Below are 57,671 nucleotides of genomic sequence, written 5' to 3' on the forward strand. Positions count from 1 at the left end.
CACCTTTGCCGATGATGGCCATGAGGCCCTCTTGCTGACGACGAAAACCCCTTTATATGACGATTCAGGTACGTTGATTGGTGTGCTTGGAATCGGTCGGGATATTACATCCCTGCATAAGACCGAAGAGGCGTTACGGGAGAGCATGGAGCACTTCCGTCTGTTTTACGAGAATGCGCCGGTAGCCTACGAGTCCCTGGATGAGAATGGCACTATTCTCGATGTCAATCCAGCATGGCTGGAGTTACTCGGCTTTAACACCGATGACCGCGATCAAGTCATCGGCAGGCACATCTCCGATTTCATAGTAGCCGAGCAACACCCACTATTGGAACAGCGCTTCGGTGGTTTTCTGGCTGATGGCAAGGTGATGGGCAAGGAGTACGATTTTATCCATCGTGACGGCCATATCGTCACTGTTTCCGTTGATGGACGTACCGGTCACGATGCTCATGGTGCATTCAAGCAGACCCACTGCGTTCTACACGATATTACCGCAAGGAAACAGCATGAAAGGTATATGGAGATCCAGGCTCGGCGCGCCTCTGCTTTGTTGGAACTACCGGAAGTAGCCCAAAAACTTGATGATACCGAATTTATGCAACATGGCCTGGCACTGACCGAAGAGTTGACCAACAGCCAAATCTCCTTCATCCACTTCGTCAATCAGGATCAGGAGAGTATCGAACTGGTGACCTGGTCAAAACGGACCCAGGAGGAGTATTGCCAAGCGGTTCATGACAAACACTACCCAATCAAGGATGCGGGTATCTGGGCCGATTCATTCCGTCAGCGCAAGCCGGTCGTTTTCAATGATTATCAGAGAACATCGGAAAAACACGGACTCCCCGACGGTCATGCCATTCTCACCCGTCTTATCAGCCTACCCGTGATTGAGAACGATCGGGTTGTCATGCTGGCCGGGGTCGGTAATAAAATGGACAATTACACGGAACTCGATGTGGAGACGATACAACTGATCGCCAATGAGATCTGGCACATCGTGCAACGACGACGGAGCCTAACGGCGCTGGCCGCAAGCGAAGCCCGCTACCGTGAACTGGTGAATAGCATGAGTGATGGGGTTGCGGTCTACGAAGCGGTGGATGACGGCAATGATTTTGTCTTCCGGGAGTACAACAAATCGGGTGAACGTATCGGCAAAAACAGCCGCGCCGATGTGATTGGTAAACGGGTAACCGAGGTGTTCCCGGGTATCGATACGCTAGGATTGCTGGCGGTATTCAGGCGTGTCTGGCAGAGCGGTGAGGCGGAGCACTTTCCTATCGACAGCTACCGGGATGAGCGTCTGCAACTGTGGGTGGAAAACTATGTCTACCGTCTGCCCGGTGGTGAAATCGTCGCGATCTTCAACGATGTTACCGACCGAAAGCTGGCTGAAAACGCCTTACTTGAGAGCGAGGAGAAATATCGCCTTCTGGTGGAGAACCAGACCGACTTGGTAGTAAAAATCAATCCGGAGGGGCGATTCGATTTCGTCAGCCCTTCTTACTGTAAAATGTTCGGAACAAGTGAAGAGGAGTTGTTGGGTAAAAAGTTTATGCCATTGGTGCATAAGGACGATCAGGCAAAGACGCTTGAAGCGATGCAACAACTCTATCACCCCCCCTACACCGCCTACCTCGAACAGCGCGCCATGACAAGTTCCGGGTGGCGCTGGCTGGGGTGGATGGATGCCGCTGTGCTCGACAAAGATGGGAATGTGGCCGCCATCATCGGTGTGGGCCGGGACATCACGGACAGGATTGAGGCCATGAAAGCCTTACGCGAGAGCGAAGAACGCTACCGCGCCGTGGTGGAGGATACACCGGTTCTGATCTGTAGATTTCTGCCGGATGGCGAAATCACATTCGTCAACCAGGCTTATTGCGACTACTTTGAAAAAAGTGCTGATACGCTGATCGGCGGCAAGTTCACCAACTTGGTCCCGGCTCAGGACAGAGAGACGGTCATGAGCCATATCAGAGCCTTGACACCCATTACACCAACACAGTCATACGAACATCAAGTCATCACAAAGTCAGGGGAAACACGCTGGCAACGCTGGACCAACCGCGCCCTGTTCACGCCTCAGGGCGAGATCCTATCCTATCAATCCATCGGTCAGGACATCACCGAACGCAAGCAGGCGGAAATCAAGGTCAGCCGACTGAATAACGAGCTGGAAGCACGCGTGGTCGAACGTACCGGTGAACTGGAATCGGCCGTCAAGGAACTGGAATCATTTGTCTACTCCGTTTCACACGACCTGCGGGCACCCCTGCGGGCGGTAACCGGTTTCGCCCATATCCTGGTCAAACGTCATGCCGATTCCCTCAACGAAGAGGGGCGCCATTATCTGGAAAACGTCCTCCAGGCAGGCAGCCACATGGGCGACCTGATCGATGACCTGTTGCAATACTCTCGTACCGGACGTGGCACGTTGCAGATGCGACCGATAGAGCTGGCGCCCATCGTCGATGGACTGCAGGTCACTTTCAGTGAACGAATCGAAAACTGCCACGCCAGGCTGATCATCGAAAAACCCCTTGCCACACCCTTGGGGGATGCCACACTGATCGGACAACAATTCAGCAACCTGATCGACAATGCCCTCACCTACCGCAACCCGGATATCGCGCCGGTGATACACATCGCGTCGAAACGGCACGAAAACCAGGTTTTTATCACGATCGAGGACAATGGTATCGGTATCGCCCCTGAATACCATCAGAAGATTTTCCAGGTTTTTCAACGCCTGCACAGTCAGGATGAATACCCGGGCACCGGAGTAGGTCTGGCCATCGTGGCCAAGGCCGCGCGTATGATGACCGGCGAGGTCAGGGTGGAATCATCCATCGGTGCCGGTAGTAAATTCACCATCGTATTGCCTGTAGCCGAGATCCATTAATCCTGCATCAGATTTTAGGAAACCAGTTTGTTGACAGATTAAGTACAATTGTCGCAACCTATCCTGTGGACCAGGAAAACAATAAAGGCCGAGGACCATGAGCAAACCCGCCGTAATCTTACTGGTTGACGACAGCCGGATGGATGTTGAACTGACCCTAGATGCGTTCAAGGAAGCGCGCCTTTCCAATCGTATTGAGGTCTCCTACAGCGGTCAGCAGGCGCTGGACTACCTGTTTGGCAACGAGCACTTCGCTGACCGTACCAAGCATCCCCTTCCCGACCTGATACTGCTCGATCTTAAGATGCCGGGTGTGGACGGTTTCGAGGTATTGCAGCGTATCAAGGGGACGCCCCTGATCAAACGCATACCGGTAGTCATTCTCACCTCTTCAAAGGAAGAGGGAGACCGAGCGCTTTCCTACGATATCGGCGCCAACTCCTACCTGGTCAAGCCTGTCGCCTTCACAGGGTTCGTCGAGGTGGTCCGTCAGATCGAAGACTATTGGCTGACACTCAATGTCGGGGCGCCAATGACCGCAGACGAATCCACCTGATCCCAACATGTCACTTAACATACTCATTGTCGAGGACCTGCCCTATGATGCCGAGTTGATGGCGTTACGGCTCAGGGACGAGGGATTCGACCTGGACTACACCCGCGTGCAGAGGGAAACCGCCTATCTGGAGGCCCTTGAGAAATCACCGGACCTTATATTATGCGATTGGCACCTGCCTCAGTTCAGTGGACGACGGGCCCTCTCCCTGCTGCGGCAACAGAATCTCGACATTCCTTTCATCATCGTCTCAGGCGGCATAGGTGAAGAGGCTGCCGTCGATGCCCTGCGGCAGGGCGCCAACGATTATGTCTTGAAAGACCGCCCGGCGAGACTGGGAGAAGCGGTAAGACGCGTTCTGATCGACAAACAACTGAGAATGGCGCACCGGATCGCAGAGGAAAAACTCCGTCTTGCAGACCGGGCCTTTCAGAACACCGCAGAAGGGATCACAGTAACCGACGCAAGTGGAAACATCGTCTCCACTAATCCGGCCTTTGAGGCCATCACCGGTTATTCTCATGAAGAAGTACTGGGACAGAATCCCCGAGTGCTGAAGTCGGGCCATCATCCAGACTCCTTTTACAAAGAGATGTGGGACACCCTCTTATTAACAGGCCATTGGCGTGGAGAGATCTGGAATCGACGCAAGAACGGTGATGCCTACCCGGAATGGCTCACCATCAGTGCTGTAAAAGACGGCAACGACGAGACAACGCACTATGTTGGTGTTTTCACAGATATCAGCCAGATCAAGGAGGCGCAGGATCAAATCAACTTTCTCGCCCACCACGATGCCCTGACCCGGTTACCCAACCGTGCCCTGTTCCGAGAGCGTTTCGATCACGCCCTGATGCATGCAAGGCGTGAAAAAGCTTCCATAGCTTTGCTGTTTCTCGATCTGGACCGCTTCAAGACAGTCAATGACACCCTCGGACATCCCGTGGGCGATCAGGTGCTCCTGGAGGTCAGCAAACGCATGAATCAAATCATCCGCGCCAGCGATACCCTGGCGCGGTTGGGAGGAGATGAGTTCGTGCTGCTGCTTGAGGAACAGACCGACGCTCAACATGCCGCCGTGGTGGCCCGTAAACTGATCGACCTGTTTTCCAGACCCATGATCATCGGTGAGCATGAACTGGTGGTGACTGCAAGTATCGGCATAACCCTCTATCCCAATGACGGCGACGATTCGGACAAGCTGATCCGCCATGCCGACCGGGCGATGTACGAAGCCAAACAGCAAGGCCGCAATACCTACCGTTTTTTCACCCATGCCTTGACCGAGGGTGCGCTTGAACGTTTGATGATGGAGAATGACCTGCGACACGCCGTCGCCCGCAACGAACTGATCCTGCACTATCAACCTATCGTCAACCTGGAGACCCGGCAGTTGCAGGGAATTGAGGCACTTGTTCGATGGCAGCATCCGGAACAGGGCCTGATCGCGCCCGGTCTATTCATCGAACTCGCCGAAGAGATCGGTATCATTGGCGAAATCGGTCAGTGGGTTCTGCGTGCAGCATGCTCTCAGCTCGCCAGATGGGACCGCGACGGTTTTAAAGTACCCCGCATATCGGTCAATCTATCAGTGCAACAAATCGACCGTGAAGGCCTGATCACAATGGTATCCGAGGAGTTGGACAACAGTGGACTGTCACCTGAACGGCTGGAACTCGAGGTCACCGAGTCGATGTTGATACGCAATCCTGAACTGAGCCGCACTGTACTCAGCGAACTTCGGACTCTCGGAGTCAAATTTGCAATCGACGATTTCGGCACCGGTTACTCGAGTCTGGCCTACCTCAAGTTACTGCCCCTGGACCACCTCAAGATCGATCAATCCTTTGTCCGGGATATCGGTAAAGACGACAATGATGAAGCGATCGTACGGGCCATCATCGCGATGTCGAAAAGCCTTGGCCTCGAATCGGTCGCCGAAGGTGTGGAGGAGGCGCATCAAGCCCGGTTTCTACAACAGGCCGGCAGCGATCTTGCACAGGGCTATCTCTACAGCCGCCCACTACCGGCTGATGAGATATTCAGTAACTGGATTCGGTCTGAAAACACAGAGACGATATAGTGCCGCTACACTCTCCACCTGCACCATTTCAAACACGATCAGCAGCTTAAACTGACACTGCATCCCGTTTAGGCGAAAGGTAAAAAAAAAGCACTCAGGGCAAACCATAAGTGCTTGTTTTCATTGGTAGGCGCGATTGGAGTCGAACCAACGACCTCTACCATGTCAAGAGCTCAGGGGATGCTTTCAGCCCATAACATTACATAACATATTTTGCCCATTTATCATTGTTTTTCAGTGATTTTTCACCCTATTGACCACTATCACGAAAAGTCTGTTATAGTGTGTTATAGGATGTTAATTGAAAAATATTTTCAGCCCATATTTTCAGCCCTAAGCTGATTTCACTCAAAACAAAGCCCAGCAGTGCGGCAACACTACCGGGCTTCTAACCAAGACAGACTGATAGGAGTCCGCCATGGCTAGAGCAGATTCTAAACCAAAAACACCATCCCGGGGTTTTACACCAAAATTCCTGGACAGCATCAAACCGATATCCAGGCGGTATGAATTACCTGACAAGGCTTGTCCTGGGCTTCGGATCAGGGTCACCCCCGCCGGCACTAAATCCTTTGCCTGGTATTACAAGGTCGGCACAACCACCAAGATGCTCACCTTGGGTGTATATCCAGAAACCAGCCTGAAGGCCGCCAGGGATGCCTTGGAAAAGGCGAAGGAGCGCCACAAAGAGGGAGAGCCCGCAGCACCCCAAGCTGACAACCCCAAAACAATCAGTGAGCTGGCCGAAAATTTCTATTCTGGCCGGATCTTACCCCAGCGCAAACGTCCTGAGAAAGTCAGGGAGATCCTGGACCGGGATATCTTGCCTGTGATTGGCAAGCGGAAACTATCAGTCATCACAACCCCTGTGATTGCCAGCGCAGTTGAAAAAGTGGTCAACCGGGGTGCTACTGCCCACGCCGGTAAGGTCCTGGCGATCCTCAAACAGATGTTCAGGTATGCAGAAGGTCGGGGGTTCATGGACAGAAACCCAGCCTACTCACTGGACCGGAAAGACCTGGGTGTCAGGGAGGGGATCAAAGATAGATACCTCACAACTGATGAAATCAGGGCTGTGTGGCATGCAATTGAAAAGGCACCCCGTATGTCCGCAGAAATCAGGTCGGGATTTAAAATCCTTCTGTTGACAGGTGTCCGCACCAATGAACTGCTCAAAGCCAGGTGGGAACATGTCAATCTGAAGGATAGCACCTGGTTTATCCCAGAAGAAAACAGCAAAACTACTGCCTGGACGGTCCCTCTCTCACCATATGTGAAAGATCTTTTCTCTGAACTCAAGGATATTGCAGGCAAGTCACCCTGGGTGTTACCAGGACGGACAGATGGCCCCATTAGCGATAAGGCGACAGGCCGAGCCATGCGAAGGTTATTTGAGCTGAAAACTCAAGATCAGCACGGAAAGATGGTCCCCCTCCTCCCTATACCGCGATGTACACCACACGACTTCAGACGAACTCTGAGGACTCACCTGGATGATCTGGGCATAGAACCTCACATTGCTGAAAAGTGCCTTAACCACAGCCTGGGTCGGATAGATAAGACCTACAACAAGAACACCCTGCTCGATAGACGGCGCCAGGCCCTTGAGAAATGGGCCGACTTTGTTGGAGGCTGCTGTGGTTAAAGATTACATCTGGACCATCCTGGATTCCAAGGATAAACAGGAGCTCATGAATTTCTGGAAACAGAAACAACCAGACGCGGGGCATAGCATAGCAAAATACACCATAGAAGCGCTGGAGGTTTTACAACAATCTGACAATGAAAATGAAAGGTTACGCCTATACGCTGAATTGGTCGTTGCTAATGAAAAAAAACTCCGTTGTCTGAGTGACGCACAAAAAGCAATCGACTGTTGTTACAGATTGGTAACCTATGGCGATGAAATGGAACTGTTGCTTCGTTTCACCGAGTATGGTGATCGCCCGATCCTCACTGATGAATTACTAAAAAATGTGCGAAGCGCTAACAAGCAACGCGCCGCCGGAAAGAAAGGCCATGAAAAAGCTCACGGCTCGCCGCAAGATAAAGCAAAGAAAAAACAACGTTATATTGACTTATGTCATCAATTAAAACGCGAGCATCCTAATTGGAAACTCGGCGCGATTCGACAGGCGGTCGCCGATAAAGAAGGTGTCTGCCTTCGCACGGTGGAACGCTACACAGGAAATATTTTCCGCAAGTCCTCCTAGTTTCGGAAAAAATAGCTTTATGCTTCATATCAGTCAATAACGACTGAATACATTTGGAGCCTAAAGTGAGGACAAGATCCGGAATCCGTAAGGTTGGCCGCAGATACGATCGTCACCCGCAAACAATCTGGCGCTGGTATACCAAAGGCATTTTCCCCAAGCCTCATTATGTTAATGGCTATCGTCAGTGGTTTGATGATGAGCTGGATGAACATGACCGCAAGCACATGCAGTCATATGAAGAACGTCATGCTTCCAAATAAATGGAATCATCTCTAACAAATCACTATCTCAAGCGTGTCAGGTTTAAGTATTACCCTGGATCGCGGCAATGGAGAAAAGACAGAGGTTTGATGGTGCTTTCTGACTTTTCAAGGGAATATGATTCAGCCAGATGTGCTCGTGGTCCCTACAATATTGCACTACCTGGTGATTACAAATGACCACCCCTATTGACTTGCTAGTCAGTCGGCTTGAAAGAGTTCGCTCGGTTGGTAATGGACGTTTTATTGCGCTCTGCCCTGTCTCTGCACATGATGATAAATCACCATCTTTAAGTATTGCCGAGGGTGATGATGGGCGTGTATTGATTCGATGTTTTGGTGGGTGTGAGACACAAGCGGTGGTGAATGCACTGGGCTTGGAAATGAAAGATCTATTCCAACCAAGTACATTTAGCGCAGTCGAAAAGCGCCACTATCGCCACCGTAAAGCCATTGAGGAGATTGAATACGCTCTTTGGCATGAACTCTTAGTCTTGCTTCAAGTCCTCCAGGTCCGGATAAGTGACCGGAAAAACTGGAAGGATCCACGCTATCGTGCCCAACGTCCTGAGTTCCGTCCTATGCCCGGTAACCCCTGGGATCGAGAGTTGCTCGCTGTACGACGCATTCGTAGAGGATTGGAGATGCGCTATGGGAACTGAGGAAAAATCAATCCTGGATGTAACAGCGAGTAGCTGGATCGGTGCGCCAAAACCCGGACAGATCTCAACGGCGCCTACAAACGAGCCCTACCCGATTGATGCTTTTCCCGAAATTGCGCGAGATGCGGCATCTGAAGTACATGAGTATGTCAAAGCTCCCATCCCAATGGTAGCGTGCTCTGCTCTCACACAAATGGCCTTAGTCGCGCAGGGCTTATCAGATGTGGCGCGAGATAACAGGTTGACCTCACCTTGTTCACTCTTCTCAGTTGTCACTGCTCAGAGTGGCGAGCGGAAAACCGCTGTTGATGGTTCCTTTTCTCAAGGTATCCGGCAATGGGAATCAGAGCAAAGAGAGGAGCAATTGCCTCGCTACCGTAGAGGCAAGGCAATGCAGGCGGCCCTGAATGAACGCAGACAGGCCCGTATCAAGAAAATCGGCGCGTTGGAAGCGAAAGGTGGCCCAGAAATGGAGCTGGAACGAAAAGAACACGAATCGCGGTTGATGGATCTGGAAGATCAAGCAACGCAATTGTTTATCGATCCGATACCCCATCTTTACTATGAGGATACCACCACCGAGGGGTTGATTAAGAGCTTAGGGTCCGGATATCCGACGGCAATGATCAACTCGAGTGAAGGGGGGGTGATCCTGGGTGGTCACTCCATGAAGGATGAAAATGCACTCCAGTTTCTCGCTGTAGCTAATAAGCTTTGGGATGGGGATACGATTAAGCAGACCAGAAAACAGGCAGGGGCGATAGATGTTATCGGAAGGCGATTCTCACTCTCAATTCAGATCCAGCCTGATTTTTTTGAAAAGATCACAGAGAAAGGGGGGCGTGGCAGTGGCTTCCTAGCTCGCTCCTTGCTGGCATCCCCTGAATCGCTCATGGGTACACGATTCTACACCGTCCCTCCTACGCATATGCCTGGACTTGATCGTTTCAATCTACGCTCACGGGAACTTCTCTCGCTGCCACTACCGGTCAATGACCGATACGAGCTGAAACCACCCACCATGAAGCTCAGTAAACCCGCTCACAATGCCTGGGTGGATTATTACAACTCAGTAGAAAAGGAGCTGGGGGTTTATGGGGAGTATGAACTAGTGAAGGATGTCGGCTCAAAGAGCGCGGAAAACGCTGCACGTATTGCCTGTGTATTCCAGGTATGGGCCGAGGGAGCTGGCGGGAAAATCACAATAGACCACATGATGTCAGGTATCGCTGTAGCGGGCTGGCACCTTACTGAGGCAGCACGCATATTCTTTGACGCCAACAAACTACAAGAGATAAGCGATGCAGAACTGATGAGTCATTGGCTCATCTCCCATGCAGCCACCCTGACACGAAAAGAGGGCACCCCCATCATGGATGAACAAGGTCGAGTATCGCCGGCAGAAATTTTGCGATATGGACCCCATCAACTACGAAATCAACAGCGGCGTGACCAGGCGTTCATTGAGCTTATGGCTGATGGAATAAACCACATTCGATACATAAAAGAGGGCAAGAGAAAACTGGTTCAAGTCAATCCCTGGTTACTGAATAAAGGGATATCGAAAAATAGCAATACGTAAAAAACGGGTTGCTATTTTTAGTTGGTTGCAGATACCAGATCTATCAACGGGTTACGAAAAGCAGCGGTAAAAAGTAGCAAAATAGCAAAAATAGCAGCTCCCTATTAAAAGTATTTTTAAACTTATTTTTTTATAGGTAAATGATTAGAAACACAGAAATATTCACCAGTAGGTGTACTGCTATTTTTGCTACTACTGCTATTTCATCGAAATCCACAGACAGGGAGGGGGGGTTAAAAGTCTAGAGTGCTACCGGATCTAGACCGCCTGCTACTAGACGTATTTACAAGCGGGAATTATAGAGGGGGGGTATATCAACTGATTGATTTGAACATGAATTTTAGCACTCCATGAACGAAAGACATTTACAACTGATGGGAGTTGGCAATGAATGAACCACACAACTACTTCGAAGAAGAACTTGCCGGAAAAATCGAGGAAGCCTGCGAACCACTTTCGAAACAGTACAGTTTCAATGACATTAGTCTTGCTCTGCTATCTGTATCTGTTAAGCGCCTTATTGAAGCTGGCGGGCCGATTGCAGCAACGGGGCAATTGATAAAAATAATCAATTTTTTACCCAAGCTAACCCCTAAAGATATCAAACCACGTGAAATCAATTAGTGATTTATTCTATGAATACCTGTAAAATTAAACATATAGAAGACTTCGGACTGATTCTTCTATCGGAGCCAACAACGGACCGTCATATCCCAACAGTTGGCTGTAGTAGCTCCCCTCCACCGCCCCGTCATAGGCTCGAGTGTACGCTACCGATAAATGTTGAATTTGTTAATTCGGCATCGGTATCACGTGTACTCAATTCAATACGTCACCGATGCCTCAATTATGAGGTGACTCATGAAACTTAAATCAGTACAAGATTATCTCGAAGACCGTGGAAAGGTCGTCGATAAAATGCGTGGCATGCTTGATGCGGCCGCTTTAGAAGGCCGTGATTTAACGCCTGAAGAGATCGAGAAATATGAAGCTCTAGAACGGAAGCAAGAGGCACTTGGCAAACAAGCTGAGTTGATGGAAAGTCAGGACACCCTTGAAGACAAGCTATCACAACCATGGAAACCATTACAAAATAACCGATCGCTAAATGGTGGTGCTGCTGGTCAGGGTAATCAACCAAAAAATATTGTTCCAGCAAGTGAAATATTTTCTGAAGCAACGGACGCACCGCAACCTTCGCCAGGCGTCACACTCGGCGGTATTCTGCGAGCGATGGCAGGTGCAGGAACGACACCGGTTATACAAAACGCCCTCAGTATCGGGACAGATACCGCCGGTGGTTATACGGTACCTAAGGCGCTCTTGGCACAACTCATAGACGCATTACGAGCAAAAAGTGTGTGTAATGCTGCGGGATGTCAAACTGTTGTACTCAACACCAAGGAGACAAACGTAGCCCGGCTAGATGCCGATCCTATAGCCGCGTGGCGTGCTGAACAAGCGCTCGTCGTGGAGAGCGATCCGACGTTTGGCAACGTACAATTCAATGCGGAAAGCTTGGCCGTGTTGGTTAAGGTTAGTTTCGAACTCCTACAGGACTCGTTAAATGTCGAACAGGCACTTATGAATGCCTTTGCTCAGAGTCTTGCGCTAACGCTCGACCAAGCCGCCCTCAATGGTGCAGGATCAGCGAATGAGCCACTAGGCATTGTTAATACGCCGGGTATCAAAACAGTCGACATGGGAGTAGATGGGGCAGCCTTATCCAACTATGACCCGATGATCAATTCATTCTACGAATTGGCAAATGCAAACGCAGGAAAGGCTACGGCCGCAGTGATGGCGCCGAGAACGGAAATGGAATTTGCAAAATTGGTCGATTCGACCGGTCAGCCTTTACAGCGGCCATCGATGATCAAAGACCTACCCTTCCTATCAACAACTACGATGCCGATTACTGAGACGCATGGTACAGCAAATAACGCCAGCTCCATCATAGTCGGTGATTTTAGTCAGTTGTGGATTGGGATCAGGCAACAACTTCGGATAGAGGTTCTACGTGAGAAGTTCATGGACAACCTTCAGGTAGGCTTTATCGCCCACCTAAGAGCCGATGTTGCGCTTGCCCACCCACAGAGTTTCTGTCATGTGCAGGGGGTGGTACCTGCCTAAACTTATATACGGCCCTGGGCATGGCTAAAAAAACTACCCAATTTCTGTAGAGCCTCCTAGAGGGCCAGTATTAGTCGGCGAGTGCCTGGTTCATAGAAATAACCCCGACAGCCTGCGGTCCGAACCTCCTGAGTAACCTTACGGTTTTACTCTTCGGGCGTGGCAGGCAATATAAAAGATTCTTTACGTCTATTGGCTTAATCTGACTCAAGCGACGCACCGAGTTCGACCATTTTCTTATACACGCGGTCAAGTTCATCGGATTCGAGGCAGAGTTTTGCGGAAAGGAAAAAGAGCATGTGAAAGCTCATCTGCCGGGGGCTTTTACCGCCGGTGTATTTTCGCCACTGCTGACCGCCGGCAACATGAATAAACTCCGCCATCTCGGATTGAGTGAGACCAAGCTCCTTGCGAATCGCCTGCAGGTCATCGGTGGTTGGGGGAGTGTATTTCATGGGGGATTCCCTGGCTTAATCTTTGATTTTTTGACCGGAGTCTATGTATGTCACCGATCGGGAATTGTGTCAATCAGATACATGGTCAGGATGGAAAATCTTTGAAATTCTGGCTGGGTGCGGTATTCTAAAGCCACTACTAAAACACAGCGGATTCCGCACCCGTCAGACCTGCGGTTTTTTTGTGCCTGTATCTCAGGCGCTCCGATTTCCTATGACGGGATGATAGGGCTGAATAAAAGACCTCCGGGGAATAAGCCCAGCCGACTGTGTCGGTAGTTGAGTCCCGTCACCCTCATCTGGTGACGCACTAAAACACAGGAGTTCATCATGAACGCATTCGATCATAGCGCCGTTCTGGCGCTGGAGAACATCTACCAAAAACTGTACCGGATCCAAGCTGCAACAATCCTTCTAGATGGGATTGTGAACGGCGATATTGAGGAACTCGATGGTAATCCCTCTCCACCTTCATTCACTGCACTGGCATCTGACGCACTGAGCGGTGCCATTTCTGGCATATTTGATGAATGCGATGAGATTCAAGAGTTTCTCGTAGCAACCACTGGGAAGTCATACATAGACCTGAGATCAGAGGCGATCAAGGAATCTGAGGGTACGGAGGTACAGTCATGACATGCACTATTAACAACACCGACCCTATGGACCTGCGGGAAACCCTTTTATTTGCCGTCAAAGATATGAGCAGGTTGCTTTCAGTGAGCAAAATTGTGGACTGCGAAAATGAAAAGTTACTTCCAGAATTCATCAGCAGTGTTGCAAATGATATCAGCTTACTTGTTGAGGTTATTATAAATATCAAGGACGACACAGGGGAGGCACAGTCAGTAGACTTAGGATCCAATCTCAATTCAGAACAGTCCGATAAAGCAACTAATAATTGAGTGGCTTTTCATGTCATGCCGATGCGAGCTTCAATCGCATCGGCGTATAAATGGATAGTCAAACAATAATTAATATTATTTATTATCTTAATCAGGCTTATAAGTTGTAGTTATTTCATACGGAATTGTCGATGTGATGATTAACTCCGATTTATCGACAAACCCTGAAGATTGGTCAAATGCCTTAACACCAATAACCCCTATTGATCGGACGGGTTCTGAGCCAGCAAACGTTTCAATTAAATCATCAGACCAACCACAATTTCTTAGGCTAGATTTTAAATCTTTTTCAATCATATATCCCTCCTATGCAATTTGTTTCTGTCTGATAATAGAATAATTTTCTGATATAAAAATTTTATGTATTTCTGTAGGTTGAAATGTATAATACATTATGGACCACAATCTACGCAATGCAGGTAATAATCCTTTTATCGACTCAGGGTGAGTAATCTTTAACTGAATCTCCTTCCATGCAACTTCCCTAGAAATACCATGACTATGCGCTTTCCAATGATCATGTTTGCATAGTAATTGAGCGATTTCCTGCGACCTATCTTGTTTTTCTTGGTCAGTTACTACTCTACCATCACTATGGTGATCCCAATCTCTAAATTTATGGTTATATAAATAGGTACTTGCAAGTTGTATAGCATAATTACTAGCAGAAAAACTATTACCAATTTCTTTCGGATCTAAACTTTGTAATATATGGACATCAGACCAGTCTGGTTGTTTTTTTGCAGCAAGAGCTTGTGCGCCCCGATCTTGTATAATTTTTATCAAAACTTGTATGGACTGCAATGGTACAAAGTGACCACTTTTCCCAGGCATTTGAGGATCGATTGGTCCAATAAAAGCTCTTTCATCCATGATGATTTCATTGCCAGACAAAGCCCATATAGTACCAGCACTCATTGCTAGGTGAGGTAACAAAAACGCAACATCAGAGAATCTTCTTCGTATTGCTTCTACAAATTGTGCAACTTGGGGTCCCATACCACCAGGAGTGACAAGCAAAATATCAACTGCATCAATACCATCTGGTACACTTTGGACCATTTCAATAAATGGCAAATCATCATCGGTTGTTATTGCTGTTAGCGGTCCTGCAGATGTGCTTACAGTATTGCCTGCGTAGATCAGCAAGGGGCGACCTCGAATATTTTGTATATCCACTAGTGCTCTACGAATATCTAAAATTGGATCGAATTTTGCGACTCCTGATGCAATTAGGCTCTCGTACTCTCTCCCCTCTACTACGGCATCATAAAGGCTACGAACTGCCTGTGTACTGTTAGCTTTATTTTGTACAGGATTTCTTATTGGTCTTTGTGATTTACCTCGTTTACGACGATTTTTTCCAGAGCTCATACATAAACCTCCTTATACTTTCCATTTTTCAGCCCATTTTTCAGCCCAAGACCTTTTAGATATAAAAAAAGCACTCCAGCCTGACTGTAAGTGCTTGTTTTCATTGGTAGGCGCGATTGGAGTCGAACCAACGACCTCTACCATGTCAAGGTAGCGCTCTAACCAACTGAGCTACGCGCCTTTGAGACGGCGAATCATACAGGTTGCCCCATATTCATTGCAACCCCACCACCCTAGCGAATGAATTGGAGCCTTTCAGACCACCAATTGATCCATGCCGGAGCTATCCTTTGACCTGATATGCAACCTGGAAAAGGGCGACCTTAAAGAAGGGTTCGATGGTGGATTAGCGTGATCCGCTAAGTGGCAGAAACGAAACAGGAAGCAGTCTGGTTATTTTTACGGCCCCGTATTGATCTTTCTTCACCAGAAGCAGATCCTGGCTGTAGCGCCGTTCTCCCACCGGTAGTACAAGACGCCCTCCCGGGGCAAGCTGATCGATCAGCGTTTGTGGGATATGCTCAACGGCTGCTGTCACCATGATGGCATCGAAGGGCGCCATTTCTGACCAACCGTAATAACCGTCGCCCACCTGGAAGCTTATATTTGTGTAACCGGCTTTTTCAAGACGACGGCGGGACTTCTTTGCCAACGCCGGGATGATCTCGATGCTATAGAGATGATCGACCAATTCCGCCAATACGGCAGTCTGGTAGCCCGATCCGGTACCTACTTCAAGTATCTTGTCGTCTCTATTCGGCGCCATCAGATCTGTCATCAGGGCGACGATGAATGGTTGCGAAATAGTTTGACCCTTGCCGATAGGCAGCGGACTGTTGTCGTAAGCATGGGGGCGAAAGGATTTACTGACGAAACGCTGTCGCGGCACTCGACTCATGGCGGCCAGAACATGATCATTGAGATCGTCCAGGCCCGTCATGCGGCAGGCATAGTTCGCCTCCGCCTGTATATCACTGAGCATTCCTTGAACATCGCCCATATTCAGTACTTATGCCTCAGTGTGTTTGCCTGTTTGAGTCTACTACAGATATGCCATTTGGAATGACTTTAATTCTAGAAGAAAGATGAGAGAAATAAAGTATTTATTTTAAATACTTTATATTTCCCTTCTTAATACCGGTAAATATTGCCACCAGGGTAAATGTTGCTCATTGTCAAGCATTTACACTACCAATCCCCTATCCTGCAGGCTCTTGATCTGATCGCGTATCTTAGCTGCCTCCTCGAATTCAAGATCCTGGGCATGGCGATACATCTGTTGCTCCAATTGTTGGATCCGTTTTGCCATCTGTGATGGCGAGAGGCCCGCATACTCCATCTCCTCCTCCGCCACCCTGGCATAACGCTTGGCGCTGAGCTGTCCCCCTGGATAGGCAGTTTCCATGACGTCCGAAATCGATTTCAGGATGGTCTGGGGTGTGATGCCATTGGCCCGGTTATAGTCAATCTGCCTTGCCCGCCGCCGATTGGTCTCATCGATTGCCCGTTCCATCGAGCCGGTAACCTGATCCGCGTAAAGGATCGCCATGCCGTTGGCATTGCGCGCGGCACGGCCAATCGTTTGGATCAAGGAGCCTTCAGAGCGCAGAAATCCCTCTTTATCCGCATCCAGGATGGCTACCAGAGAGACCTCCGGCATATCCAGGCCCTCGCGCAGCAGATTGATACCGACCAATGCATCGAACTCACCCAGGCGCAGATCACGAATGATCTCAACCCGCTCCACCGTATCAATATCGGAATGGAGATAACGTACGCGTACATCATGATCACCGAGATAGTCGGTGAGATCCTCCGCCATACGCTTGGTAAGGGTGGTCACCAAAACACGCTCTTTTCTCGCCACCCGCAGCCGTATCTCGGAGAGAAGGTCGTCGACCTGTGTGCTCGCCGGCCTGACCTCGAGCTGAGGATCGACCAGACCGGTTGGACGGACCACCTGTTCGACAATGGCCCCCGAGTGATCGATCTCATAATCGCGCGGTGTCGCGCTGACATAGATGGTCTGTGGTGCTCGATATTCGAACTCCTCGAACCGCAGCGGCCGGTTGTCGAGTGCGGAGGGAAGGCGAAAGCCGTACTCAACCAATGTCTCCTTGCGCGATCTGTCGCCACGATACATACCGCCGAGTTGCGGTATGGTGACATGACTCTCATCCACCACCAGCAAGGCCTCATCCGGCAGGTAGTCGAACAGGGTTGGAGGCGGTTCGCCGGCAGCCCGTCCGGAGAGATAGCGGGAGTAGTTTTCGATACCTGAGCAGTAACCGAGCTCAGTAATCATCTCGATGTCAAAACGGGTGCGCTGATCGAGGCGTTGCGCCTCCACCAGCTTATTCGCCGAATCCAGCCGTTTTAGTCGCTGCTGCAGTTCCAACTTAATCTGATCCACCGCCTGCAACAGGGTCTCCCTCGGTGTCACATAGTGGCTCTTGGGATAGACCGAGTAGCGCGGCACCTTGCGTTTGATCTCACCGGTGAGTGGATCGAACACGGAGAGACTCTCGATCTCATCATCGAACAACTCCACTCGTACCGCCTCGGCGTCCGATTCCGCCGGATAGATATCGATCACTTCACCCCGCACACGAAATGTCGCTCGATGCAGTTCCACATCATTGCGCTTGTATTGCAGCTCTGCCAAACGTCGCAGGATGGCCCGCTGATCGATGATCTCACCACGACTCAGGTGTAACATCATCCCCAGATAGGCACGCGGGTCGCCCAGACCATAGATAGAAGAGACCGTGGCCACGATAATCGTATCCCGGCGTTCCAGCAGGGCCTTGGTTGCCGACAGGCGCATCTGCTCGATATGGTCATTGATGGAAGCGTCCTTCTCGATAAAGGTATCGGATGCGGGCACATAGGCTTCTGGCTGATAGTAGTCGTAGTAGGAGACAAAATACTCGACCGCATTTTCGGGAAAGAACTCCTTGAATTCCCCATACAACTGGGCAGCCAGGGTCTTGTTGGGGGCCAGCATCAAGGTTGGGCGTTGCAGCCTTTGAATGACATTGGCAATGGTAAAGGTTTTACCTGAACCGGTGACACCCAACAGGGTCATGCCGGCTTCACCATCCCGCAAACCCTCCTCGAGACGACTGATTGCCTCCGGTTGGTCGCCTGCGGGAGAGAAATTTGCAATTAATTTGAACGCTTTGCTCATTTGGGGATTCTTCATCGTGCTTGAATTGGCTATTATGACATCCCGACAACGCCATCACCGAGTGGCTTTTTTTATCAATCCGTCGATCAGCCGCTTCGCTGATGTTTGAGAACCAGGGATTAAAACAGTAATGAATGCACAACTCTCCAGTCGCGTACAAGCCGTCAAACCCTCTCCCACCCTTGCAGTTACCGCCCGTGCCGCCGAGATGCGGGCTGCAGGAAAGGATGTCATCGGACTGGGTGCGGGAGAACCGGATTTCGACACGCCTGACCATATTAAATCCGCCGCCATCAATGCCATCAATGACGGCTTTACGAAATATACTGCGGTCGATGGCACACCGGCCCTGAAGCAGGCAATCAGAGACAAATTTCAGGGCGACAACGGATTTGACTACGCAGCCGATCAGATACTTGTCTCCTGCGGGGGTAAGCAGAGTTTTTACAATCTGGCCCAGGCCGTACTCGATCCTGGCGATGAGGTAATCATCCCCGCACCCTATTGGGTCTCCTACCCAGATATATCGATTCTGGCAGGTGGTGTGCCTGTGCTGGTTTCCGCCGGTGCTTCTCAGAATTTCAAGATCAATGCCCAGCAACTGGCAGCGGCGATCACTGAAAAGACCAAGCTATTCGTCATCAACAGCCCCTCCAACCCCACCGGCATGGCCTACAGCCGGGAGGAGCTGGCCGCACTGGGTGAGGTGCTGAAGGATCACCCCAGAATATTGATCGCAACCGATGATATGTATGAACATATCCTCTGGCCAGGAAACAGCTTCGTCAATATTCTCAACGCCTGCCCGGAACTCAAGGATCGCACGCTGGTCTTGAACGGGGTCTCCAAAGCCTACTCCATGACCGGATGGCGCATCGGATATGCCGGTGGTCCCGCAGATATCATCAAAGCCATGAAAAAAATCCAGTCTCAGAGCACTTCGAATCCCACCTCCATTTCGCAAGTGGCGGCGCAGGCGGCACTCGAAGGACCGCAGGAGTGTATTCAGGAGATGTTGACCGCCTTCAAGGCACGTCATGATTACGTGGTCGAGCGCCTCAACGGCATGCCTGGCATCGACTGCCTGCCAAGCGACGGCACTTTCTATTGCTTCCCGAACGTGGAAGGCGCTCTGGCCTCTCTGAAAGGTGTCAGCAATGATCTGGAACTCTCGGAGTACCTGATCACGGAAGCAGGCGTGGCGCTGGTGCCAGGTACTGCATTCGGGCTTTCCGGACATGTGCGCATCTCCATCGCGACCAGTCAGGAAAATCTGGAAAAGGCCCTGGACCGGATTGAAGGCGTACTCAAGGCCTGATACTCGCGCCTGTCTGGCCAGACAGTATCAAGGGCGCTGGATGCGCCCTGCCGATCTCCAAGGAGGGAGAAAACATGCCACACACTGTCACCCACTCTTATGTCCGAGGTTTCGGATTCACCCTGATCGAGTTGATCATCACCCTGGGTATCGCGCTGATCCTGCTAATCACGGTTATACCCTCCTTTCGCACCTTAACGGTGAAGAACCTTCAGGCAAGCGAGATCAACAGCTTTGTTCACCATTGCCATCTCGCCCGCTCCCTCTCGATCTCCAGAGAGACTCACCATGTACTCTGTCCCAGCAGTAATGGTGAGAGTTGTACCAACGTCGCGGACTGGAGCGATGGGTATATTCTGTATGAGGATTTGAACCGGAACAGATCTCGGGATCAGAACGAGCTGCTGCAAGGCGTACATCAGCCGATACAGGGTATGAGTATCGGTATAGACTCCAGCCGACACCGCAGATATGTAGTCTACCGGGGAGATGGACGGCCCAGCGGCTACAATCTTACCCTCACTTTCTGTGATCCTGACAACCTGATCCCCCCCAAAGCGGTGATCGTAAGCAACCTGGGACGCGTCAGGGTTTCCAAGACCCGCTCGGACGGATCACAACTCAGCTGCAGCGGCGAAATTTAAGGTCGAACTATTGACGCTAAGGCCCAGTCTCTTTATTATGCGCCCCTCTTGAATAATTCCCCGGTAGCTCAGTCGGTAGAGCGGGTGACTGTTAATCACTAGGTCGGCAGTTCGAGCCTGTCCCGGGGAGCCATATAAAACAAAGGCTTACATTACAATGATGTAGGCCTTTTTGTTTTTAGGCAAGCCTAAAAAACACTATCTTGCGAATGATATCGCTCCTTCCATTATTAAAACGGCATTGTCCAACCGGAATGTCACACTATCGCCGTATAAATCCCGGCATATCCGACAATCAGAATAGAGCTCACAGTGCGCAACGCTCCTTTACCGGCTTTTCAAATCACATCGCCGGGCCTTTAGGATCATCGCATTTCATAGGTGAAATATCGTCAGAATAGAGTGGAATTAAAAACGAGGGGATATTAAGGATAATTTTTGTCGGGAAATTTAACAGACCATTACGATAAAAATCACCATCTCCTTGATTTCATTATACATTCATTATCAGGCATAAATATTGCTGTTATAAATATCAAGTCATCCACGACGAACAAAAAGGTAAATAATCTCTTGTTTCAAGAGGTCACGATGCTGCCATATCGGGTGTCTAGCGTGTACTCATAAACATGTTCAACTATTACACTTTTGAAGGACCGATAATCAGTCTGGATGATAACTCTGGAGTTCTCACTCTCGCCGGTCTCACGGTTAGAGATAAGATCCGTTACACCTTTTTAATCAATCGTGAAATGGAAGGTACCCGTACCGGAGATGACGGATCCACCTTTACCTACGATAACGATAGACTAAGGGTCTATTTTTACACCCGTCTCGTCAATGGCAGCAGAATCCACACACTGAATCAATTTGATTCTCAACAGAAAGAGTCGTTTATTACCTATAATCGAGGATTCGAATCAGACAGGCGATTCGACCTGCTATCCGGATCAAAAAAACATTATGTGAATATCTGGGGAGTATCAATCAACGATTGGCCTGACGGTTCTATACTACATGGCCTTGAGTGTGTGTATGACAGTATTGGAAGAAGATCTGTTATAAGCTCAAAACTATCTCTTGTATCCATCTCAGATCTCTATTCTCACCCCGCCGAGAATGAAACAACAACATATAACGGAGTTGACCTTCTTCAACACTATTTTCGATGCTAACACCCCGCCGGCTTAAAGTTTCGTAAATCTGTCGGTCCCCACGTCACAATCCCTTCTATCGTTCTGAAATTGGAACTGCTCATACCAGGGTAGCCTGTTATGTACATATGCCATTTGCCATGTGTAAATGTGCTATTTACTCACCTTAAAGGGACTGGTTACTGAATGACTCGACATACATAATTAAAATACTGTGTTTGAAAATATAAGGTTCGATTGACCTATTTCAATGCGTGATAGCGGCTCAACACGTATAATCAAAAATAAGGCGGATAATCGGCATTTAGCAAGAGATGAGTGCTGTGGGCAACGCAAAACAACTTGAAGTTGATCCCCGGATCATCGAGCAAGCCAGTCTTTGCGAGGATTGTCATCGCTGTGTCAAAGACCCCAACTTCCAACTTTGCAAGATCGATTACGTGACAGCGGCTGGGTCCGTTCTGTTCGTATTCAATGATCAGTGCAAAAACTGCAATTACAAGGTATCGTTTGGCAATGGCACGGTCTGCGGATGTCCTGTGCGCAGAGAGATCATGGCCAAATATGGATTATAATTCCGATCTCACCAGATAATTCGATCTCTGAGAAACCCCTCATCTACTGTTTTTCTCGATCGCACCATCATGAGGCTAAATATGGATGTGTGGTTCCCGTAGTGGCGATCAATCACCAATTATGGGAGGGCTATCAACTTGCTCATTTTGCGCTATCATTTCGACAGGGGTACCACTGCCGTATCAACATGGTTGCTACTCATAAAACAAATCAGGGCATCCCCTGGATAGTGGTAAATATTTATATTTTGGGAATAATCATGCACTACGATAAACGGTTAGGGATGGGCCCAATACCGGCTTCACCAGAAAGATATATCAATGAGAAGCAGGTAGACGGGCTATCAATACTAAAAAAGTTTGGCTGGAAATTGATCTGCATCAGAAGACCTTCAAACGGGAGCTGTGAAACACTGATGAAGAATGGTCATGATAAGGCGGTTGGGATATTGGGTGAAGATGGAATTCTGAGAATCAATCCCGATATTCAGATCCGTCATTCCCAAAAAGGATAGCCTCACAGACCTTCTTTCGAATAAAGTGCGGTGACATTTCGAAGATCAGACTGCCGATGCCTGTGCGCCCTTGTCAACAAAAAGGACATGAAAGAGTAATAATGAGATGTTTTCATTTAGATCTAAATCCTAGTCATCGTAAACCCAATTAACAATCACGACAGAAAAAAATATTTCAAAACGAGAGATATCTCCTTGTTTGTTTGGATGTTTAACACTATTTTCTCCCGCTTTCCCATGTTGAACTGTCGACACATCGGTGCTCGGCAAGTAACCGTTATTTCGAGGTGAATCAGCGTATGTCAGCCACACCTGCTCAACAAGAAGAAGCCCAATTTTCCCATGGCCTGTTTCTGTTCGTCCTGATATTCCTGCTGTGGCTGATGCTCTCCGGCAACCTTGCTCTTGCTGAGGTGGTCACCGGCCTGGTTGTGGCTTCCGTGGTGACTCTGGCAAGCCGGCCCCATCTCCCTCTCTTTTCCGGCCTGCGCCTCTCTCCCGCTGCAATCCTGCCCTTTATCAGCTACCTGGCGGTCTTCCTGGCAGCGCTCATACGCGCCAATCTCGATATGGCTCGACGCGTACTTTCTCCCTCTCTCCCTCTCAATCCCGGCGTGGTCGAAGTCAAAACCAGGCTGAAATCTTCGCTTGGTCGGTTAATCCTGGCAAACAGCATCACCCTGACACCTGGTACGCTGACTGTGGACCTGCAAGGTGACAGCATCCTGATACATTGGGTCGACATTCCTCCGGGAAGCGATATCGAAAGCGCAACCCGTGATGTGACCGATATATTTGAACGTCATCTGGTAGGTTTCGTTAAATGATACTGACATTAATGGAAACAGCCGCCCTTACGATGCTGGGTGGGGCGGTATTACTAAGTCTGCTTCGCTTGCTGATGGGACCTACCGCGCCGGACCGGGTGGTAGCGGCGGATACCCTGGCAGTAATCACAACCTCGGGCCTGGTGGTACTGGCTGCGCTGCTTGGCAGTGCGCTCTATCTTGATGTGGCACTCATCTACGGCACCCTCGCTTTCGTCGGTGTTGTCGCTATTGCCCGCGCCATCGAGGGAAACGGATCATGAGGCTACTGGCGGATATCATATTGCTCATCGGCGCGACCTTCACATTACTCGGTGCCCTGGGACTGCTGCGCATGCCGGATGTCTATAACCGAATCCAGGCAGGAACCAAGGCAGTAACATTGGGTGCACTCTCCCTGTTATTGGGCATTGGACTGCTCTATCCGGAGTGGTGGTCCAAGCTGCTGGTCATTGCCCTAATGATCCTGGTCACCAATCCCATTGGTTCATCCACTATCGCCAGGGCACTTATGATGGCGGGGGTGAAGCCGTGGAAAAAAGTTGAAACTGTAACCTCCGAACAGGATCAAGCATGAGTGATATAGAAGTCTGGATCCTACTGCTCCTGGCATTGATGATGCTGAGTGCCGCGGTGATGGTATTGTTGGTGAAGAACCATATCGCCGCTGTCGCCGCCGCCTCCGTTGTTTCCCTTGGCCTGGCTCTGCTCTTCGTCCTCATGAGAGCGCCGGATGTCGCCATGACGGAAGCAGCCGTCGGGGTCGGATTGAGCAGCCTGATCCTGGCGCTTGCATTGCGCCGCCTGGGCCTTTGGAAAGTGGACAGCGAGCAGGTGAAATATAATCTGCTGAGCCATGGCGGGGAGAACAAGGATGGGTAACCTCACCGGTCTGTTATTTGCCGGAGGCCTGGGTTTCATGCTGCTGGCGCTGGCCGGCGGACTCGACTTCGGCACCCCGCCGATGCTTGTTGGCAGTGAAATTCAAGCACATGCGCCACAGCAGACCGGGGCCGTAAACATCGTCACCTCGGTCGTGTTGGGATATCGCGCCATCGATACCCTGGGAGAACTCTCGATTCTTTTTGCAGCCGCCGTTTCCGCCGGTCTGATTTTGGGACGCCGGCATACCACTGCAGGCACGCAAACAAAAGGCGGTTTTATTCTATACACGGGAGGCTCGCTGCTCTTTCCGCTGATGATGACTATCGGTTTTTACATCATTTTTCACGGCCACCTGACCCCCGGTGGCGGCTTCCAGGGGGGCGTTATTCTGGCGGCGGCCTTCTTCCTCCCCCTATTGGCCCGACCCGGAGCCAGACTGCACCATAAGACCTTGAGTCTGATCGAGGGATTCGCCGGCGCCAGTTTCATCCTTGTCGGCCTGCTGGCTATGATGGAGGGTAAGGCGTTTCTGCAACCCTTGCTGGTACAGGACACCCTGGGTCAGCTTGCCTCCGCCGGCACCTTGCCGCTGCTCTATCTTGCGGTCGGCCTGAAGGTGGGCGCCGAACTGGCCAGCCTGCTGTCACGTCTGATACAGACAGAGGCACCGCAATGATCTCCGTATTCGATCCGGAATTGATTCTATACTCCACAGCGATAGGATTGATCGTGATCGGTCTGGCCGGCGTGGTCATGTCGTCTCACCTGTTTCGCATGGTACTGGCGTTGGTCATTGCAGAGGCCGGCGCAAATCTGATGCTGGTATTGGCGGGCTACCGCTGGGATGCGGTCGCACCGATACTCACCTCGCTTTCAGAACCTGCCGCGATGGTTGACCCGGTGCCGCAAGCCCTGGTGCTCACCGCCATCGTCATCGGTGTCGGCATACAGGCCCTTGCAGTAAGTCTGTTGATCCGAATCCGCCAGCGCTACGCCACACTGGATCGTAAAGAGGCGGCTGAGCGCATGGATAGTGAGATCGCCGCCAGCATGGGTGCCGCAAGAGACGTGAGTCAGGATGCACCGCTGGGAGAGCGTCCCCTGCCTCCGATCCCTGCTGATCAAGTCAATACGCGAGGAGGGGATGCGCCATGAACGCCTATCTGGTGCTGACCATTGCGCTACCCCTGCTCGGCGCCTTCCTGCTGCCGATTCTGATGCGCAGCTCAATCGCGATCGCTCTCTGGAGCGGACCGGCCATCCTGATCTACGGCTGTTGGACGATTGCCGATATTTGGTTGCAAGGCTCGACACAACCAGTCTCCATTGCCATTGGCGGATTTGCTCCACCCCTGGGCATCAACCTCTATATCGATTCGCTCGCCCTGCTGTTCGCCTTTGCCGTACAGCTGCTCGGACTCATTTTCTGGCCATTTACGCTGGATCAGGACAGCGCCCGACGCCAGGCCCTGATGCTGCTGCTGGTGGCGGCCTCAACGGGACTGGCCCTCTCCGGCGATCTGTTCAATCTCTATGTATTTTACGAACTGGCCGCTGTCGCCACATTTGGACTGGCCTCCGCATCCGGCCATAGCGCTGCCTACGTGGCGACCCTGCGTTATCTCATACTCAGCGGCATCGGTTCGGTGTTGACTCTATTCGGCATTGCGTTGATCTACAGCAAAACAGGCACCCTCAACCTGGCCCATCTGGCCCAGCTGGCGCCGGCACAACTGAATGACGAATTGGGTCTCACTGCCTTTCTGAGCATCCTGATAGGCATCGGGGTAAAGGCAGAACTTTTCCCGGTCAATACCTGGGTGCCTGAGATCTATGCCACCGCCTCGACACGACTTTCGGCCTTTCTTGTCGGCCTGTTATCCAAACTCGCCCTGCTGATCATCCTGCGTCTGTTGTTGTTGATTTTCCACCAGCCCGAAGCAACGCAGGTATTGCTGATCCTCGGAATTCTGGGTGTTGTCAGCGGTGAATTGGCGGCATGGCGCGCGAAGGAGCTGCGGCGCATGTTGGCCTTCTCATCCATCGGCCAGCTGGGTGTAATGTTCATTGCCATGGCCTTGCCCGATGGCAAGGGAGTTCTGGCAGTGCTCGCACTTGCTCTCCATCATCTGATCATTAAATCGGGACTCTTCATGTTGGCCGAGGATTGGGGGGGAGCCATTAAGCGGCTGCGCGGCAGCGCCAAAATGGCGCCGCTGGGGGCTGCATTGTTCGTGCTGTTCTCCCTCTCCCTCGTTGGCATGCCGCCGCTTCCCGGGTTTTGGGCGAAGTTCACCCTGATCACCGAACTGGCAGGTCAGTCAGAACCCCTCTATATGATAGGGCTTGCCGTTTTTCTGCTGGCCACAGTGATCGAGGCCAGTTATCTGTTCCGCGTTGCCGCCATACTCTATCAGGATGCCCCGCGGGAAACCCTCGATCATGAGATACCAAAAAACGAAGGACTCTCCCTGGTGACCGCTACGTTGTTTGGTGCCGGATTGATCGCTGCCGCGGTGATGATCGCACCCGTTGGCGACGGTCTCAATACCATCGCCGCACAAGTGCAGGATGTTGACCTCTATATCAGTACCGTTTTCCCCGGAGGCAACCAATGATTCTGACGCTTCTGGACGAACTGCTGCTCTTCTCCGGCGTTACCCTGCTGGTGGCGTTGACGATCGGGCGGGGCCTCGCGGCCGGCTGGATGGTTACGATCCTCTACGGTGGTCAGCTGCTCGCACTGACAAAGATGGCGGTACTCGGCTATGAAGGTGGCGCCATCGCCTCCTCCCTCTCTTTCGAGGTGATGGGACAGACGCTGAACTGGCGGTTCGATGCATTGAGCTGGTTCTTCGCCCTGATCACCCTCGGCTCCGCCCTGCTCAGCAGCTGGTTTTCATGCGGCGCCTGGGAGCGCGACTATATCAAGCAGGGTGGCAATATCTGGCTCTTCCACACCGCAATGGCATTGAACGTCTTCACCATGCTGATCCTGCTCGCCAGCGGCGACCTGCTCTCACTGTTTATCGGTTGGGAGCTTGTAAGCTGGGCGGGCTTTCTGCTCATGGCCCTGGCCGGTGGCGTCGCCACAAAGGCAGCCATGCGCTATATCACATACGCTATGGCGGGGGGCATGGCGGTTTTCGGTGGCCTTGCCCTGGTCTATAGTGCATCCGGTTCATTGCAGCTTGAAGCGGTTATCACGGCAGTGGAACAGATCAGCACCACAAAACTCTGGCTGCTGGTGATCCTCTTCGGTGGCGGCTTCGGCATCAAGATGGGGTTGTTGCCCTTCCATCTGTGGCAGGCACCCGCGTATGCCGAGACACCCGGCCCCGGTAGTGCTTTCCTGGGCGCGATCTCTTCCCGCATGGGTCTGTTCGCCATTTTATTGGTTCTGGTTAAACTCTTCGGCATCGTCAACATCGATAATTTAAAAGTGCCATTTACGCTCATAGATGCCCGCGACCTGCTGGCATGGCTCGCCGTGTTGACGATCATCCTCCCCACCTTCACCGCCATGAAACAGAACGATGCCCGTCACCTGCTGGCGTGGCACGGCATTGGACAGGGTGGCTATATGTTGCTGGGCATCGTAGTAGCGGATGCCATGGGTGGCGCAGGCGGGCTGCTGCATGTCTTCAACCACGCCACCTATCAGGCTGCGCTGTTCATGGCCGTGACTGCGGTCATCTACCGTACCGGCACCTCCGATCTGAACAAACTCGGCGGGCTCGTGGTGCGCATGCCGCTCTCATTCATGGTTCTTCTGATAGGCATCATCGGCCTGGCGGGACTACCGCCGATGAATGGCTTCGTTTCGAAATGGCTGGTTTATCGCTCACTGCTGAATCAAGGCATGCCCCTACTCTTCCTGGCAGCTGTGATCGGCACATTGGGCACCATCCTCTCCGTCTACAAATTGATTCATAACATCTTCCTGGGCCAGCTGCGAGTGGAACATGAACATGTCGCCGAGGCCCCCTGGAGTATGATGATCCCCATGTTGATTCTCAGCGCGATCATATTCATTACCGGCCTGCTGCCGGGTATACCGCTGGAATGGATTGCATCAGTCCTGCAGACAGTCGGTCTGCCGGTCCCGCAATATACCCTGGGTGGCGTGGAATCGAACAGCGGTTCCCTGGACATGATCTGGGTGATCGGCGTCCTGTTCGCCGGCTTCGGCATCGGTGCTGTTATCTTCTACTCCGCCGGGCGCAGTAAGCGCGTCCATCAACTGGACAACTATGCCGGTGGACACTTCCTCTCTGCCGATGTGCGTTATCAGTACAGCGATAACTTCTATGCCGGTTTAATGCACCTCATAGGGGGCTGGTATCGGGGCAGCTTCCTCTGGCTGGAGCGCAGCATCACCTCGATGATCGAATTTCTCTCCCTGGGTATGCAAGGCCTCTACCGTCGGGCAAACGCAGAGTTTTATCTCCTCAGCACGGCGCTATTCGTTATCGCCTGGGCGGTGATCTGATGTCAGCCACAGAACTGCTTATCGAACTGACCCTGATGCCCCTGGTCGCTTTCATCGTCGGCATGATGATGGTACTGATGATGCGGCGTATCGCCGCCAGGCTGCAGCGGCGTATCGGCCCCCCCTTCTTCCAACCACTGTATGACATCGTCAAACTGCACAGTAAAAGGACCCAGGTATCACACGGCCTGATCCACGACATCGGCATCGTCATGGCAATGGGGGGATATATCGCTGCCGAGACCCTGCTCCCGGTACCCGGCATGAACGGTATTGCGGAAAAAGGCGGGATCATCACCCTGCTCTATCTGATGATGATCCCTTCCCTGGGTCTCGCGCTGGGTGTGGGGCAATGCGCAAATCCTAACGGCTCAATCGGGATTGCCCGCGCCCTGACCGCCATGCTCGCCTACGACATCCCACTGGTGATCGTGGTGTTTGGAGTCGCCTACGCCGCTGGTACGACCAACCTCATCGACATCATCGCCACCCAACAAGCCGGCGGATTCGAAACCTGGGGAGCGGTAGAGATGCCGCTGTTGGCCATCGCGGGTCTTGTCGCCATGCATGCTTCCCTCGGAAAGCAGCCCTTTGAAATCTACATTGCGCCGGCGGAAATAGCCACCGGCCCGATGGTCGAAATGGGTGGCAAGTATCTTGGCGGTCTGTTCGTGATGCAGTGTTTTCAGCTCTACACCACCTCCGTACTCTATGTCTGCCTGTTTCTCGGCGGTGGTAGCACCTGGTTCGATTTTCTGCTGAAGAGTTTCCTGGTATTGGCGATACCGGTCAGCATCGCCTATCTGTTCCCACGTTACCGTACCGAGGACCTACTGCGGCTGATGTGGAAATGGCCGGTGATGCTGGGACTGATCGGTATTGCGTTTGTTATTTAATTTTGAGTTGTGAATTATGAATTGATGTGTGTGCAGCGAACACCGAAATTCAAAATTCATAATTAAAAGGAGCTATGATGAGCTCAATAAAACAGATTCCGGTGGTAGAAACAAAGCGAACCAATCCACTGGCACGCGTGTTCGACGACTTGGTGCGCTTCTGCCGCTCCCGCTCCCTCTTCATCCTGCACTACTGTACCGGTTGCGGAGCGATCGAACTGCCGCCGGCGATGACCTCCCGCTTCGACATGGAGCGTCTGGGCATTCAACCCATGGTCTCGCCTCGTCAGGCGGATATCCTGTTGATCACCGGCTATGTCTCGATCAAGACCCTGAAACGGGTGATCCTGACCTATGAACAGATGGGATCTCCGAAGTATGTCATCGGCATCTGTTCCTGCACCGTCAACGGCGGTATGTATTGGCAAAGCTACGCCACCGCAAAAAAACTCGACGAATACATGCCGGTGGACCTCTACATCGCCGGCTGCATGCCGAGACCCGAGGCGGTCATCACCGGTCTGCAACAGCTGATGGACCGGATTCACTCAGGCCAGGCGAACAGCTGGGAGGATTACTACCGCAATTATGATTACTACCTTGGCAATCAACAAAAGCTGTTTGGCGAGGATTGGCAGACACCCACAGATGTAATCAGCGAAGCAAATCACTATGACCTGCTGAGCGAGGGGACCCTGGGTGAGCATACCCGCCTGCTGGAGCAACACCAGAAACCTCTGGAGGCATTGGATATGCGCCTGGGTCACGAGTTAAAGGAGCCACGCAAATGAGTAAGGAAATCGCCCACTGGCTGGATGATCTGCTGGAGGAGATCGAGGGCATCGTGGTGCGACGCAAGAGCAGCCGCCGGGTACGCGTGGACGTGCCGGCCGATGCCCTGCCGGCCTTGCTTGAGTTGCTGCAGGGACGTGCCGGGTATATTCATCTCTCCGCCATCAGCTGTGTCGACTGGATTGATGATGATGAGTTCGAGCTGGTCTACCATGTCTGGTCCTACGAGAGTCACTCCCTGGTCTCCGCACACATCCGTATCGCCCGGGAGCCGGGGGTCTATCTGTCGGTCTATGACCTCTACCAGCCTGCCGCGTTTTTCGAACGGGATATTCACGAAATGTACGGCATCCACTTCGAAGGCAGTCCGAATATGGAGAAATTTATCCTCACCGAATGGGACGGACCACCGCCGATGCGCAAAGAGTTCGACAGTGAAGCCTACATCAACGAACACCTGAGCTGGCAGAACTACAATCCGGAGTGGTTGCAGGAACTCGTGGCCGAGGGTGGTGGTGTGATTATTCCGCCTGAGGAACAGCGGTTTAGTCAGAAGAAAAAATAGTTTATTTAGTTTTTAGTTTTTAGTTTTTAGTTTGATGAGTGTGCTCCGCACACGTTTATTTACAAGCGTGAGCGAAGCGAACACCGACAACTCATAACTAAAAACTCAAAACTTAAAACTTACGAGCGCAGCGAGTATGAGACCCGAAAACTACGAAGCCCAACGCCAGCCGCCGAGCAATGAATTCGAACTCAATTTCGGCCCCAACCATCCCGGTATCGAAGGCAACTATGCCTTGAAGGTCAAACTGCACGGGGATGTGGTGCTGGAAGCCAGGGCTGACGGCGGATACCTCCATCGGGGTTTCGAAAAGCTGATGGAACAGCGGCTATGGATTCAAAATATCGCGCTTGTGCCGCGTATCTGTGTACCCGACCCATCCCCCATGGAGCTCTGCTACTCCATGGCCGTTGAGCAGCTCTGCGGTTTGCATGTCCCACAAAGGGCCAACTGGATTCGCGTCATGCAGTTGGAGTTGTCACGTATCGCCGCCCATCTGTTCACCTTCGGCGGACATGCCGCGACCACCGGCATGTACAGTACCATGTATTGGGGGGTGGCGGATCGCGATCTGATCCTGGACCTGTTCGAGGAGTTCACCGGGGGCCGTGTCTACAGCATCTACAATATCCCCGGTGGTGTGAGGCGGGAATTGCCAACCGGGTTTCTGCAGCGGGTGAGTGATACTCTCGACTATGTCGAATCCCGTCTGCCTGACTATGATGATCTCTTCTTCAAAAACCAGGTTTTCGTAAAACGTGCCAAGGGTGTCGGTGTTTTGAGTCAGGAACAGGCCCTCGCCTGGGGCGTCACGGGACCGAACCTGCGCGCCACCGGTCTCGCGTTCGATGTACGCAGAGACGATCCCTATCTGGTCTATGATCAACTCGATTTTGAGATTCCAACCGAAGAGAGCGGCGACGCCTGGGCCCGTACCCTGGTGAGACGGCACGAACTGATGGAGAGCATCCGCATCGTTCGTCAGGTAGTCGAAACACTCCCGGATATCCATGGCCCGATTCGCGCACCCATACCCAACCCGCTGGCCTGGAATGTACCGGCTGGCGAGACCTATACCCGGGTCGAATCATCCAAGGGCGAGCTCTGCTACTACGTGGTATCGGACGGCGGCCCCAAACCCTACCGTGTACACGTACGGGGACCCTCGTCGATGCATGCGGTACAGGTCCTGGAAAAACTATCGGTAGGCTCGCGTATCGAGGATATTGCGCAGACTATGTTCTCGCTTGATGCATGTCCGCCGGAAGTTGACAGATAGCTCGACGAGTTTTGAGTTGTGAGTTTTTAGTGCTTAGTTAATGAAGAGTCACAGGGAGGTGGCTGAATGAATGAGAACAGGCATATTTCGAAGGAGAAGAGTTTCGAATTTGCAATAAGAGTGGTGCATTTGGCAAGGTACCTGCAACGTGAGAAGAAGGAGTTTGTGCTTTCGAAGCAAGTGCTGCGTTCAGGTACCAGCATTGGTGCAAATATTGAAGAGGCGAGGGCCGGGGAATCGAGAAAGGATTTCAAATCAAAAATGTCCGTCGCATCAAAAGAGGCGCGTGAGACTTTGTATTGGCTCAAATTATTGAAACAGACAGATTATCTTGAACAACGCATGGCTGATTCATTAATTCGAGATTGTGAAGAACTGGTTTCTCTCTTGACATCCATCGTCAAAACTACAGCAATGGCAAGCAATACATGAACATCCACTTCTTCAAAACCCATTCAAAATGCACCAAAGCACAAACGGCGCAGAGAGCCCTGATATGAGCGGCACAACTCAAAACTCAAAACTCAAAATTCAAAACTCGATAGCAATCGCACACGAGGACCACGGCTCCATCCTCTCCCCGCTTAAGGCGCTCCAGTTTTTTGCACGCAAACCCGTAACCGTGCCGCTGGAACCCAGACCGGCGGCAGCAAACTATCGCGGTTTTCACTTGAATGATCACGAGAAGTGCATTGGCTGCAGTTCCTGCCAAAAGGTCTGCGACAATGCCGCGATCACCATGGTGAAGGTCCCTCACCTGCCGGAAGATCCGGTCAACGGGATTCGCAACCTCCGCCCCGCCATCGACTACGGACGTTGTTGCTGGTGCGCCCTGTGCGTCGATATCTGCCCCACCGGGGCCATCTCTCTCTCCAGGGAGTATGTCCACACCTGTACCCAGGCAGAGATCGACAGCTATTTTATTCTGCCCGACGAAACCGGTATTCACGGCAAACACTACGGCCTGGGCTGGCAGAAGAGTGTCGACTCCGATCTGCTTGACCTGGAAAGGCAAGCGATGGAAGAGCTGAGTCCTGAGACCAGGATCGACAATTTCGATGAGATCGTCCATGGATACAGCGAACAACAGGCCGTGATCGAGGCCTCGCGCTGCGTCCAGTGCGGTATGTGCCACGACGCCTGCCCGACTCATATGGATGCGCCGGAATACATCCGCGCTATCTGGCAGGGGAAACCTGAAGAGGCGGTACGCTGGATCTACAATTCCAATCCCTTTTCCCATGTCTGCGGCCGCGTCTGTACCCACCGATGCGAAGAGGCCTGTTCCATCGGCCGACGGGGTGAACCGGTCGCCATTCGATGGCTGAAGCGATACGCCATGGATGCGGTTGATCACGAACGAGTCAAACAGATCGTCGCGGAGCAGAAGGCCGACTACCTGAGTGGCAAACAGATTGCAATTATCGGTGCCGGGCCTGCCGGTCTCACAGCCGCATTCGATCTGGTGCGAAAGGGCCATCAGGTAACCGTATTCGAGGCCAGGGATGCAGCGGGTGGCATGCCCAGATACGGCATTCCTTCCTATCGTCTGCCCTACGATATGCTCGACCGGGACATCGATGTCATCACATCGATGGGTGTAAAAATCAAGACCAACACCAGGATTGGCGTGGATATCAGCATGCAGCAGCTGCAAGCCGATTACGATGCGGTCGTCCTGGCGATCGGCCTGCACCTGGGGCGCTCAACCCGGATACCTGGAGCGGATCATAAACAGGTCGCAAAGGCAGTGGATCTGTTGCGCATGATTACCAACGATGAAAAATTCAAACTGCCGAAAAAGGCCGTGGTGATCGGTGGCGGTAATGTGGCCATGGACATTGCCCGCAGCATCGCCCGCATGCAGCGGCGTGCACATGGGCAGGTGACAGTGACGGTAACCGCCCTGGAAGACAAGGCGCACTTCCTGGCCGACCCTGTGGAGGTTAAAGAGTGTCTCGAGGAGGGGATCGAAATTTTCGATGCGCGGGGCCCGCAGGCCTGCATTGTCGAAAGGGGCCGTCTGAAGGGTCTGAAGACCTGGAAGGTTCGCTCGATTTTCGATGACCAGGGTCGCTTTTCACCCGCCTATGACGAATCTGACGAGCAGATCCACGAAGGCGACATGGTGATCGAGGCCATTGGCCAGATGTCGGATGTCTCCTTGCTCGGAGAAGCCCTCAGTGAAGAACTGGAGTGGCACCGGGGACGTCTCAAAGTGGATGAAAACGGCCGCACATCGGTCGATTGGCTCTGGGCCGCCGGCGACTGCGTCAATGGGCCGGACGTGGTGCATGCGGTTGCCGACGGCCACCGGGTGGCGGCGAGTATCGAAGCATGGCTTGATAATAAATAGTTTTGAGTTGCGAGTTTTTAGTTAACACATGCGCTTAGTACACGCGTTTGTTCTAACAAGAAGAAATCGTGAGCGAAGCGAACTCATCCAACTCAAAACTTAAATCTTAAAACTCAAAACTCATACACCGGGGTTGGTTATGAAAGAAGGACAGAGTAGCGGTTACCAAAAGCTTAAGTCGAAAAAAAGCCTGGGAGAAATTCTCGAGGTTGCGATCGAGTTCGAACGGACGGCAAGGGACTTCTATACAGCCTTGATCCCCAAGGTCAGCAAGCAGATCCGCTACCTGGTGGAGGAACTCGCCGACGAGGAACAGCGCCATTTCGATCTCTTCAACGAGCTCAGGTCACGGCCCGATATCGAGCATCATATTCAGATGATGGTAGAGGCACCGGCCAGTGACAAACGCTTTTCGGATTGTATCCACCTCCCGGAGCTGGGGGATAAGCCTGACGACCAGACCGTGCTGCAATATGCCCTGGGCCGCGAGCACGCGGCCATGGAGCAGTACCATGCACTGGCAGAAAGCACAGAAGCTGGACCGGTCAAGGATCTGTTTATGTTCCTCGCCAACGAGGAGACCCTGCATAAGAACCAGTTGGAAAAACTCTATTACGAGACGATCCACAGTGGTGGGGTTTAATAGCCCAGAAAGAATATGAGAATTAGCTTATTTGCTACAAACCCATATTGGATTTAGTCTAATATTATTGTAGTAAATGGAACACTACACCTCTTGGTTGGCAAGCTAAGAAGGACTCTGTTGACAGTTTGCATAGTGCGTTCATGGCAGAAGCCTATGCTTTAGTGCAGAGGACAACGTGAAAAAACGACTCATAAGGCAGGCTGTTCAGCCTGTCTCGACTCTCCTTGAGCTTTTAACAACACTTTCAGGTTTACTACTTTTATTCCTTTTATATGCGTCACTCAACCCGGTTTTGGCTAACGACGTCAAGTCATACACACTTGATGAGGCGGTTGCCACGGCGTTGGAAAAGAATCGACTGAAGGTCATTTCACAAAAATCGGTGGCGATTGCGGAAGCCCAGTACAAACAGGCCCGCTCCACCTATTGGCCGACACTCAGCCTGAACGCCAATTTCATTCGCCGGGATGAGACCGCTATATTCGAGTTCCCGGCCCAGCGATTCGATGTGGCCCCTGGCATGCTGCCACCGGTGGAAGTACCTGCGCTGGATGTGGATCTGTTGGGCAGGGACACCTCCCACTACTCACTCGAAATGACTTACCCGCTGTATACCGGGGGTAAGCGTTCCAGTCTGATCGAACAGGCGCGACTCGGTGTCGATATTGCCACCAAGGAGGTCCATCGAACCAACCTGCAGATCGTGCAGGATGTGAAGCGCTATTACTATGCCGCACTCTATACCCGGCAGCTTGCAGCCCTGGCCGAAGATATCACCATCTCCTTCGAGGTGTTGAGAGATATCACCCAGGCCTTCTACGACGGCGGTTCAGAATCGGTCAACAAACTCGACCTGCTGCAAAGCAAGCTTGCGCATACCCTGGCTGAGGCGACCTATGAAGAACTCGCAGCAAAACACCAGGCTGCTCTGGCCGCACTGTCCTTTACCATGGGGCTCGAATGGCAGGAACAGATTCAGCTCGGCACACAGGAGTATCCGGACGCTGCGAACAGTCTTGAGCTTGACCGGCTGATCGGTCAGGCAGAGAAATTCAATCCCCAGATTGAACAGCTGGCGCTGGCCGTGGAGGCCTATGAGGCCAAAGTGGACGAAGCCAGGAGTGACCACTACCCTACCATCGGCCTGATGGCCTCCGTGGATGAGTTCAATAATGATCTGGATGGTGGCCTAAGTGTTGAAGAAAACGAACACTCCTGGCAGTTGGCCATCGGTATGGAGCTGAAGCTGTTTGACGGCGGCCTGATCAAACATCGTGTTGCGGCAGCCAAAGCGGAAAAGGCGCAAAAAGAGCAGCAGAGGCTACTGCTCAGTGAAAGCACCGCGACACAGATCAAGCACCTTTTCATCAAGACCGGAGCTGCCCGCAAGCAGGTCGACATCACCCAACAGGCAGTCGAGACCTCGCAACAAAACCTTGACCTGAGCAATCGCGCCTACCAGACCGGTGCGGTAAAAACCGAAAAGATAATCGAGGCAAATCTGCTGGATGCCATGGTACGCGCCAACCTTGCCCGCGCCTCTCATGATCAGGCGCTCCATCTGGCTGAAATTGCCTACCTCTTGGGGAGCGAGGTTATCGAGTAAATCAATAGCCTCTGTATCGTGAACATACATCCCATCAATCACCATGGATTGAACTGGATCATTGGACTGATTTTATTGGCATCGCTCTCTGCCGTTGCCGACAATCATAATATCATGCGTGTCGGCGGTAGCGCCGAGTCGATCTATGATTCCCGGATCACAGACGTGGAGATCCTCTTCACCGTACTCTTCAATGAGATGTTCAAGGATCAGAATGAAATGTTCAAGATCAAGATCTACGACACCGATCAGGCACTAACCAGGGAACTTGCCGCCGGCAATCTCGATGCAGTATTCATGGATACTGTGCTCTATCTCGACAATTTTGAATACCTTCATCCTGAGATCGCATTTGCCGTTCAGCACGGTCAATCCATTAAACCGAAATATATTCTGCTTGTAAGGCGTGACAGCAAAATTGACTCATTGCATGAGTTGCAAAATAAAAAAATCATCATTCCCTCGGGACATGCTGTGGGCAAGCGCTTTCTGGACGTCGAGCTGATGCACGCGGGACTACCTGTTTCGAATGAGCATTTTTCCGAAATACGGCAGACCAAGGAGTCGAATACAGCTATCATCAAACTCTTTTTCAACCAGGTAGATGCGGCTCTGGTCACCGACTTTTCCTACGAAGTCGCCAGTGAGCTGAATCTACAAATTCCCCAAAGTTTGGAAATAATCGAAACATCACCGCCAATGATTCACATGGTTATTTCTGTACGAAAGGATTTCCCCAGGCATCGTGTCGACAAAATATTCCCCTATCTTGAAAATCTCGAAGAGATACCCCGCCTGCAACATTTGAGAAAGAGTTTCCGGTTTCAGGGACTGCACAGGATCAGTACGGACGAGGTATACGATGTGCGCCAGTTAAGTGAAAAGTATGTCCGCCTGAGAAGCGAGAGAGAACTCCCATGAAGCAAACCACAATATTCAAACACCTCTTCAAGAGAGTTGCGTTGATTTTGTTGAGTGTCAATTTGCTTTTCTCCATCCTTCTATTGCCAATATACAAAGACAAGCTGGTGCGGATGATCGCCATCCAGGGAGACACATTCGCCAACTCGACGATAGCCGCATGCAGTGAAGCGCTATATACGGAAGACTTCAGCTTTATCATCTCTTATGTCAACAAGGTACTGCAACAAACACCGGAAATATCTTTTGTGACATTCACCTCGGTCAAAGGTCGGATGATCAAACTCACAAATGACGGCTGGAATGTTGAAAGCCTGGAAAAGAGCCTGGATTTTTCACAATTCAAGAATTCATCGCCCTATAAGATAGAACATGTGAAGAGTGGTAATAATGCTTTTGTCTTTACCAAACCGATCAATATCAGCGGCCTCGAATGGGGAATCTTCTCACTTGGTTTGGCTGATACGGAATACGAGGCCTTGTTATTCAGCTATTTCCGGAATGTCCTGATATTCAGTTTTTTGCTTGTCTTCATATCCCTTTTACTGTTGCATGGCAGCTCTCTGAAGCTAGGGCAACAACTGGCCAATCTGCGTCATACCGCCAACAGACTGGCACATGGGGAACTCACTGCTCGCGCGCCCACCAATGCGATCGGTGAAGTCAGCGTACTTGCCAATACGCTTAACGGCATGGCGCAAAGTCTGGACCGTAATACCAGGGATTTACGCCGCCTCGCACGCCTTGTTGAAGACACCAATGATGCCATTGCCATATTCGATAATGAAGACAAGATAATCTTCGTCAATGCCGCATTGAAAAATATCATCAACCAGAATGATGACTACTTCAATGGCATGTCACTCTTCACTTTCCTCAATCATTTGAAAGTAGGCCGAAACAAGCAACTTGAAATCGCAAATGAATTCTCCAGTGTAGACCAACATGACTGGTCGACCGATATCACTATCAGAACACTCAAACACAATCTGACCCACATGACTATGCGCATCGAGCGCTTTGATATCGATGAAATCGATAGCGGAGGCTACTTTGTCATTCTCTCCGACATAACCCGGCGTAAACAACTTGAACACGAACTGGAAGTCCTTGCCTATATCGACAAATTGACTAAACTGCCCAACCGCCGCTACTTCATGGATCGTCTCACCGAGGCAGTTGAAGAATCCGAAGCCTTCGATAGCGGCCTGGCCGTCTTTTTTCTCGACCTGGACAACTTCAAGATCATCAACGATTCTCTCGGCCATGAGGTTGGCGACGTTGTATTGAGCGACGCCGGTTGGCGCATCCAGGAGGCTCTTCGCAGTGATGATATCGTATGCCGCCTGGGCGGTGACGAATTCACCGCCATTATAAAGGGTGTGAATAATAGAAAATCCATCAGCCAGGTTGCTGCCGCCATCTTGAAGCGCTTTCAAATACCGTTCTATTGCAATGATCGTGAATTACGCGTCAGCGCCAGTATTGGCGTAGTGATTTATCCGGATGACGGGCTCAACACAAAAGAGTTGATCAAGAATGCCGACACAGCCATGTATGCGGCTAAAAGAAGCGGTAAGAATGCATACCGGTTCTTTTCCGAGGAGATGCATCATGACATTCGTGACTTTCTCGACATAGAAGGAGCGCTGAGACAAGCTATTACTTCAACTGGGCTCTATCTGGTCTACCAACCTTTCATCAATTCCGATGACGGTGAGATCCATCACTGCGAAGCTCTGCTACGCTGGAAACAACCTGAACGCGGTTTGATACCACCGGGAAAATTCATCCCGATTGCCGAACAGTCGGGCTTGATCGGCGAAATCGGCCAATGGGTTTTCGCTAAAGTCTGCCAACAAATCAAGGCATGGGATTTTGACATAAATGTTTCTGTCAATGTATCTGGCAGTGAGTTGCTGGACAATCACTTTGCGGAGCGTTTGCATAACACGCTCATCGAGTATGACATCTCTCCTCACCATATTCAGCTTGAGTTCACGGAACATGTCCTGGTCAGTAAGGAGGGCAAGAATCTTCCTGTACTGAATCAATTGAAAAGAATGGGTTTCAATCTGGCGGTTGACGATTTCGGTACCGGATTCTCATCACTCAGTTATCTTACCGAACTGCCCATCGATGTCATAAAAATCGACAAATCATTTATCAGCAGAATACCCCACGATCGCAAAACTGTCGCGGTATCGAAATCCATCATCTCTCTGGCGCACAATCTGGAGATTCTGACCATAGGTGAAGGTGTTGAAAACCAGGCCCAGGTGGAATGGCTGAGAGCTCATGATTGCAAGTTGATTCAGGGTTACTATTTCTACAAACCGATGAGCGCCAGTGAACTTGAGGCACTGATCTGTAAAACCAATGTCACATTGTTCGATCCTCAACGAAAAAAACGGAAGACCACATGATCAACTAATTCAGTTCCAAGCCAACATAAACAATCAACTGAAAATTAATAAACTGCATTTCAGCTGACCATGAAATACCGAGTAGCCTATTCCTACCTACTGAGTTGTTGTTTACTATTGACAACGATACTGACTCATTCTGCCCCTCTCCCCGATCGCTATACCGACAATCCCAGTATCGGCTATTTCGGCCGCATGTCTAAAATCCTGTTTGACGCCAACGTAACGGACACTACGATTGCCACTGATATGATCATCAGAAAGGTCTTCGGTATGATGGATATGAAATCCGCGATCAAGATTTACGAGGATAGAAATGCACTGATTCATGATTTGTCGGAAAACCGTGTTGACGCCGTCTTCACCAACACTATCGACCACTTTGCATTGGATCATCTGATCAACTCAGACTATATTTATACACTCATCTATGGATCGAGCGCCCATCAAAAAGCATATCTGCTGACCCGTAAAAACGACCGTATCAATAATCTCGAGGATCTGCGCAGAAAGAAAATTTCCATACCGAATGGCCATGATCTCGGCAGGCTTTTTCTGGATGTCGAGTTGAGGAAACAGGGACTCCCAGGTCTTGACAATTATTTTTCCAGCATCAAACAGACTATAGATACCAATACAGCAGTGGTCGATCTCTTTTTTGGGAAATCCGACTGTGCACTGGTCTCGGACGTCGCCTTTGAACTGGCAGCTGAACTGAACAAACAGATACCTCAGGATCTGGAAGTACTCATCGCGTCTGACTACATGATTCCACAGATTATTGCCATTAATAAAAATGTCCCTCATTCCATATTCAAAAAAGTTGACGAATTTCTCGTCAAGGCTCATGAAAATCCGCGCATCAAGCATCTACTCTCCCTGTTTCGCGCCAAGAAATTCGTCAAACTTGAACAGAACCAGTTAATCGAAAGCCGTAGTTTATTGGATGAACATGAGGCGCTTTTGAAGCAAGCTGGGTCCATTAAATAGTGATCACATCGTCAGTGCATCCTCCGATCATCAAGATATTACAACAAGGTTTCGTAATTGGTTTAAACCTGGCACTGCTCTTCGGTCATGAGAGCTGTCTCGCCGATCCATACAATCGGGATACCGCCTATATCGGCATCATGTCCCGCTTGATGTTTTCGACCGACCTTAACGATACCCGAATTGCAACCGAGTTGGTTTTCACCGAGTTCATGAAAAACATAGGTAAAAAGGGCGAGTTTTTCGACTTCGATTCACCTAATGATGTGATTAAAGCGATGCAACAGCATAGACTCGACGCAGTCCTGACCGACACTCTGGACTACCTGAAAATCGACCACATGGTCAACCAAAACCACCGCTACTCAGTAGTTTTTGGCCCAAGTAAATTGCAGAAAATAATTCTTCTGACCCGGCGATCAGACAAGATCAACAGCCTGGAGCAACTGAGACAAAAGCGCTTGACCCACCCTTCCGGCATTAACCTCGGACTACTGTTTCTCGATGTGGCACTGATGAAAGAAAGGCTTCCCATCGCCAAGCGGTTTTTCTCGACATCCACACCGGTCGGCGATGTCAACACTGCAATCATTGACCTGTTTTTCAACAAAGCCGATGCTGCCCTGGTCACTGATTTTTCCTTTGATACTGCGAGTGAATTAAATACGCAGATTGCCAATCATCTGGAGGTCCTGGTCGCCTCGGAACCTATCGTGCCAATGGTCATCGGCATCAATAAATTCGTTCCCTCGGAATTTACCGAAAAAGTCGATGAGATGGCCGCCCGGTTACACGAGCTACCTAAAACTCTCCATCTGCTATCCCTGTTCAAAGGGAAAGGTATCGTCAAGATATCCAATCAGGATTTACTCTCGGCCCGCGTGCTCAAAAAGGAGTATGAGAAACTGATAAACTCCGATCGAGTTGAGTGATTGAGGGCAAAAAAAACCCGCGTGTGGGGAGGACACGCGGGTAAGGGTAAACCAACTTTTCAATCGTGGTTTATTTCATTCTCGTGACACTCGACACAACCGACCATATAGCCCTTGGGAAATTCAGCATTATCGCCATCCGGGCAGAAGCTGGTGCGATCATCACACTCCAGGATGCGGTCTGTGGCCATACGGGAGAGCACGGTGCCCAATCCGTCGGTACCGTGGCATGCCTTGCACTGATCTGATTGACGTTCCACCAGGCTGGCATGACCACCATCGGCGAATCTTGTAGCACCCACCGGATGCATACCATGAGGACCTCCCAGAGTGTTCCCCAGATCACCCTCGTGACAGGTGCTGCACTCGACGATAGTACCCTTGTGGCCCTGTAACTGGTTGGCGGCAACATTATCATTTGCCAGCTCATTCTTGTTCGGCCAGATACCGTGGGTCGAACCATGGCAGGCCTCGCAGAAAACCCCCTCATGCCCAACGCTCACACGATAAAGCATGGGGTTGCCGATACGTGGATCATCCGAACCGCTGACCGCCGGATTGTCGGCCTCAATGACATTCTCCGCAAAGCGCTTGTTGGCCGGCACAATAGGTGTCGCCTTGACGTCCCCGGTGCGGTATGCCTGGAACAGGCGGATATGGTCAGGATTACCATCGGTATCCGCCGGATTAACCACGGTTCCCTCCGTCCCCGCCAGGTTATTCATCGCATCACCGGTGTGGCATGAACCGCAGCCCGGCTCGTTGGCCCAGGGTACGCGAGGCGTTTCCGGATTGGTATAGTAATCACCACCCAAAACGAATGCCCCAGGATTTGACGGTGACACATCATCGGTGAAGTCACTGCCCACCTGCATCATGTCGCCGTGACAATCCTGACACAGCATTCCGCCATTGGCCATGGCACCCCGCAAACAGTCGGTACGGCGGCCCGGATGACACTGATAACAGGTCTCTTCAAGCACCTGCCTGCGCTCGTCATTATTGCTGACGATACCGAACTCGTCCTTGTCAGCCGCCGGCATGGTCGGGAAGAGCAGCTCTCCGCTGTTATCCCGCAGGCTGCCATGGTGGCTGTGCATGACATTCGACATACTCTTCACATTGATCTGATTGCGACCATTGGCAAAACCGCCATAGGGATCGAACTCCGGCCCCAACGGCCCCAGCTGTGCCAGATCCAGCGCCGGCGTATAGTGACACTGCTGGCAGACGACAGGCGCGTTCTCTTCTAGGGTGCCGTATCCTTCCGGATACATGTCCTGGTGTTTCATATCATGCAGGCGTACCAGGTTGATATCCGCCGCATACTCCTTGCTCACCTCTATAGGCACCTCACCATAGAGAGGATCGTCATTGAAGGCGGATGCGACCGTGTCGAGCTGACCGGTAGCCGCACCATTTCCGCCATCATCAGGATGGCCATGACAGGCGCCGCAGTTGGCCTCTCCGGATATCGGCACTACCGCGTCTACCGTAGCAACAGTGCTACCCCCGATCTTTGCCTGTACCCGATAGAGCGGCCAGGGATTCTCACGCCCGTAATCGTCGAATGCCGTGACCGGTATGCCCGGCGCCTCGAACCAGTTGACACCTTCCACCACATAGCCGAACTGGAAGTTGCGATTGACCTCTGCGCCACCGGTGGTGGTCAGGATATCGATGAAGAAAGGTTGATCGACGACGTAGGCTTCGAAGCGCTCCTCGGCATTCTCGGTGTACGGCCCGTGACGGCCAGGCATCGACTGCTGATCAGCGGTCAGCGCATGGTCACCCAGGTAGAGTTGCTCCACATTCGGCATCGGCAGACCCAGATCGAGAATACCGTCCACCGGGCTGGCAGGATAAAACGCCGGTAGGATGCCCGGCGGATAGAAGGGATCATAGGCCGTGCGTGCCACATCCCAGAAGTTGGTCTTGAAGACCACGCCATTGACCATGCTGGAGTATACCGGACCTGACCCGGCGGAATTGACGCCGGTGAGGATCGGATCAGCTGGATTGGAGGCGGCAGAATAGTAGACCTCGACACCGTCATCCCGGCCCAGGATATTCGGTTCCGGACCGCGCTCGATGACCGTTGCATGCAGCACATTGAAGGGCGGCAGGATACTTGAAACGCGGGTATCGAAATCTCCGCAGTGCATACCCAGGTCATTCACAGCAAAGACCTTGTAGCCGTTACTGTTGATGATGGGCCGCTCGGGCACCGGTTCAGAGGGCGTACCGTTCTGACTGGTGGAGTTGATGGAGACATCCGATACCACCGGTGGCTCGCCTTCATCGCTAACGGTCGCTGTCGTCCCGTCACTGCCGGTTGCGCCATCCGCATCGGTTACGGTCAGACTGACATTATAATTACCGGCGTTGCCGTATGCGTGTACAGGATCAGCTTCGGTACTGCTGTTTCCGTCACCAAAATCCCATAGATATGAGAGTGTATCGTTTTCCGGATCGCTCGATCCGGTGCTGGAGAATGCGATCTCCACATTGGTGTTGCCTGTGTAGGGGCCATTGGCATTCGCTGTCGGTGCTTTGTTGTCCGTGCCTCCGCCTGTACCGTCATCACAGTTGTCAGGTGCCTTGCGCACTCTTTTTTCATCCGTCTTTCCATCTGCCATGCGCATGGCAGTCACCTTACAGGGGACGTCTGCACTGTCAGAAATGGTTATCTTGAGCACCCAGTCATCATCTTTGGAAACAACCGAGCCCAGAACCTCCCCGGTTGCGCTATTCGTCAGCGTGACTTCCCGCTTCTTACCGCCGTTGCCTTTTACCAGCAAGCGGTCTTTTTCCGCCTCCCATTTCGCCTTTTCAATATCAAAACCGGATGATTTTTCACCCGCTAAAAGATTGCCGGAATAAACGACACTCATCGCAACATACAACAGCATCAATAAACTGATACCGGATCGCAATATACTTGTGGCTGGCATTGTATACATTCTCCCCAGGCATATATTTAAGGCTGGATAACCGGACTGCGAAAATTGTTTTAAGGTCGTTTCGTTAGGCAGTCCTATAGCTATCAGCTAACCTAGCAGGGGATCATTAAGGTTTTCTTAAGCCTGGGAAGAACAGTTTCACAATAAGCCCTTCCCCCTGAACAGGATCGCTCAAAATGATTTTTCCTTGATGGAGTTCACAGATTTCCTTCACTATGGAGAGGCCCAATCCAGCACCTGTATCTGTCCCTCCAGGCAGGCGATTGAGTCGTTCAAAAACCCATTTTTTCTTGTCATCCGGTATACCCGGTCCCTCATCCTCAACGGTGAGTTCCACACCACCATCGGCATGGGTGATTGTGATCGTGACATGACGCTTGTTGGGGGTAAATTTTATGGCGTTGTTGACCAGGTTGCCGAGTAACAGTCCGATCAATTCCCGGTTACCCACCATGGTGACGGGTTCATCACACTCCAGCGCCATATCGATCTCTTTACTCAAGGCCTGTGGTGAGATGTCCGCCAATACCTCCTGCGCCAGCAAATCGAGATCCAGTTCAGTAAAGTTACGACGGATCTTTCCCGGTTCAATAGAAGACAGCACCAGCAATTGATTAATCACATGATTGAGACGACTCAGGCCTTTTTTAATCTGCTCAAACCCACTTTTTCCATGTGCTTCCTTATCACCGTCTTTGCTTGACTGAAGTTGGACGAGCATACCGGCTATCGGTGTCCGTAACTCATGCGCCACATCAGCGGTAAACCGGCTGTTTCGGTCGATGGCCAGCTTCAATCTCACCAACAGTCCATTCAACGCATCCACCATTCCAGCTATTTCCTTGGGTACATGTGTCGGATGAACGGGACTGAGATGATCGTAGTCACGTTCTTTGATCAGGTGCGTTACCTCTCTCAGCGGTCGCAGGCCCTGATGCACAATCAACCAGAGGATTCCCGACAGCGGCAGGGCAATCAACAAGGGTTTTATGACATCTACGACAAAATCACGAACCAACGTCTGACTTGTCATATGACTGCGCGCAACCTGCACACGGAAGTCGTGATTCTTCAGATTCATGGTATAGACACGCCATCCCTTACCATCAATTTCGCTGTCTGTATAACCATCGACAGTGGAGCCGGAAAGCGGGAAAGCGGGTGCTTCCGGACCCCTTATCATCAACCTGTTTTCATGGGACCAGACCTGAAACAGCAACGGAAACCGATACCCCGACTCACTTAAATCGGTCTGATACTCATCCAGATCAAACTCTTCCGATTCGTGCTCCGTTGCAACCGCAAGGAGTTGAGCAACCAAGGCCAACTCGGCATTGTAGACCCGATTGATCTCACTACCGGCCTTCCACCAGGTGAAATAGAGTATCGTGCCCCATAACAGAAACGTCGATACCAATAGCATCAGTAACAGGCGCAGGCTTATGGATCGCACAACCATCTATAACTCCAGATTATCCGCCACATACCATGTAGCAGAGGTCAAGCTCGAAGAATGAAAATTCGATATGATGCCGGTCCTTGCAGGCATGCCCGGTACGACGTGTCATGGAAATACCGGGAATGGCCGTCAGAGACCTACCGTTACGCGGGATATATGTACAGACATAAAACGGTTCATGAAGCTGCCATGAGTCCAGGTCCGGTAACAGGCCCTAACGTCTTGCCACTCCACCTGCGGGCTTCTCTATCACGTAGCCCACTCCCCTGACAGTGCGTATCGGATGCTCTCCCAACTTCTTACGCAGATGATGGATATGGACTTCGATGGCGTTACTCTCAACATCGTCATCCAGGCAGTATATTTTCTCACTGAGTTTTCTGCGTGACATAACGCGGCCCATGTTCTCCATCAGGCTCTGGAGAATATCAAACTCCTTTACCGACAGTGACACTTCGCTGTTCTGTATGGTTACCGTATGGGCAGATGGATCCAGAATAAGATCACCATGTCGCAAAATCTCTTCTTCCTGACCACTGTGGCGACGGTGGAGCGCGCGAATACGCGCACATAGCTCTTCGATATCGAATGGCTTGACCACATAGTCATCCGCACCGCCATCCAGCGCCTGTACGCGATCGACAACCTCGGAGCGTGCCGTCAATACAAGAACGGGTATCTGATTTCCATCCGAGCGAAGACGGGCCAAGACCTCCAATCCGGAGAGCCAGGGTATGTTTAAATCGAGCAACAACACATCATACCGGGTAGTCTTCAAAGACTGCATGGCTGAGAGACCATCGCGTACCCAGTCGATCGACAATCCACGCCGCGTCAACACGGTCTGGATGCCATCGCCCAACATTTCATCGTCTTCGACAAGCAGCAGATTTATCGCACTTGACATAAATCCCCCACGCAACAATTTTTTACTCTGGCCAATCAGGTGGATGCGGGACAATCCCGCCCTGCCACAGCAGGTTATTCTCCTGTTCGTGCTGCTCCCTTCCTTACTGACTTAAGCCCGCATACCGTAAAGATTAGTATTAATTTCTAATTTATCAGTCCAGCAGGTTCCTTAATTGGGAATTATATACCAATTTCGCACAATATCAGAAGCTAATATTTGCGATTTATGACGGATTTCGCGAATTCTATTCCCTACGCTTCGCTCAAAGCCATGGCTCCCAGCATGCCGTATAATGTTTGTTATTGATTTGAAAGCACTTTTTTATTACGAGCCCGGTCACTGACTCAGTCCGCATCAGGCCTCCTCGCATGAACACGATTCTGCTCTGTAACATTTCGAATCCGTATCTATACCTGAGCCGCCAATAGTTGGCAGACACAGGCATTCAGACGAGAAGAAAGAAGGCTACAGCGGCGGCGGTCACCAGACTGATGGTGGTGGGAAGGGTCACCAGCATGTCGCCGGAGCCCAGCATCAGATAGGCGGTTTCCACCACCAGAATGGCCATGGCTACGCCCAATGCCCGTGGTGTTTGCATCCATCGGGTAACACCGGCCAATGAGATAATGGCCAATCCCAGCAGGGCCCCTCCCATCATACCGGCAAACGCATGATTGACCGGCTCAACACTGAAATAGCCGGCGATCAGATGAGGATCGACAATCAGGATCGTTCCCCACACACTCAACATCACGATAGCGAGAATCAGCGCAAGACGCTGCAGGGTCCGGTTAGGCATGATTATCCCCAAATATCTTTTATTTATCATGAGAATATAGAGAATTTCTCCATCAATTACAAAGAACTTCGTTTAATTTTGAATTGTGGTGTTCGCTCCGCTCACAACTGATTTATAAAGGGGGTGTGCGGGTAGCGAACACCACAATTCACAATTCAAAATTAACCCCCCTATCTAGAGTTCTCCTAATGTTCTATACTCCAAAGCATCGAATGGAACATTTGGAGAACGAACATGCTGACCCCTACCCAGGACCGGGCCCTGACCTTTATCCGCCGCTACCTGAAAAGACGGGGATACGCCCCTTCGCTGATTGAGATTGCCGAAGGCATCGGCATCAGTTCCAAAGGCACTGCCCATCGCCATGTGCAGGCCCTGGCCGAGGCGGGCGCTATACGCCTGATAGCCGGACGTAAGCGTGGCATCGAACTGGTGGAAACGGCACAGGCGTCAAAACTGAGCCTGCCCCTGTTGGGCGCCATTGCCGCAGGTCAGCCCATTGAGGCTATCCCTGGCCAGGACCGCCTCGATCTGGCCGACTACCTGCTCGGCGACAACCGCTATGCCCTGCAGGTCAAAGGAGACTCCATGATCGGTATCGGCATTCTCGATGGAGACCTGGTGATCATCGAGCGCTGTGATACCGCCGAGGATAACACCATCGTGGTGGCATTGATCGATGACCAGGAGGCCACCCTCAAACGCCTCAGGCGTCTCAAGAGCGGCCGCATCAAACTGATTGCCGAAAACCCCGATATACCCCCCATGATCTATGCGGCAAAGCGGGTACGCATTCAGGGGGTATTGGTGTGTCAGCTAAGGCGATACCAATGAATGGAAAGTTTTGAATTTTTAGTTATGAGTTTTGAGTTGATGAGTGTGCTACGCACACGTTTTTTATCTGGTGTGAGCGAAGCGAACACCGAAACTAAAAACTCAAAACTCACAACTTAAAACTCTTGAGCAGTCATGTTTTACGACAACACCCAGCCCCACGCCTACTGGTCCCGTGCCATGATCCTGGTGGATATGAACGCCTTTTTCTGCAGCGTGGAACAGGTCGACCACCCGGAGCTACAGGGACGTCCTATCGGTATTACCAACGGCTCCCAGGGGACCTGCATCATTACCAGCTCCTATGAGGCACGCGCCTATGGCGTGCATACCGGCATGCGGCTGAAAGAAGCCCAACGGATCTGCCCCGGTTTTCTACAAGTACCGGCCCGCCCGGAGCGCTACGCCCAGGTCTCCTCCCGTATCATGGAGGCGCTCTCAGGTATCACCCCGGACATGGAGATCTTCTCCGTCGATGAAGCCTTCCTCGACATCACCCATTGCCAACGCCTTCTCGGTACCCCGCACCAGATCGCAAAGCGGGCCAAACAGACAGTGCTGGAGGCCTCCGGGGGGGTGCTCTGCTCGGTGGGCGTCAGTGGCGACAAGACCACCGCCAAGTATGCCGCCAAACTCGACAAACCCAACGGCATGACCCTTATCCCTCCTGGTGTGGCGCAGCAGACCCTGACCAGGGTGCCGGTCACTGAATTGTGCGGTATTGCCAAGGGCATCGGCCGCTACCTGGCGGAACGGGGTGTCTATACCTGTGGCGACATGCGCCGCCTGCCTATCGGCGAGATCGGGCGCCGCTTCGGCAACCCGGGACGGCGTATCTGGCTGATGACCCAGGGACTCGATCCCGAGCCGGTGCATACCGATGTCGATGCGCCGAAGTCGATCGGCCATGGCAAGGTCATGCCCCCCAACACCCGTCGGCGCGAGGTGGTCGAAACTTTCCTGTTGCATATGGCGGAGAAGGTGGCCACCCGACTGCGCCTGCACCACTTCCGCGCCAGCCTGTTTTACATCGGGGTGCGTATCGACGAGGGCTATCTCAGCCGCAAATACCGCTGTGATCCACCCACCGACCACAGCCCGGAGATCGTTGCCATGTGCCAGGACTTCCTCGATAACCACTGGGCCGGCCAGGGCTGCCACCAGGTACAGATCACCGCCCTCGATCCCAAGTACGCCGACTACCAGCTCGACTTTCTGCAGCCGGACCACCAACGTCAGGATCGTCTCAACCAGGCCATGGACCATATCAACCAGCGCTACGGTGAATTCACCCTGGCCCCCGTTCGCCTGCTCAGCCGATCGAAAATGCCCAATGTCATCGCCCCGGCCTGGAAGCCGTTTGGGCACAGGGAAACAATTCTGCAGCACCCTGGCAAAACGATGGTTGATAGTTATGAGTTATGAGTTTTTAGTTTTTAGTTTCGGTGTTCGCTACACTCACAACTTTTTGACCCCATCTCCCTGGAGGGGAGGGAAAGCACCGTTCTGCGATTGCGTAAAGCATGACGTTTCCCACAAGGAAAGGGTTTGGGGGAAGGAAAGAAAAACCGTGAGCGTAGCGAACACCAAAACTCAAAACTAAAAACTCAACCCCTCCCAATATGTATCGCGGCCTGATTTATGTGCACCGCCGTCTACTACACCCTCAACGGCCAGGAGGTACGCACCAAGTTCCCCAATGCCAGGGCCTGCCTGCCGGTGAAGAACAGGCACGGCGGTGCCGACCTGCTACCCTGGGGACGGCGCACCCACCAGCTCGGCAAACTGCCATTGGGGGGCTGGGCCAGGCTCGATGCCATCTATAGCGGGCATTGGGACCGCTGGCGGCCGATTCCGGTAAAACTGCTCGTCAGCCAGTTCATGGAGGTGGACATGGAGGGCTCCAGCCACTGGTTCGACGTCACCCCGGGCAAATGGATCCAGGGACTGGTGGCCCACTGGGAACACGAAAGGCGTGTCTATGTGGTCACCATCACCCCGGAGATGGAAGACGCCGCCTATGAACGTTGGCCGCGCATACTCAGCCACAGTCGCTGATCAAGGTAAAGTACAAGCCGCTAATGAACGCCCATCGTTATGCCAACGGAGCCTGCGTGAGACGCCTCCCTTAAGCGGACTCGACTAAGCAACACCGTATTGCACGGGTACAGATCATCTGTGTTAGCCGCATGGCGTGCATTCCGTAAACCATACTGCTTAGTAACCGGTGCAAGCCAGCTCAGGCCTCTGAAAGATCCAACCCGGTCGATCGGGGATTAGAGATTTTACTTTCCTTTACAATAAACCGACTCATATTACACCGAATATCCCTATAATTTTACTGGGATTTCCTGCTGTTTGGATTGATATGAAAATAAATAAGGTTCTGATGTTGCTTGCAGGGATTCTGGTTGTTATGGCGATTTCCTTTCAATGGAAAATCAGCAGCGATACTGTGTACGCTTCTGAACTGGAAGCGCAGTATCAGCAAGCGATGGATGATTACAGTGAAAATAATATCTACTATTCACCCCAGGCCACTACTCAATGGATCGTCCAACGGCAAAATCCGGCAGGTTACTTTGTCACCAATCCGGATATGCTGTTCGAACCCTCCCAGCTCAATAACAGCACACTGCGAGGTACACGCTATGCTATCAGCACCCTGGGAGATCTGGACGGGCTGTACAGCATAAATCGACTTGCTGTCATTGATTTTATCCTGGGTCTGTATGAAACGGAGATCAAACAGACTAGGGCGGAAACCTATACCCGATACCAACGCGGTACCCGCTATGATGGATTTAAAACCCTGCCTGGCCAGGACGTCGGGGTGAGGCCAACCATGGATGCCCTCATGATACTTAATAGACTCGACCTTCTGGACGATCCGAGACTGAATCTGGATGGCATCTGGAACTTTATCGTTGCCCATCAAAATCAGGACGGAGGATTCTGGGATGAGCATTATCCAATGCTCCTAAAAAACTCCAGTATGAAATGCACCTCATTTGCAGCACGGGCTCTCGCTATACTGAGTCAACATACCGGTCGACCGATACCGGAGAAACTGAGTAAGGGTATCATTCAGTTTGTCCAGAATAATTACGATATTGTTACCGGCGGCTACAGCAGTCAACCGGGAGAAAATTCTGACGATAGCTACAATGCGTTTCGCGCATTCAAATCCATCTGGGATACCACCAATGGCAGTAATGAAATCAAACGTCAGGCAGTTAGCGATACCATCGACTTGAATACGCTTATTGACTATTTCAATAATAATCACTATCTAGTCGAATTGGGGGGCTATTCCCGCCATAGTAAGCTTGAAAAGAAAAAAGCCTCCATTAAAGCTACCCACCTGACCGTGTGGCTTTTGCATGACATGCAACTTCTTGATCACGTCGACATACATAGAATAAGCAAGTATGTCATGTCGATGAAAACCCCGAATGGTCAATATGGTGGAGACATTTATACGACTTATTCAGCAATTGGCCTGCTACAGAAAATGGGTATCCCCTCGGCACCCAATCCTGAACCGGAAAAACCGGAAAAGCCGGCGATAATTCCTAGTATTGTACCTACAACATTCTTCATAACAGCACTGATAACTTTACACCTCGGTTATCAAGCTAAAAAATTTGAGTTTAAAACCATCAACAAAGCCCTCATCATTCAGGCGAGCACGGATGCTCTTACCGGCATCTTTAATCGGCAGAGTTTCGAGCAAAAACTGAAGCATGAGATTGAAAAATCCTTAAGGTACAAAAGACCCCTGACGACAATCATGTTTGATATCGACAACTTCAAACGGATCAATGACAAGCACGGTCACATTGCTGGAGACACTGTACTCAAAGAAATTTCTGTACTGATAAAAGATGCCCTCAGGGATTCAGATATTTTTGCACGCTGGGGTGGTGAGGAATTCATTATACTTTCTACTGAAACAGATATTGAAGGCGGGCGACAACTTGCAAAAAAAATGCTCGATCTGATAAATAAAAAAGAATTCACCGTGGTGCAGAAAATCTCTGCAAGCTTTGGTGTTACTGAATTCGGTGCTGAAGATAGTATGGAAAGCCTGGTGAAGCGGGTCGATAACGCCATGCTGGAAGCCAAGCAACAGGGCAAAAACAGAATCATCAGCGTGGATGCAAAACATTACTGTCGGCCAGCCTGTCTGACCAGCGGATCATGATTCCCTACGTCGCTGGAACCTCGCCACTCGATCGACGACATTCCCAAGCCATTGAAGCTGTAGAAAAACCCATAATTTTACGTAATAAATGGTAAATTGATGGAAGCAGTCACTATTCCACAAGCGCCTTCATCTCATCCAGGATGAGTTTGGCTCGCTCAGGGTGTTGTTCCATCTCCCTGCTCTTGGCGGCGATCCACTGCGCCTCTTCCTGCAGCAACCGGTTCAGGTTCTCTTCATAGACGACTACCGGATAGTCTCGCTTACGCAGTTCCACCACATAGTCGTTGAGACGCTCTTTCAGCAGCAGCCGACGGGTCTGTTGCCGGGTATCCGGATCATTGATATCGGTATATTTCGAAGCCCTTTGATCAGTCACCCGAACAATATGCCAGCCGGCGGGGGTCTCTACGGGGCCTCCCAACTCGCCGATTTCAAGGGCGAAGGCCAACTCATCCAGAGCGGGAAAACCGCTGCCCTCCTCGACCCAGCCGAAGTCACCCAGGGTCTGCTTTGCCCTTGGATCGATGGAGTGGTTGAGCGCCGCCTGGTAGATGGTCATTTCACCCTTCCCCAGTTTTTCCATAATATCCAGCGCCGCCTTCTCATCTTTCAACACCACCATCTGCAGTTTGCGGTACTCATTGAAGGTAATGCGCCCCTGATGTTCCGTAAAATAATCCCGTACCTCCTGCTCCGTCGGCTGCATAGCTTGCGTCAGCGCACTACGATGCCGATTGACCAGGCGTGTCATGCTGAATTCGGCCAGGGCGGCCTGAAAACCCGGATCCTGATCCAGCCCCGCCTCTCGCCCCTTTTTCGCCAATAGATAGTTGTCAATCAGTCCATTCAGGGTTTTCAGGCGTCTGTTGATATCGATCGAGTTGTTCAAGGTAGTGAGATATTTCTTACTCTCGCCCCATGTCATTACGTTACCGTCATACTCGGCGATCACCTGCTCATCGCTACGTATACCGTCATCTTCAATCTCAAGATGCTTGGTGTGAATCATTACCTTAGTCCCGGCATGCAGATGTTTGCGCAATCCCTGTTTGCGTGCCAGATATTTTGCTTTTTTGACCTTTGCCTCGACCAGGGGACGCATCTTGTCATCCAGCTCGGTATCCTTGGCAAAGTGTTTCTTCACATAGTCGGCAATATCTGCTTCGCTGACAGCGGTATCCGCTTTCAGGTAGTGTCTGCGATAGAGTCCTGCAAGCATGCCATCGGCATACTCCTGCAACTCCCGTTTGAAATTCGGGTCCTCCAGCTTTCCCTTGCCGACGGCATCCAGATAGAGCAGGTTGACGCTGATCGCCCTGTCCAGCAGTGTCAGGACCACAGTACGTCGTTCGGGTGTACCCAGTGCCGGCGTTGACAGGCCCACTACGGCTGTACTGTTCAGTTGTGTGTTCAGTTGGGGGAAGGTGATGATTCGATCGTCAACCCGGGCCAGGATATTGCTATCGGATAGTACAGGCTTTGCTGTAGGTTCTCCCCATGCGGAAGCGGCCAGGAAACAACCGGCCGCCAGTGTTACAAGATTTTTCATTTTTGCCTCCGACTGCCCTGCCCAACCAGGTACCCGGCCGCATCAGTGGCGGAACAGGTCTGCGGTATATAATCGATGGTTAAACAGTTGAGCGATTCAACTTACCCTTAAATGGCTGTGAACTGAGCGGGAGGGGAAACAGGCTGTTTCCCCTCCCTAATGCAGCCAGTCTATCGGCCTATTTGACAGACTGGGTTGTACTGCCGTTACCAGCCACAGGTTGAGCCGGTGCGATCCAGGGATACATCTTCCCATACGCTTTCCGACACCCGGCCTTCCGCGAGATGGAGTTTCCACTCCCGACCGTCTTCGCCGTTACAGGCCACTTCCTGCCATTCATCATCATGGCAACCCTGACAGACGGTAGTGCGCGGATCAGTGGAGCCAAATACAGAGCCTGAGATCAGTATCTCCACCTGGTCCATGGTCTTTCGCGATACCCGCCCCTTCATGGCATGCTCCAGCCACTCATCTTCCGATACACTGACTTCATCGTTCTCGTTTTCATGACAGCTGATACAGAAGTCGTCTCGAGGATCGTGATTATCGGTAAAAGTATGGGCCCAACTCACTGCCGCGTCGAAATCACCGGCGATCGGCGTACCGTCGAAGCGCAGACCTTCACCCTCGTCACAGTTGTCTCCATCCTCGCCCGGCGCACAGACCCGTGTGGGTATCTGGGCATCAGGATTGTCGGCCAGGGTCTCGTACATATGGCATGAACCGCACTTCAGCGGACCATGGCTGTCGTCGCTGTTGAGATAGGCCGCCTGGGCATAGGTTGTGGCATCAACACCATCCACACCGGGACCCTGCTCCAAATGAGGCGCCACCGGATAGAGGCCGTGGATCGACTCATGACAACCCTGACAGGTGATGTCCCGGTGACCGCGCGAGTAACGCATCAACCCCGCCTTGCGTGGATAGTTGAAGGGCGGATGGTCATTACCCGGCTGATGGCCGCTCGGCTCCACATAGGGTGCGGTGTGGCAGTCGGCGCAATGAGGTTCGCCGGCAGCGAGCCAGTGGTCGCGTCCGTCGGTTGCCGCCGAGAAGGGTACCGCGGCCGCCATCGATCCACTCAGGGTCTGCTGGGCTGCAGCCACGCAATCGTCGGTGGTGCAGAAATCGAGGATACTGACACTGAAATCGCCGTCGCCATCGAAGCTGCCGCAGATCTGGAAGTCCGCCTCGCCGTTGCCATCACAGTCGGGGCCTGGTGCTGCGGCACCGGTGGTACATGCGGTGACGTCTCCCGCCACCTCGATGGTGGCCAGCTTGGCGTCGAGCGCCGGGTCGGTACTACCGCCCAAATAGGCGCAGAGCCCGGGATCGCGGCGCCAGATGGCCATGGTCTCTTCCGAGGTGCGAATCGCACCATCGGCCGGGAAGACATTGGGATCTCTCGGATCGAGCCAGTCCAAAGCCTGTTGCGTATCGACGCCCACTGCGGCGGCAATGTCATCCAATGAAGCCAGCGCGCGGATATTGCTCGCGCCTGGGCCGGGTATGCCATCGATCAGGCTCTCCATGTTCTCGCGTTTCCAGATCTCCTGGCTCAACTGATTGTGACAGTTGGTACACCAGATACCCCGGTCGTCGCGATCGCTGCCCGCAAGGCCTGCCTGATTGCGTGAAACATTGTCGCGCAACCATTCGCCGATGGCTGTCAGGTGCTCAGGCGTACCTGCACCATCGATATCCTTGAACGGATTGGAGTGAACATCACGGCCGACGAAACAACCGCCGGCGCCTAAACGGTTATCCGTATCGGCATAGAAGTTGTCCCCCGTCTCGGTGATGGGATAGCCCGCCATGTCGCCATTGGAACGATGGGCTGGATGACATCCCTGGCAACCGCCGAAACGGCCGAGACTGTCGCTGAATGCGATCGGACCGCCCTCGCCGACACCGCGATGGGTCTGATGAATCGCCTCGGACATGGGCAGAATAACTTTATTGTTGCCCTCATCATCGATAAAGGAGGCCGACTTGACCTGGGCGATGACATTATCCGCATGGCAACGTTGACACAGCACGGTGGTATTGCCGATTCGGGTGCTTTGCGCGAACACGGGCCGGTTGTTTTGCGCCGACAGATCGGCAGCCAATGCATCGCACTCTGCCGGAGTGCCGCAGGCCGGATAGTTGACCAGGAAATCCGTGCCATGGCTCATGTCATGCAGGCCGAGAATACTGATGGCCGCACTCTTGAGTCGCGGATACCAGTCCGAGTCGCCAGGACCTATACCATAATAGCTCATCCAGAAATTGTACTCCTGCTGAACCTTGGCCCAGATTTCATCCCCGCTCTTATGGGGAGAATTGGTGGTATCCACCTCTGAATGGCAGCGCTCGCAGTTGGGGATATCGATGGGGGCGGTACCGAAGCCCTCCACCGGCACACCATTCTGCATCACAGGTTCACCCATGCCGCCCGGCTGAGCGGGATCGTAATGGCGCAGCTTGGCCCTCATCGCGACAAAGGGGCGTACAGAGTCCTCGAACATCGCGCCCGGATCGGCAAAGAAGTTGATGGAATCCTCGAACGGAGTCAACGGGAGCCCCAAGGCCTCCCAGATCCTGGGTGAGGTCAGGGTGATCGGCAGGTTCTCCAATACCTTCATCTGAGTGTAGACAACAGTGCCATGCTCACCCGAGAAAGTCAGTACATTGCCATTGGATGCGCCACCACAATCATTCGGTACGGCAGGATTGCTTGGTACACCATCGGGATGAGAAACAGGCCCCATGGGATGGAGGCCGGCGCCGCAATCAGCGGGATACTCGATATGGCCGGT

The 57,671-nt window shown here is 51.7% G+C and carries 50 protein-coding genes and 2 tRNA genes (2 of these 52 running past the window's edge); 40 read left to right on the forward strand and 12 right to left on the reverse strand.

Annotation, left to right across the window (positions count from 1 at the left end; genetic code table 11):
* The 10 genes from AB8516_RS05485 to AB8516_RS05530 all read left to right on the forward strand — a co-directional run.
* Positions 1-2,911, forward strand: the 3' portion of a protein-coding gene (locus AB8516_RS05485; RefSeq protein WP_369158820.1) for a PAS domain S-box protein. The gene continues 1,856 nt to the left of window position 1, outside the view; 2,911 of the gene's 4,767 nt are visible here — the last part of the coding sequence; the start codon falls outside the window, past its left edge; the stop codon is at positions 2,909-2,911.
* 97 nt (positions 2,912-3,008) lie between these two features.
* The gene (locus AB8516_RS05490; protein ID WP_369158822.1) at positions 3,009-3,467 is read left to right on the forward strand and encodes a response regulator; all 459 of its coding nucleotides are present in this window, start codon (positions 3,009-3,011) and stop codon (positions 3,465-3,467) included.
* Between the two features lie 7 nt (positions 3,468-3,474).
* Positions 3,475-5,550, forward strand: a complete 2,076-nt coding sequence (locus AB8516_RS05495) for a putative bifunctional diguanylate cyclase/phosphodiesterase (RefSeq protein WP_369158824.1) — start codon at positions 3,475-3,477, stop codon at positions 5,548-5,550.
* Between the two features lie 418 nt (positions 5,551-5,968).
* Complete coding sequence (locus AB8516_RS05500) at positions 5,969-7,195, forward strand: tyrosine-type recombinase/integrase (protein WP_369158826.1); 1,227 nt, start codon at positions 5,969-5,971, stop codon at positions 7,193-7,195.
* The gene (locus AB8516_RS05505) at positions 7,188-7,763 is read left to right on the forward strand and encodes a hypothetical protein (RefSeq protein WP_369158828.1); all 576 of its coding nucleotides are present in this window, start codon (positions 7,188-7,190) and stop codon (positions 7,761-7,763) included. Before AB8516_RS05500 ends, AB8516_RS05505 begins: the two co-directional genes overlap by 8 nt.
* A 65-nt stretch (positions 7,764-7,828) precedes the next feature.
* Positions 7,829-8,026 (forward strand): hypothetical protein, encoded by a 198-nt coding sequence (locus AB8516_RS05510; protein WP_369158830.1) that lies wholly within the window; start codon positions 7,829-7,831, stop codon positions 8,024-8,026.
* A 176-nt stretch (positions 8,027-8,202) separates the two neighbouring features.
* Positions 8,203-8,688, forward strand: coding sequence for a hypothetical protein (locus AB8516_RS05515; protein WP_369158832.1), 486 nt, complete (start codon positions 8,203-8,205; stop codon positions 8,686-8,688).
* Positions 8,678-10,270, forward strand: coding sequence for a YfjI family protein (locus tag AB8516_RS05520; protein ID WP_369158834.1), 1,593 nt, complete (start codon positions 8,678-8,680; stop codon positions 10,268-10,270). Before AB8516_RS05515 ends, AB8516_RS05520 begins: the two co-directional genes overlap by 11 nt.
* 387 nt (positions 10,271-10,657) lie before the next feature.
* On the forward strand, positions 10,658-10,894 hold the full coding sequence (locus tag AB8516_RS05525) for a hypothetical protein (protein ID WP_369158836.1): 237 nt from the start codon (positions 10,658-10,660) through the stop codon (positions 10,892-10,894).
* A gap of 237 nt (positions 10,895-11,131) precedes the next feature.
* The gene (locus AB8516_RS05530) at positions 11,132-12,403 is read left to right on the forward strand and encodes a phage major capsid protein (RefSeq protein WP_369158837.1); all 1,272 of its coding nucleotides are present in this window, start codon (positions 11,132-11,134) and stop codon (positions 12,401-12,403) included.
* 197 nt (positions 12,404-12,600) lie between these two features.
* Here AB8516_RS05530 and AB8516_RS05535 read toward each other — a convergent pair whose 3' ends face one another.
* Positions 12,601-12,858, reverse strand: coding sequence for a helix-turn-helix domain-containing protein (locus AB8516_RS05535; protein ID WP_369158839.1), 258 nt, complete (start codon positions 12,856-12,858; stop codon positions 12,601-12,603).
* Positions 12,859-13,188: 330 nt separating this feature from the next.
* On the opposite strand from AB8516_RS05535, the gene AB8516_RS05540 reads away from it, so the two are divergent.
* Both AB8516_RS05540 and AB8516_RS05545 read left to right on the forward strand, forming a co-directional pair.
* Positions 13,189-13,494: a hypothetical protein gene (locus AB8516_RS05540; RefSeq protein WP_369158841.1), complete on the forward strand. Its 306-nt coding sequence runs from the start codon at positions 13,189-13,191 to the stop codon at positions 13,492-13,494.
* Positions 13,491-13,763 (forward strand): hypothetical protein, encoded by a 273-nt coding sequence (locus AB8516_RS05545; protein ID WP_369158843.1) that lies wholly within the window; start codon positions 13,491-13,493, stop codon positions 13,761-13,763. Before AB8516_RS05540 ends, AB8516_RS05545 begins: the two co-directional genes overlap by 4 nt.
* An 87-nt stretch (positions 13,764-13,850) precedes the next feature.
* Here the strand turns inward: AB8516_RS05545 and AB8516_RS05550 are convergent, their stop codons facing one another.
* The 5 genes from AB8516_RS05550 to uvrB all read right to left on the reverse strand — a co-directional run bounded on the left by AB8516_RS05550 (position 13,851) and on the right by uvrB (position 18,327).
* Positions 13,851-14,060, reverse strand: coding sequence for a hypothetical protein (locus AB8516_RS05550; RefSeq protein ID WP_369158845.1), 210 nt, complete (start codon positions 14,058-14,060; stop codon positions 13,851-13,853).
* Positions 14,061-14,069: 9 nt separating this feature from the next.
* The gene (locus AB8516_RS05555) at positions 14,070-15,137 is read right to left on the reverse strand and encodes an SDH family Clp fold serine proteinase (protein WP_369158847.1); all 1,068 of its coding nucleotides are present in this window, start codon (positions 15,135-15,137) and stop codon (positions 14,070-14,072) included.
* A gap of 104 nt (positions 15,138-15,241) precedes the next feature.
* Positions 15,242-15,318, reverse strand: a tRNA-Val gene (locus AB8516_RS05560).
* Positions 15,319-15,483: 165 nt separating this feature from the next.
* Positions 15,484-16,119 (reverse strand): protein-L-isoaspartate(D-aspartate) O-methyltransferase, encoded by a 636-nt coding sequence (locus tag AB8516_RS05565; protein WP_369158849.1) that lies wholly within the window; start codon positions 16,117-16,119, stop codon positions 15,484-15,486.
* A gap of 201 nt (positions 16,120-16,320) precedes the next feature.
* Positions 16,321-18,327: an excinuclease ABC subunit UvrB gene (gene uvrB, locus AB8516_RS05570; RefSeq protein ID WP_369158851.1), complete on the reverse strand. Its 2,007-nt coding sequence runs from the start codon at positions 18,325-18,327 to the stop codon at positions 16,321-16,323.
* Between the two features lie 130 nt (positions 18,328-18,457).
* Here uvrB and AB8516_RS05575 point away from each other — a divergent pair, with 130 nt between their 5' ends.
* From AB8516_RS05575 to AB8516_RS05690, 24 genes are all read left to right on the forward strand, one after another.
* Positions 18,458-19,645, forward strand: a complete 1,188-nt coding sequence (locus AB8516_RS05575) for a pyridoxal phosphate-dependent aminotransferase (protein WP_369158853.1) — start codon at positions 18,458-18,460, stop codon at positions 19,643-19,645.
* Positions 19,646-19,719: 74 nt separating this feature from the next.
* Positions 19,720-20,289, forward strand: a complete 570-nt coding sequence (locus tag AB8516_RS05580; RefSeq protein ID WP_369158855.1) for a GspH/FimT family pseudopilin — start codon at positions 19,720-19,722, stop codon at positions 20,287-20,289.
* Positions 20,290-20,346: 57 nt separating this feature from the next.
* Positions 20,347-20,422, forward strand: a tRNA-Asn gene (locus AB8516_RS05585).
* 1,697 nt (positions 20,423-22,119) lie between these two features.
* Positions 22,120-22,533, forward strand: coding sequence for a hypothetical protein (locus tag AB8516_RS05590; RefSeq protein WP_369158857.1), 414 nt, complete (start codon positions 22,120-22,122; stop codon positions 22,531-22,533).
* Positions 22,534-22,832: 299 nt separating this feature from the next.
* Positions 22,833-23,360 (forward strand): Na+/H+ antiporter subunit E, encoded by a 528-nt coding sequence (locus AB8516_RS05595; RefSeq protein ID WP_108289073.1) that lies wholly within the window; start codon positions 22,833-22,835, stop codon positions 23,358-23,360.
* Positions 23,357-23,623: a monovalent cation/H+ antiporter complex subunit F gene (locus AB8516_RS05600; protein WP_369158860.1), complete on the forward strand. Its 267-nt coding sequence runs from the start codon at positions 23,357-23,359 to the stop codon at positions 23,621-23,623. The genes AB8516_RS05595 and AB8516_RS05600 overlap by 4 nt, the downstream gene beginning before the upstream one ends.
* Positions 23,620-23,937, forward strand: coding sequence for a monovalent cation/H(+) antiporter subunit G (gene mnhG, locus AB8516_RS05605; RefSeq protein WP_369158862.1), 318 nt, complete (start codon positions 23,620-23,622; stop codon positions 23,935-23,937). Before AB8516_RS05600 ends, mnhG begins: the two co-directional genes overlap by 4 nt.
* Entirely contained in the window at positions 23,934-24,242 is a 309-nt protein-coding gene (locus AB8516_RS05610) for a DUF4040 domain-containing protein (protein ID WP_108289076.1), read from the forward strand. Before mnhG ends, AB8516_RS05610 begins: the two co-directional genes overlap by 4 nt.
* The gene (locus tag AB8516_RS05615) at positions 24,235-24,921 is read left to right on the forward strand and encodes an MnhB domain-containing protein (protein WP_108289077.1); all 687 of its coding nucleotides are present in this window, start codon (positions 24,235-24,237) and stop codon (positions 24,919-24,921) included. The genes AB8516_RS05610 and AB8516_RS05615 overlap by 8 nt, the downstream gene beginning before the upstream one ends.
* Positions 24,918-25,400, forward strand: a complete 483-nt coding sequence (locus tag AB8516_RS05620; RefSeq protein ID WP_369158864.1) for a sodium:proton antiporter — start codon at positions 24,918-24,920, stop codon at positions 25,398-25,400. The genes AB8516_RS05615 and AB8516_RS05620 overlap by 4 nt, the downstream gene beginning before the upstream one ends.
* Positions 25,397-26,863: a complex I subunit 5 family protein gene (locus AB8516_RS05625; protein WP_369158866.1), complete on the forward strand. Its 1,467-nt coding sequence runs from the start codon at positions 25,397-25,399 to the stop codon at positions 26,861-26,863. The genes AB8516_RS05620 and AB8516_RS05625 overlap by 4 nt, the downstream gene beginning before the upstream one ends.
* Positions 26,860-28,737 carry a proton-conducting transporter membrane subunit gene (locus AB8516_RS05630; protein ID WP_369158868.1) on the forward strand — a complete coding sequence of 626 codons (1,878 nt, stop codon included), beginning with the start codon at positions 26,860-26,862 and terminating at the stop codon, positions 28,735-28,737. The genes AB8516_RS05625 and AB8516_RS05630 overlap by 4 nt, the downstream gene beginning before the upstream one ends.
* Positions 28,737-29,633: a respiratory chain complex I subunit 1 family protein gene (locus tag AB8516_RS05635; RefSeq protein WP_369158870.1), complete on the forward strand. Its 897-nt coding sequence runs from the start codon at positions 28,737-28,739 to the stop codon at positions 29,631-29,633. Before AB8516_RS05630 ends, AB8516_RS05635 begins: the two co-directional genes overlap by 1 nt.
* Positions 29,634-29,710: 77 nt before the next feature.
* On the forward strand, positions 29,711-30,424 hold the full coding sequence (locus AB8516_RS05640; protein WP_108289099.1) for an NADH-quinone oxidoreductase subunit B: 714 nt from the start codon (positions 29,711-29,713) through the stop codon (positions 30,422-30,424).
* Positions 30,421-30,990 carry an NADH-quinone oxidoreductase subunit C gene (locus tag AB8516_RS05645; RefSeq protein WP_069126327.1) on the forward strand — a complete coding sequence of 190 codons (570 nt, stop codon included), beginning with the start codon at positions 30,421-30,423 and terminating at the stop codon, positions 30,988-30,990. The genes AB8516_RS05640 and AB8516_RS05645 overlap by 4 nt, the downstream gene beginning before the upstream one ends.
* 136 nt (positions 30,991-31,126) lie before the next feature.
* On the forward strand, positions 31,127-32,269 hold the full coding sequence (locus AB8516_RS05650; RefSeq protein WP_369158873.1) for an NADH-quinone oxidoreductase subunit D: 1,143 nt from the start codon (positions 31,127-31,129) through the stop codon (positions 32,267-32,269).
* Between the two features lie 66 nt (positions 32,270-32,335).
* Positions 32,336-32,701, forward strand: coding sequence for a four helix bundle protein (locus tag AB8516_RS05655; RefSeq protein WP_369158875.1), 366 nt, complete (start codon positions 32,336-32,338; stop codon positions 32,699-32,701).
* A 64-nt stretch (positions 32,702-32,765) separates the two neighbouring features.
* A complete protein-coding gene (locus AB8516_RS05660) occupies positions 32,766-34,625 on the forward strand; it encodes an FAD-dependent oxidoreductase (protein ID WP_369158877.1) in 1,860 nt (619 codons plus the stop codon).
* 139 nt (positions 34,626-34,764) lie between these two features.
* Positions 34,765-35,268, forward strand: a complete 504-nt coding sequence (locus AB8516_RS05665; RefSeq protein ID WP_108289084.1) for a ferritin family protein — start codon at positions 34,765-34,767, stop codon at positions 35,266-35,268.
* 295 nt (positions 35,269-35,563) lie between these two features.
* Positions 35,564-36,877: a TolC family protein gene (locus AB8516_RS05670; protein ID WP_369158879.1), complete on the forward strand. Its 1,314-nt coding sequence runs from the start codon at positions 35,564-35,566 to the stop codon at positions 36,875-36,877.
* An 18-nt stretch (positions 36,878-36,895) separates the two neighbouring features.
* A complete protein-coding gene (locus AB8516_RS05675) occupies positions 36,896-37,798 on the forward strand; it encodes a phosphate/phosphite/phosphonate ABC transporter substrate-binding protein (protein WP_369158881.1) in 903 nt (300 codons plus the stop codon).
* Entirely contained in the window at positions 37,795-40,224 is a 2,430-nt protein-coding gene (locus AB8516_RS05680; RefSeq protein WP_369158883.1) for a putative bifunctional diguanylate cyclase/phosphodiesterase, read from the forward strand. Before AB8516_RS05675 ends, AB8516_RS05680 begins: the two co-directional genes overlap by 4 nt.
* A gap of 117 nt (positions 40,225-40,341) precedes the next feature.
* Positions 40,342-41,214 (forward strand): phosphate/phosphite/phosphonate ABC transporter substrate-binding protein, encoded by an 873-nt coding sequence (locus AB8516_RS05685; protein ID WP_369158885.1) that lies wholly within the window; start codon positions 40,342-40,344, stop codon positions 41,212-41,214.
* The gene (locus tag AB8516_RS05690) at positions 41,214-42,146 is read left to right on the forward strand and encodes a phosphate/phosphite/phosphonate ABC transporter substrate-binding protein (RefSeq protein ID WP_369158887.1); all 933 of its coding nucleotides are present in this window, start codon (positions 41,214-41,216) and stop codon (positions 42,144-42,146) included. Before AB8516_RS05685 ends, AB8516_RS05690 begins: the two co-directional genes overlap by 1 nt.
* Before the next feature lie 59 nt (positions 42,147-42,205).
* On the opposite strand, the gene AB8516_RS05695 is transcribed toward AB8516_RS05690, so the two are convergent.
* From AB8516_RS05695 to AB8516_RS05710, 4 genes are all read right to left on the reverse strand, one after another.
* Positions 42,206-45,100: a PKD domain-containing protein gene (locus tag AB8516_RS05695; protein ID WP_369158889.1), complete on the reverse strand. Its 2,895-nt coding sequence runs from the start codon at positions 45,098-45,100 to the stop codon at positions 42,206-42,208.
* 115 nt (positions 45,101-45,215) lie between these two features.
* The gene (locus tag AB8516_RS05700; protein ID WP_369158891.1) at positions 45,216-46,568 is read right to left on the reverse strand and encodes an ATP-binding protein; all 1,353 of its coding nucleotides are present in this window, start codon (positions 46,566-46,568) and stop codon (positions 45,216-45,218) included.
* Positions 46,569-46,782: 214 nt separating this feature from the next.
* Positions 46,783-47,475, reverse strand: a complete 693-nt coding sequence (locus AB8516_RS05705) for a response regulator transcription factor (RefSeq protein ID WP_305782117.1) — start codon at positions 47,473-47,475, stop codon at positions 46,783-46,785.
* Positions 47,476-47,923: 448 nt separating this feature from the next.
* On the reverse strand, positions 47,924-48,277 hold the full coding sequence (locus tag AB8516_RS05710) for a hypothetical protein (RefSeq protein ID WP_369158894.1): 354 nt from the start codon (positions 48,275-48,277) through the stop codon (positions 47,924-47,926).
* A gap of 234 nt (positions 48,278-48,511) precedes the next feature.
* Here AB8516_RS05710 and lexA point away from each other — a divergent pair, with 234 nt between their 5' ends.
* From lexA to AB8516_RS05730, 4 genes are all read left to right on the forward strand, one after another.
* Positions 48,512-49,111 (forward strand): transcriptional repressor LexA, encoded by a 600-nt coding sequence (lexA, locus tag AB8516_RS05715; RefSeq protein WP_369158896.1) that lies wholly within the window; start codon positions 48,512-48,514, stop codon positions 49,109-49,111.
* Between the two features lie 135 nt (positions 49,112-49,246).
* A complete protein-coding gene (locus AB8516_RS05720) occupies positions 49,247-50,536 on the forward strand; it encodes a DNA polymerase IV (RefSeq protein ID WP_369158898.1) in 1,290 nt (429 codons plus the stop codon).
* Between the two features lie 216 nt (positions 50,537-50,752).
* Positions 50,753-51,169 (forward strand): hypothetical protein, encoded by a 417-nt coding sequence (locus tag AB8516_RS05725; RefSeq protein WP_369158900.1) that lies wholly within the window; start codon positions 50,753-50,755, stop codon positions 51,167-51,169.
* A 310-nt stretch (positions 51,170-51,479) separates the two neighbouring features.
* Positions 51,480-53,318: a diguanylate cyclase gene (locus tag AB8516_RS05730; RefSeq protein ID WP_369158904.1), complete on the forward strand. Its 1,839-nt coding sequence runs from the start codon at positions 51,480-51,482 to the stop codon at positions 53,316-53,318.
* A gap of 112 nt (positions 53,319-53,430) precedes the next feature.
* Here AB8516_RS05730 and AB8516_RS05735 read toward each other — a convergent pair whose 3' ends face one another.
* Both AB8516_RS05735 and AB8516_RS05740 read right to left on the reverse strand, forming a co-directional pair.
* The gene (locus tag AB8516_RS05735) at positions 53,431-54,870 is read right to left on the reverse strand and encodes a peptidylprolyl isomerase (RefSeq protein WP_369158906.1); all 1,440 of its coding nucleotides are present in this window, start codon (positions 54,868-54,870) and stop codon (positions 53,431-53,433) included.
* Between the two features lie 206 nt (positions 54,871-55,076).
* A protein-coding gene (locus AB8516_RS05740) for a hypothetical protein (RefSeq protein WP_369158908.1) crosses the window boundary here: on the reverse strand, positions 55,077-57,671 show its 3' portion. 837 nt of this gene lie beyond the right edge of the window; the window shows 2,595 of its 3,432 coding nt (coding positions 838-3,432); the start codon falls outside the window, past its right edge — the gene reads right to left on this strand; it ends in the stop codon at positions 55,077-55,079.

The organism is Candidatus Thiodiazotropha sp. LNASS1 (assembly GCF_964212655.1).
GTDB lineage: Bacteria > Pseudomonadota > Gammaproteobacteria > Chromatiales > Chromatiaceae > Thiodiazotropha.

Coding starts and splice junctions, on each gene's coding strand:
- AB8516_RS05495 (WP_369158824.1), top strand. CDS start 3,475: ATGTCACTTAACATACTCATTGTCGAGGACCTGCCCTATGATGCCGAG.
- AB8516_RS05710 (WP_369158894.1), bottom strand. CDS start 48,277: ATGCCTAACCGGACCCTGCAGCGTCTTGCGCTGATTCTCGCTATCGTG.
- AB8516_RS05735 (WP_369158906.1), bottom strand. CDS start 54,870: ATGAAAAATCTTGTAACACTGGCGGCCGGTTGTTTCCTGGCCGCTTCC.
- AB8516_RS05520 (WP_369158834.1), top strand. CDS start 8,678: ATGGGAACTGAGGAAAAATCAATCCTGGATGTAACAGCGAGTAGCTGG.
- AB8516_RS05625 (WP_369158866.1), top strand. CDS start 25,397: ATGAACGCCTATCTGGTGCTGACCATTGCGCTACCCCTGCTCGGCGCC.
- AB8516_RS05645 (WP_069126327.1), top strand. CDS start 30,421: ATGAGTAAGGAAATCGCCCACTGGCTGGATGATCTGCTGGAGGAGATC.
- AB8516_RS05540 (WP_369158841.1), top strand. CDS start 13,189: ATGAACGCATTCGATCATAGCGCCGTTCTGGCGCTGGAGAACATCTAC.
- AB8516_RS05575 (WP_369158853.1), top strand. CDS start 18,458: ATGAATGCACAACTCTCCAGTCGCGTACAAGCCGTCAAACCCTCTCCC.
- AB8516_RS05650 (WP_369158873.1), top strand. CDS start 31,127: ATGAGACCCGAAAACTACGAAGCCCAACGCCAGCCGCCGAGCAATGAA.
- AB8516_RS05705 (WP_305782117.1), bottom strand. CDS start 47,475: ATGTCAAGTGCGATAAATCTGCTGCTTGTCGAAGACGATGAAATGTTG.
- AB8516_RS05595 (WP_108289073.1), top strand. CDS start 22,833: ATGTCAGCCACACCTGCTCAACAAGAAGAAGCCCAATTTTCCCATGGC.
- AB8516_RS05530 (WP_369158837.1), top strand. CDS start 11,132: ATGAAACTTAAATCAGTACAAGATTATCTCGAAGACCGTGGAAAGGTC.
- AB8516_RS05490 (WP_369158822.1), top strand. CDS start 3,009: ATGAGCAAACCCGCCGTAATCTTACTGGTTGACGACAGCCGGATGGAT.
- AB8516_RS05565 (WP_369158849.1), bottom strand. CDS start 16,119: ATGCTCAGTGATATACAGGCGGAGGCGAACTATGCCTGCCGCATGACG.
- AB8516_RS05555 (WP_369158847.1), bottom strand. CDS start 15,137: ATGAGCTCTGGAAAAAATCGTCGTAAACGAGGTAAATCACAAAGACCA.
- AB8516_RS05660 (WP_369158877.1), top strand. CDS start 32,766: ATGAGCGGCACAACTCAAAACTCAAAACTCAAAATTCAAAACTCGATA.
- mnhG (WP_369158862.1), top strand. CDS start 23,620: ATGAGGCTACTGGCGGATATCATATTGCTCATCGGCGCGACCTTCACA.
- AB8516_RS05600 (WP_369158860.1), top strand. CDS start 23,357: ATGATACTGACATTAATGGAAACAGCCGCCCTTACGATGCTGGGTGGG.
- AB8516_RS05500 (WP_369158826.1), top strand. CDS start 5,969: ATGGCTAGAGCAGATTCTAAACCAAAAACACCATCCCGGGGTTTTACA.
- AB8516_RS05630 (WP_369158868.1), top strand. CDS start 26,860: ATGATTCTGACGCTTCTGGACGAACTGCTGCTCTTCTCCGGCGTTACC.
- lexA (WP_369158896.1), top strand. CDS start 48,512: ATGCTGACCCCTACCCAGGACCGGGCCCTGACCTTTATCCGCCGCTAC.
- AB8516_RS05620 (WP_369158864.1), top strand. CDS start 24,918: ATGATCTCCGTATTCGATCCGGAATTGATTCTATACTCCACAGCGATA.
- AB8516_RS05720 (WP_369158898.1), top strand. CDS start 49,247: ATGTTTTACGACAACACCCAGCCCCACGCCTACTGGTCCCGTGCCATG.
- AB8516_RS05655 (WP_369158875.1), top strand. CDS start 32,336: ATGAATGAGAACAGGCATATTTCGAAGGAGAAGAGTTTCGAATTTGCA.
- AB8516_RS05615 (WP_108289077.1), top strand. CDS start 24,235: ATGGGTAACCTCACCGGTCTGTTATTTGCCGGAGGCCTGGGTTTCATG.
- AB8516_RS05730 (WP_369158904.1), top strand. CDS start 51,480: ATGAAAATAAATAAGGTTCTGATGTTGCTTGCAGGGATTCTGGTTGTT.
- AB8516_RS05545 (WP_369158843.1), top strand. CDS start 13,491: ATGACATGCACTATTAACAACACCGACCCTATGGACCTGCGGGAAACC.
- uvrB (WP_369158851.1), bottom strand. CDS start 18,327: ATGAGCAAAGCGTTCAAATTAATTGCAAATTTCTCTCCCGCAGGCGAC.
- AB8516_RS05515 (WP_369158832.1), top strand. CDS start 8,203: ATGACCACCCCTATTGACTTGCTAGTCAGTCGGCTTGAAAGAGTTCGC.
- AB8516_RS05525 (WP_369158836.1), top strand. CDS start 10,658: ATGAATGAACCACACAACTACTTCGAAGAAGAACTTGCCGGAAAAATC.
- AB8516_RS05725 (WP_369158900.1), top strand. CDS start 50,753: ATGTGCACCGCCGTCTACTACACCCTCAACGGCCAGGAGGTACGCACC.
- AB8516_RS05580 (WP_369158855.1), top strand. CDS start 19,720: ATGCCACACACTGTCACCCACTCTTATGTCCGAGGTTTCGGATTCACC.
- AB8516_RS05665 (WP_108289084.1), top strand. CDS start 34,765: ATGAAAGAAGGACAGAGTAGCGGTTACCAAAAGCTTAAGTCGAAAAAA.
- AB8516_RS05695 (WP_369158889.1), bottom strand. CDS start 45,100: ATGCCAGCCACAAGTATATTGCGATCCGGTATCAGTTTATTGATGCTG.
- AB8516_RS05700 (WP_369158891.1), bottom strand. CDS start 46,568: ATGGTTGTGCGATCCATAAGCCTGCGCCTGTTACTGATGCTATTGGTA.
- AB8516_RS05550 (WP_369158845.1), bottom strand. CDS start 14,060: ATGATTGAAAAAGATTTAAAATCTAGCCTAAGAAATTGTGGTTGGTCT.
- AB8516_RS05635 (WP_369158870.1), top strand. CDS start 28,737: ATGTCAGCCACAGAACTGCTTATCGAACTGACCCTGATGCCCCTGGTC.
- AB8516_RS05610 (WP_108289076.1), top strand. CDS start 23,934: ATGAGTGATATAGAAGTCTGGATCCTACTGCTCCTGGCATTGATGATG.
- AB8516_RS05535 (WP_369158839.1), bottom strand. CDS start 12,858: ATGAAATACACTCCCCCAACCACCGATGACCTGCAGGCGATTCGCAAG.
- AB8516_RS05680 (WP_369158883.1), top strand. CDS start 37,795: ATGAAGCAAACCACAATATTCAAACACCTCTTCAAGAGAGTTGCGTTG.
- AB8516_RS05640 (WP_108289099.1), top strand. CDS start 29,711: ATGAGCTCAATAAAACAGATTCCGGTGGTAGAAACAAAGCGAACCAAT.